41 protein-coding genes and 1 pseudogene (1 of these 42 running past the window's edge) are annotated in these 57,671 nt (G+C 73.1%); 27 read left to right on the plus strand and 15 right to left on the minus strand.

The features are described from left to right. Positions 1-2,400, minus strand: partial view of a S8 family peptidase gene (locus ACZ3IL_RS23860; RefSeq protein WP_467393173.1) — the 5' portion only. Its footprint begins 1,362 nt before the window's first position; the window shows 2,400 of its 3,762 coding nt (coding positions 1-2,400); it begins with the start codon at positions 2,398-2,400; its stop codon lies beyond the left edge, outside the window. Between the two features lie 229 nt (positions 2,401-2,629). Here ACZ3IL_RS23860 and ACZ3IL_RS23865 point away from each other — a divergent pair, with 229 nt between their 5' ends. Beyond that, positions 2,630-3,613, plus strand: coding sequence for a TrmB family transcriptional regulator (locus ACZ3IL_RS23865; protein ID WP_467393175.1), 984 nt, complete (start codon positions 2,630-2,632; stop codon positions 3,611-3,613). Positions 3,614-3,693: 80 nt separating this feature from the next. Next, positions 3,694-4,176, plus strand: coding sequence for a DUF456 domain-containing protein (locus tag ACZ3IL_RS23870; protein WP_467393177.1), 483 nt, complete (start codon positions 3,694-3,696; stop codon positions 4,174-4,176). Between the two features lie 112 nt (positions 4,177-4,288). On the opposite strand, the gene ACZ3IL_RS23875 is transcribed toward ACZ3IL_RS23870, so the two are convergent. The 3 genes from ACZ3IL_RS23875 to ACZ3IL_RS23885 form a co-directional block, all read right to left on the minus strand. Continuing rightward, complete coding sequence (locus ACZ3IL_RS23875; RefSeq protein ID WP_467393179.1) at positions 4,289-5,689, minus strand: bifunctional transcriptional activator/DNA repair enzyme AdaA; 1,401 nt, start codon at positions 5,687-5,689, stop codon at positions 4,289-4,291. A gap of 212 nt (positions 5,690-5,901) precedes the next feature. Further along, on the minus strand, positions 5,902-7,026 hold the full coding sequence (gene rsgA / locus ACZ3IL_RS23880) for a ribosome small subunit-dependent GTPase A (RefSeq protein ID WP_467393181.1): 1,125 nt from the start codon (positions 7,024-7,026) through the stop codon (positions 5,902-5,904). Between the two features lie 649 nt (positions 7,027-7,675). Then, the gene (locus tag ACZ3IL_RS23885; RefSeq protein WP_467393183.1) at positions 7,676-7,873 is read right to left on the minus strand and encodes a hypothetical protein; all 198 of its coding nucleotides are present in this window, start codon (positions 7,871-7,873) and stop codon (positions 7,676-7,678) included. Here ACZ3IL_RS23885 and ACZ3IL_RS23890 point away from each other — a divergent pair. From ACZ3IL_RS23890 to ACZ3IL_RS23900, 3 genes and pseudogenes are all read left to right on the plus strand, one after another. Next, a complete protein-coding gene (locus ACZ3IL_RS23890; protein ID WP_467393185.1) occupies positions 7,866-8,438 on the plus strand; it encodes a replication initiator in 573 nt (190 codons plus the stop codon). The genes ACZ3IL_RS23885 and ACZ3IL_RS23890 overlap by 8 nt on opposite strands. A 6-nt stretch (positions 8,439-8,444) precedes the next feature. Continuing rightward, the gene (locus tag ACZ3IL_RS23895; RefSeq protein WP_467393187.1) at positions 8,445-8,627 is read left to right on the plus strand and encodes a helix-turn-helix domain-containing protein; all 183 of its coding nucleotides are present in this window, start codon (positions 8,445-8,447) and stop codon (positions 8,625-8,627) included. Next, positions 8,624-9,919, plus strand: a pseudogene (locus ACZ3IL_RS23900) (tyrosine-type recombinase/integrase). The gene ACZ3IL_RS23895 and the pseudogene ACZ3IL_RS23900 overlap by 4 nt, the downstream one beginning before the upstream one ends. Positions 9,920-10,150: 231 nt before the next feature. On the opposite strand, the gene ACZ3IL_RS23905 reads toward ACZ3IL_RS23900, so the two are convergent. Both ACZ3IL_RS23905 and ACZ3IL_RS23910 read right to left on the minus strand, forming a co-directional pair. Further along, a complete protein-coding gene (locus ACZ3IL_RS23905; protein WP_467393189.1) occupies positions 10,151-10,678 on the minus strand; it encodes an Imm1 family immunity protein in 528 nt (175 codons plus the stop codon). Further along, positions 10,596-18,377: a ricin-type beta-trefoil lectin domain protein gene (locus ACZ3IL_RS23910; protein WP_467393191.1), complete on the minus strand. Its 7,782-nt coding sequence runs from the start codon at positions 18,375-18,377 to the stop codon at positions 10,596-10,598. The genes ACZ3IL_RS23905 and ACZ3IL_RS23910 overlap by 83 nt, the downstream gene beginning before the upstream one ends. 613 nt (positions 18,378-18,990) lie before the next feature. Between ACZ3IL_RS23910 and ACZ3IL_RS23915 the strand changes: the two genes are divergently transcribed. Further along, positions 18,991-22,182 (plus strand): DNRLRE domain-containing protein, encoded by a 3,192-nt coding sequence (locus ACZ3IL_RS23915; RefSeq protein ID WP_467393193.1) that lies wholly within the window; start codon positions 18,991-18,993, stop codon positions 22,180-22,182. 375 nt (positions 22,183-22,557) lie between these two features. Here the strand turns inward: ACZ3IL_RS23915 and ACZ3IL_RS23920 are convergent, their stop codons facing one another. Beyond that, positions 22,558-23,682, minus strand: coding sequence for a YihY/virulence factor BrkB family protein (locus ACZ3IL_RS23920; RefSeq protein WP_467393195.1), 1,125 nt, complete (start codon positions 23,680-23,682; stop codon positions 22,558-22,560). Positions 23,683-23,699: 17 nt separating this feature from the next. Here ACZ3IL_RS23920 and ACZ3IL_RS23925 point away from each other — a divergent pair, with 17 nt between their 5' ends. The 16 genes from ACZ3IL_RS23925 to ACZ3IL_RS24000 all read left to right on the plus strand — a co-directional run bounded on the left by ACZ3IL_RS23925 (position 23,700) and on the right by ACZ3IL_RS24000 (position 40,595). Further along, complete coding sequence (locus ACZ3IL_RS23925; protein ID WP_467393197.1) at positions 23,700-25,355, plus strand: acyl-CoA dehydrogenase family protein; 1,656 nt, start codon at positions 23,700-23,702, stop codon at positions 25,353-25,355. A 389-nt stretch (positions 25,356-25,744) separates the two neighbouring features. Then, positions 25,745-27,037 (plus strand): helix-turn-helix domain-containing protein, encoded by a 1,293-nt coding sequence (locus ACZ3IL_RS23930; RefSeq protein WP_467393199.1) that lies wholly within the window; start codon positions 25,745-25,747, stop codon positions 27,035-27,037. A 110-nt stretch (positions 27,038-27,147) separates the two neighbouring features. Further along, positions 27,148-27,714, plus strand: a complete 567-nt coding sequence (locus tag ACZ3IL_RS23935; protein ID WP_467393201.1) for a GNAT family N-acetyltransferase — start codon at positions 27,148-27,150, stop codon at positions 27,712-27,714. 130 nt (positions 27,715-27,844) lie between these two features. Further along, on the plus strand, positions 27,845-27,928 hold the full coding sequence (locus ACZ3IL_RS23940) for a putative leader peptide (RefSeq protein WP_310591794.1): 84 nt from the start codon (positions 27,845-27,847) through the stop codon (positions 27,926-27,928). Positions 27,929-28,064: 136 nt separating this feature from the next. Next, positions 28,065-29,762 carry a nitrite/sulfite reductase gene (locus ACZ3IL_RS23945; protein ID WP_467393203.1) on the plus strand — a complete coding sequence of 566 codons (1,698 nt, stop codon included), beginning with the start codon at positions 28,065-28,067 and terminating at the stop codon, positions 29,760-29,762. Beyond that, positions 29,759-29,938 carry a hypothetical protein gene (locus ACZ3IL_RS23950; RefSeq protein ID WP_467393205.1) on the plus strand — a complete coding sequence of 60 codons (180 nt, stop codon included), beginning with the start codon at positions 29,759-29,761 and terminating at the stop codon, positions 29,936-29,938. The genes ACZ3IL_RS23945 and ACZ3IL_RS23950 overlap by 4 nt, the downstream gene beginning before the upstream one ends. After that, entirely contained in the window at positions 29,935-30,642 is a 708-nt protein-coding gene (locus tag ACZ3IL_RS23955) for a phosphoadenylyl-sulfate reductase (protein ID WP_467393206.1), read from the plus strand. Before ACZ3IL_RS23950 ends, ACZ3IL_RS23955 begins: the two co-directional genes overlap by 4 nt. Further along, positions 30,642-31,223 (plus strand): adenylyl-sulfate kinase, encoded by a 582-nt coding sequence (cysC, locus tag ACZ3IL_RS23960; RefSeq protein WP_467393208.1) that lies wholly within the window; start codon positions 30,642-30,644, stop codon positions 31,221-31,223. Before ACZ3IL_RS23955 ends, cysC begins: the two co-directional genes overlap by 1 nt. After that, positions 31,220-32,158: a sulfate adenylyltransferase subunit CysD gene (gene cysD, locus ACZ3IL_RS23965; protein WP_467393210.1), complete on the plus strand. Its 939-nt coding sequence runs from the start codon at positions 31,220-31,222 to the stop codon at positions 32,156-32,158. The genes cysC and cysD overlap by 4 nt, the downstream gene beginning before the upstream one ends. Then, positions 32,158-33,552, plus strand: a complete 1,395-nt coding sequence (locus ACZ3IL_RS23970) for a sulfate adenylyltransferase subunit 1 (protein ID WP_467393212.1) — start codon at positions 32,158-32,160, stop codon at positions 33,550-33,552. The genes cysD and ACZ3IL_RS23970 overlap by 1 nt, the downstream gene beginning before the upstream one ends. 205 nt (positions 33,553-33,757) lie before the next feature. Beyond that, positions 33,758-34,879, plus strand: coding sequence for an aliphatic sulfonate ABC transporter substrate-binding protein (locus ACZ3IL_RS23975; protein WP_467393214.1), 1,122 nt, complete (start codon positions 33,758-33,760; stop codon positions 34,877-34,879). 37 nt (positions 34,880-34,916) lie between these two features. Continuing rightward, positions 34,917-35,735: an ABC transporter ATP-binding protein gene (locus ACZ3IL_RS23980; protein ID WP_467393216.1), complete on the plus strand. Its 819-nt coding sequence runs from the start codon at positions 34,917-34,919 to the stop codon at positions 35,733-35,735. Further along, positions 35,722-36,609, plus strand: coding sequence for an ABC transporter permease (locus ACZ3IL_RS23985; RefSeq protein WP_467393218.1), 888 nt, complete (start codon positions 35,722-35,724; stop codon positions 36,607-36,609). The genes ACZ3IL_RS23980 and ACZ3IL_RS23985 overlap by 14 nt, the downstream gene beginning before the upstream one ends. A gap of 13 nt (positions 36,610-36,622) precedes the next feature. Then, positions 36,623-37,426, plus strand: coding sequence for a sirohydrochlorin chelatase (locus ACZ3IL_RS23990; protein ID WP_467393220.1), 804 nt, complete (start codon positions 36,623-36,625; stop codon positions 37,424-37,426). A 402-nt stretch (positions 37,427-37,828) separates the two neighbouring features. After that, the gene (locus ACZ3IL_RS23995; RefSeq protein WP_467393222.1) at positions 37,829-39,043 is read left to right on the plus strand and encodes a lycopene cyclase family protein; all 1,215 of its coding nucleotides are present in this window, start codon (positions 37,829-37,831) and stop codon (positions 39,041-39,043) included. Next, complete coding sequence (locus ACZ3IL_RS24000; RefSeq protein ID WP_467393224.1) at positions 39,030-40,595, plus strand: FAD-dependent oxidoreductase; 1,566 nt, start codon at positions 39,030-39,032, stop codon at positions 40,593-40,595. Before ACZ3IL_RS23995 ends, ACZ3IL_RS24000 begins: the two co-directional genes overlap by 14 nt. A 52-nt stretch (positions 40,596-40,647) precedes the next feature. Here the strand turns inward: ACZ3IL_RS24000 and ACZ3IL_RS24005 are convergent, their stop codons facing one another. From ACZ3IL_RS24005 to ACZ3IL_RS24020, 4 genes are read right to left on the minus strand one after another with little or no spacing between them, the layout of a single operon-like run. Then, entirely contained in the window at positions 40,648-41,655 is a 1,008-nt protein-coding gene (locus tag ACZ3IL_RS24005) for a DUF5914 domain-containing protein (protein WP_467393226.1), read from the minus strand. Continuing rightward, positions 41,652-42,686, minus strand: coding sequence for a phytoene/squalene synthase family protein (locus tag ACZ3IL_RS24010; protein WP_467393228.1), 1,035 nt, complete (start codon positions 42,684-42,686; stop codon positions 41,652-41,654). Before ACZ3IL_RS24010 ends, ACZ3IL_RS24005 begins: the two co-directional genes overlap by 4 nt. Then, positions 42,683-44,248: a phytoene desaturase family protein gene (gene crtI, locus ACZ3IL_RS24015; RefSeq protein WP_467393230.1), complete on the minus strand. Its 1,566-nt coding sequence runs from the start codon at positions 44,246-44,248 to the stop codon at positions 42,683-42,685. Before crtI ends, ACZ3IL_RS24010 begins: the two co-directional genes overlap by 4 nt. Then, positions 44,245-45,561, minus strand: coding sequence for a polyprenyl synthetase family protein (locus tag ACZ3IL_RS24020; protein ID WP_467393232.1), 1,317 nt, complete (start codon positions 45,559-45,561; stop codon positions 44,245-44,247). The genes crtI and ACZ3IL_RS24020 overlap by 4 nt, the downstream gene beginning before the upstream one ends. Positions 45,562-45,740: 179 nt before the next feature. On the opposite strand from ACZ3IL_RS24020, the gene ACZ3IL_RS24025 reads away from it, so the two are divergent. Further along, positions 45,741-46,448, plus strand: coding sequence for a methyltransferase domain-containing protein (locus tag ACZ3IL_RS24025; RefSeq protein ID WP_467393234.1), 708 nt, complete (start codon positions 45,741-45,743; stop codon positions 46,446-46,448). Between the two features lie 232 nt (positions 46,449-46,680). Here the strand turns inward: ACZ3IL_RS24025 and ACZ3IL_RS24030 are convergent, their stop codons facing one another. Together ACZ3IL_RS24030 and ACZ3IL_RS24035 are read right to left on the minus strand one after the other, a co-directional pair. Beyond that, positions 46,681-47,430 (minus strand): mycothiol-dependent nitroreductase Rv2466c family protein, encoded by a 750-nt coding sequence (locus tag ACZ3IL_RS24030; protein ID WP_467393236.1) that lies wholly within the window; start codon positions 47,428-47,430, stop codon positions 46,681-46,683. 74 nt (positions 47,431-47,504) lie between these two features. Then, positions 47,505-48,059, minus strand: coding sequence for a DUF1697 domain-containing protein (locus ACZ3IL_RS24035; RefSeq protein WP_467393238.1), 555 nt, complete (start codon positions 48,057-48,059; stop codon positions 47,505-47,507). Positions 48,060-48,336: 277 nt separating this feature from the next. Here ACZ3IL_RS24035 and ACZ3IL_RS24040 point away from each other — a divergent pair, with 277 nt between their 5' ends. Both ACZ3IL_RS24040 and ACZ3IL_RS24045 read left to right on the plus strand, forming a co-directional pair. After that, the gene (locus ACZ3IL_RS24040) at positions 48,337-49,194 is read left to right on the plus strand and encodes a phosphotransferase enzyme family protein (RefSeq protein WP_467393240.1); all 858 of its coding nucleotides are present in this window, start codon (positions 48,337-48,339) and stop codon (positions 49,192-49,194) included. 78 nt (positions 49,195-49,272) lie between these two features. Beyond that, entirely contained in the window at positions 49,273-50,103 is an 831-nt protein-coding gene (locus ACZ3IL_RS24045; protein WP_467393242.1) for an alpha/beta fold hydrolase, read from the plus strand. 63 nt (positions 50,104-50,166) lie between these two features. Here ACZ3IL_RS24045 and ACZ3IL_RS24050 read toward each other — a convergent pair whose 3' ends face one another. After that, positions 50,167-50,919, minus strand: coding sequence for an exonuclease domain-containing protein (locus tag ACZ3IL_RS24050; protein WP_467393244.1), 753 nt, complete (start codon positions 50,917-50,919; stop codon positions 50,167-50,169). 148 nt (positions 50,920-51,067) lie between these two features. After that, positions 51,068-52,354, minus strand: a complete 1,287-nt coding sequence (locus ACZ3IL_RS24055; protein WP_467393246.1) for an SAV2148 family HEPN domain-containing protein — start codon at positions 52,352-52,354, stop codon at positions 51,068-51,070. Between the two features lie 466 nt (positions 52,355-52,820). Here ACZ3IL_RS24055 and glgX point away from each other — a divergent pair, with 466 nt between their 5' ends. Both glgX and treY read left to right on the plus strand, forming a co-directional pair. Continuing rightward, on the plus strand, positions 52,821-54,944 hold the full coding sequence (glgX, locus tag ACZ3IL_RS24060; RefSeq protein WP_467393248.1) for a glycogen debranching protein GlgX: 2,124 nt from the start codon (positions 52,821-52,823) through the stop codon (positions 54,942-54,944). Positions 54,945-55,282: 338 nt separating this feature from the next. Beyond that, entirely contained in the window at positions 55,283-57,634 is a 2,352-nt protein-coding gene (gene treY, locus ACZ3IL_RS24065) for a malto-oligosyltrehalose synthase (protein ID WP_467393250.1), read from the plus strand. The last annotated feature ends 37 nt before the right edge of the window (positions 57,635-57,671 follow it).

Consider the following 57,671-nt stretch of genomic DNA (forward strand, 5'->3'; position numbering starts at 1 on the left):
GGACGCGGTGAGCGGGTGCAGGGTCAGGCCGTCGCCGGTGCGCAGGGAGGTGATCTGCGGGGCGGTGGCCCGCCAGTAGCTGCCGAACTCGAAGTCGCCCTCCCCGGCCCGGCCTTCCACGGAGGCGTAGTAGCCGCGGATGCCGCGCGGTCCGGCGGCGGTGCCCGCGTGTATCCAGAAGTCGTCCCAGGAGCGGGCGAACGAGAGGGTGGCGCCGCGCAGTTCGGTGGCCCGGTCCGCCCTCACCGACAGCTTGTGGGCCTTGCGGGCGTCGAGGACGACCGTGGTGTCCTTCTTCAGCTCCACCTGCGGGCGGCCGAGGTAGGTGAGCGAGTCGTTCAGCGTGGCGCCCTCGCCCGCGTCGGGGGTGGTGACGAAGGAGGAGAGGAAGTAACTGCCGGGGCGCAGGCGGTAGACCTGGTCGGCGGCGCCCTCGTTGAAGCGGCGCTCTCCGGAGGCGTCGTCGGTGCCGATGACGTCGAGGGAGGAGGAGCCGGCGGCGGGCCTGCCCAGCCGGTCGACCAGCTTGACGCGCAGGGTGACGGTCTCGGGCTCGACGTACAGGGAGAACGGGGTGGAGACGTGGACGCCGCCCCTGCCAGTGGCGGTCACGCGGCCGGTGACGTCGCCGTACTGGGCGCGGTCCAGGCGGGCGGCGGGGTCGAGCTCCAGCGGGACGTTCACGGTGGTGCCGGCCGGGACGGTGACGGTCCGCGCGCCGAGGCGGGCGACGGTCGACCTCACGCGGGAGCCGTCGTTGCCGGTGACCTTCTCGACGGCCAGGTCCAGGGTGACCGGGGCGGTGGAGGTGTTGGTGTACGGGACGGAGACGGTGGTGCGGTCGCTCCTGTCCTGCGGCCAGGAGAAGGTGCCGCCCTGGACGGCGGGGGCTCCGAGGACCTTCTGGTCGACGGCGGCCTTCACGTCGAGGCGCCCGGCGCCGACCTCGCGGACGTCGCCGGGGACGCCGCTCGCGGCGGAGGCGACGAGCGCGGCCTTGATCTGCCCGGGGGTCCAGTCGGGGTGGCGCTGCTTGACGACGGCGGCGGCGCCCGCGACGTGCGGGGTGGCCATCGACGTACCGGACATGGACTGGTAGGCGTACAGGCCCCGGCCGCCGGCCGCGGCGGCGGAGATGTCGACGCCGGGCGCCGCGATCTCGGGCTTGAGGGTGTGGCTGACGAGCGTCGGGCCGCGGCTGGAGAAGTACGCGGTGGAGTCGTCGCGGTCGGTGGCGCCGACGGTGAGCACGCTGGGCGCGCAACCGGGCGAGGAGACGGTGTTGAGGGAGGGGCCCGCGTTGCCGGCGGCGATGACGAAGAGGGCGTCCCCGTCCTTCGCGAGCTGCTCGGCGGCGACGCTCATCGGGTCGGTGCAGTCGGTGGGGACGGGGCTGCCGAGGCTCATGGAGACGACGTCGGCGCCCTGGGCGACGGCCCACTCCATGCCGGCGATGATCCAGGAGACCGCCCCGGACCCGGAGTCGTCGAGGACCTTGCCGTTGAGGAGTTCCGCGCCGGGCGCGACGCCCTTCTTCTTGCCTCCGCTCGCCGCGCCGGAGCCGCCGGCGGTGGAGAGGGTGTGGGTGCCGTGGCCCTGGTGGTCGCCGGTGGTGGGTGAGTCGGTGAAGTTCTCGGAGACGGTGACGCGGCCCTTGAGGTCGGGGTGGTCCGTGTCGGCGCCGGTGTCGAGGACGGCGATCCTGGTGCCCCGGCCGTCGTAGCCGGCGGCCCACGCCTCGGGGGCGTGGACCTGCTTCGTCGAGCGCTCCAGGGTGGCCTCGACCTTGCGGTCGAGCCAGAGCTTGCGGATGCCGGAGGCGGTGCGGGCCCTCGGGGCGTCGATCTCGGCCCAGAAGGTGGCGGCCCGCTTCTTCTCCGTGGTGAGCGCGACGCCGTCGACGGCCTTCAGGACCTGGCCGCGCCGGGCGCTCCGGGGAGTGAGGGGGACGGCGCGGGCGACGTCGGAGCCGTAGACCGCGATGAGGGGCAGGGTCGTGGTGGCGGCGTCGTCGTAGCCCTGCCGTATCAGGCCGGTGACGTTGAAGAGTTCCTCGTCGACGCGTCCGGCGGCGAGCGCGGCGGCGGCGGTCTCGGGGTAGACGTACAGGTCCTTGCCGGAGCGGCGGGTCTGGACGAAGGGGACGGTCCCGTCCTCGCGGGGAAGGGCCGTGGCCGCCGGGTTGCCCTCGGCGTCGTGGGTGACCACGACGCGGTCGCCGGTGACCAGGGTGACCGTGGCGGTCCGTGCGCCGGTGCGGGCCTGGGCCTCGCTGCCGACCAGGGGTCTCTTTCCGGCCGTGCCGTCCCTCGGCTCATTCGCCATGGACGGCGCGACCGCGGTGGCGGCCAGGACGACGGCGGTCGCCGCTCCCAGGACCGTACGCGAAATCGGGCGCATCGCTCTCTCCATCTGATTCCGGGAAGAGGGCGCAAGAGGCCCGCCCCCAGGGTCCGTTGGTGCTGCGGTGGCGCCACATTGGCAGAGGTGGGGGCGGTGCGGGGATGATGGGGCGGGCGGGAACACGCCGTGGCCTTTTCCCGCCAGGTCACCAAGGAACGAACGCCTCCGGTGAACGTCCCCGGAAGGCGGGGCGTCCGGCGGAGGTGTGACGAGGGGCGGGGCATCCATGCTGGGAGCGATAGGGCTCGACGAACGCCAGGAGTCCGCGTACCGCGCCCTGGTCGCGCTGGGCGCGGCCGAGGTCACGGACCTGGCGCACCGGCTGGCCCTGCCCGAGCGGGAGACCGAGCGGGCCCTGCGGCGCCTGGAGGCGCAGGGGCTCGCCGCCCAGTCCTCGGCCCGTACGAAACGCTGGGTCGCGGCCCCGCCGGGGGTGGCGCTCGGCGCGCTGCTGACCCAGCAGCGCCACGAGCTGGAGCGGGCCGAGCTGGCGGCCGCGCTGCTCGCCGAGGAGTACCGGGCGGAGGCGGCGGAGGGCGCCGTGCACGATCTGGTGGAGGTGGTGACCGGCGCGAGCGCGGTGACCCACCGCTTCCTCCAGCTCCAGCTGGGCGCGTCGGAGGAGGTCTGCGCCCTGGTGACGGGCAAGCCGATCGCGGTCTCCGGCCTGGAGAACGAGGCGGAGGAGCAGGCTGCCGGGCGCGGGGTGCGCTACCGGGTGGTGATCGAGCGGGAGGTGCTGGGCCTGCCGTCCGGGCTCCTGGAGCTGGCGGCGGCGCTGGGCCGCGAGGAACGCATCCGGGTCACGGACCGGGTCCCCACGAAGCTGGTGATCGCCGACCAGTCCCTGGCGATGGTCCCGCTGACCGGGCGGGGCGCGGAACCCGCGGCGCTCGTGGTGCACGCGAGCGGGCTCCTCGAATCGCTGGCGGGCCTCTTCGAGTCGGTGTGGCGGGACGCGCTGCCGCTGCGGCTCGGGGCGGGCGCGCGGATCACCGAGGACGAGGCGCCGGGCCCCGACGTGCTGGACCTGGAGATCCTCTCCCTGCTGCTGGCCGGGATGACGGACGCGAGCGTGGCGAAACAGCTGGACCTGGGGCTGCGGACGGTGCAGCGGCGGGTGAAGGGGCTGATGGAGCTGGCCGGGGCCACGACCCGGTTGCAGCTGGGCTGGCACGTGTACGAGAAGGGCTGGGTCGCCCGGAGCTGACCCCGGCGCCCTCCGCGCGGCGGTACCCCGTCCGCCCGCCGCGGCCTGCGGGGACCCGCGTCGTCGTGCACGCTGGCACCGTGGGTGTGTGGCAGCTCCTGATGATCGGGACGGTGATGCTGCTCGGCCTGTCCGGGGTCCTGGTGCCCGGTGTGCCGGGAACGTGGCTGGTGTGGGCGGCGATGCTCTGGTGGTCGCTGCACGAGCGGACGGGCCTCGCCTGGACCCTGCTGGTCTCCGCCACGGGTCTGCTGCTCCTCACCCAGGTGATCGTCTGGCAGCTGCCGCCGCGCCGTTTCCGGGGCGTCGGGATCACCCGCCGGATGGTGGTGTACGCCGGGGCGGGCGCGCTCCTGGGCTTCGTCGTCGTTCCGGTGCTCGGCGCGGTCCCCGGCTTCGTCGGCGGGATCTACCTCGCGGAACGGCTCCGCCTCGGCGGCCACGGACAGGCCGGGGCGGCGACCCGGGCCGTGATGCGGGCGGTGGGCACGAGCGTGCTGGTGGAGCTGTTCGCCTGTCTGCTGATCGCGGGGGCGTGGGCGGGCGCGGTCCTCTGGGGCTGAACCCGGGCGGACGGGAGGTAGGAGCGGTGGGGGCCCGTGCCGGGAGGTTCACGCGCCGGGAGGTCCCTGTGCCGGGAGGTTCACGTCTGGGGAGGTTCCCGTACCGGGAGGTTCACGTCCCGGGAGGTCGTCCGGGGCCGTGGCTCTCGGGCGGGGTCCCGAGGTAGCGGGCGGCGTACGAGCGCCACGGCCGCCACTCCTCCGCGTCCGGGCCCGTCCCCGGGGCCGCGTGCGGGCCGTCCGCCGGAGCCACGTCGGGGTCGCCGAGGGCCCGCATCCGGATCAGGGCGGCGGCCCCGGGGGTCACTCCGGGGACGGCGAGCAGCGCGCGTTCGGCCTCGTCGCGGTCGGCGCCGGGGTCGAGCCGTACGGCTCCGCCGGCGAGCGCGCGGGCCAGGGGGCCCGCGACGGGGTGGCCGGTCAGGTCCCGGGGCGCGGGGAAGAGGTGGGTGAGGCCGCCGCAGGCGGTGGCCAGGGGGGTGCCGTGTTCCTCGACGGCCCGGGCGGACCCCTCGGCGCCGAGGAGGACGCGCAGCGCGAACTCCTCCGGGTCGGCCGCGCCCGGGGAACGCACCCCGGGGCGGGCGGCCACCTCGGCGGCGAGGGCGGGGACGGCCCCGAGGCGTTCGGCGACGGCGTACGGGTCGGCGTCCAGGTCGAAGAGGCGGCGCAGCCGGTGCACGGCGGTGGTCAGGTCGCGCAGTTCGGTGAGGTGGATGCGGGCGTCGAGCCAGTGCCCGGCGGAACGCTCGTCCACGGAGACGACCCCGGTGCCGTACGGGAGGCGGAGGGTGCGCCGGTAGGTGCGGGCACCGGGGGCGCCGACGACCTCCTCGACGCGGGGCACGGCCTCGGCGGCGAGCAGGTCGAAGACCTCCCCGGCCGCGTACGGCCCCCGGTGGGCGAGCCGGAGCGGCACCCCGGCGGCGAGGGCGGTACGGGCTCCCGCGCCGCTGCCGGCCTCGGCGCGCAGGGCGGTGGGGGTGCGGGCGTAGACGGCGCGGATCGTGTCGTTGAACTGGCGGACGCTGGCGAAGCCGGCCGCGAAGGCGATCTCGGTGACGGGGAGGCCGGTGGTCTGGAGCAGCAGCCGGGCGGTGTGGGCGCGCTGGGCGCGGGCGAGCGCGACGGGCCCGGCGCCGAGTTCGGCGGTGAGCTGCCGCTGGACCTGACGGGCGCTGTAACCGAGGCGTCCGGCGAGGCCGGGCACGCCCTCGCGGTCCACGACGCCGTCCCCGATCAGCCGTACGGCGCGCCCGACGACGTCGGCCCGTACGTTCCACTCGGCGGAGCCGGGCACGGCGTCCGGGCGGCAGCGGCGGCAGGCACGGAAGCCGTGGCCCTGGGCGGCGGCGGCCGTCGGGAAGAAGGCGACGTTCCGCCGCTTGGGGGTGACGGCGGGGCAGCTGGGACGGCAGTAGATGCCGGTGGTCCGGACGGCGAAGAAGAACTCTCCGTCGAACCGCGCGTCCCTGCTGCTGACCGCCTCGTAGCGGGTGTCGTCGTCCCTCACGGGTTCCAGTGTGCGGCCGCCGGGCACCCGGGGCTCGCGGTTTTCGGACACCGCGTTCCCCGGGGCCGTACGACCGCACGACCGCGGCACCGCACGCGTACGGGCTACCGCAGGCGCACGGGCCACCGCGCGCGTACGGGCTACCGCAGGCGTACGGGCCACCGCGCGCGTACGGGCTACCGCAGGCGTACAGGCCACCGCGCGCGTACGGGCTACCGCAGGCGGCCGTTGCGCTTGAACTCCACGGCGGCGCGCCCCGCGGTCATCGTGCGCTTCCAGTCCCTGCGGATCTCGCCGCGCAGGCGGGCGTCGGTCTTGGCGACGAGCCGCTGGTTCTCCCGCAGCAGCTTGCGGTAGCTGTCCAGGCGCCGCTCGGGCAGGGTGCCGTCCTCGATGGCGGCGGTCACCGCGCAGCCCGGCTCCGCCTCGTGGGCGCAGTCGTGGAAGCGGCAGTCCCGGGCCAGTTCCTCGATCTCCGAGAAGACCTGGCCGACGCCGGCCTCGGCGTCCCAGAGCCCGACGCCGCGCAGGCCGGGGGTGTCGATGAGGACGCCCCCGCCCGGCAGGACGAAGAGGTTGCGGGTGGTGGTGGTGTGACGGCCCTTGCCGTCGACGTCGCGGGCGGCCTGGACCGACATGACGTCCTCGCCGACGAGGGCGTTGGCGAGGGTGGACTTGCCGGCGCCGGACACGCCGAGCAGCACGGTCGTGCCGCCCGCGATCGCGGCGGAGAGCACGTCGAGCCCCTCGCCCGTGGCCGAGCTGACGGGCAGCACCTGGACGCCGGGGGCGACGGTCTCGACGTCCTCGACGAGGTAGGAGAGCCCGACGGGGTCGGGGACGAGGTCGGCCTTGCTGAGGACGACGACCGGCTGGGCGCCGGACTCCCAGGCCAGGGCGAGGAAGCGTTCGATCCGGCCGAGGTCGAGCTCGACGGCGAGCGAGACGGCGATGACGGCGTGGTCGACGTTGGCGGCGAGGATCTGCCCCTCGGACCGCTTGGAGGACGTGGAGCGCGCGAAGGCGGTACGGCGCGGCAGGCACGCCCGCACGTACCGGGGATCACTGGCGCCCTCGGGGTCGACGGCGGCCCAGTCGCCGGTGCAGACGACCCGCAGCGGGTCGTGCGGGGTCACGAACGCCGTGTCGGCGCGGACGGTCCCGTCGGCGGTGGCGACGTCGCACTGACCGCGGTCGACCCGGACGACCCGCCCGGGAACGAGCCCCTGCGCGGCGTACGGCGCGAAGGCGGCGGCCCAGCCGGAGTCCCAGCCGTGGGCGTCGAGCGGGGAGGAGTCGGAGGTGCGGGAAGCACGGGAGGAAAGCGGGAAAGACAAGGGGGAACCCTTCGAAGGGCGGCCCCGGCGGCGCGCTCCGAGCGCGCGGATCGAGTGGGTGTCAGCCGGAGACCACAGGGGTGGGCACGATGAACTCCTGAATGCGGGCAGAGCCCGTCACCGTGACAGTCATCAATGTCCTCACCTCCTGCTTCTTCTCGACGAACCGATCACCGCCCCCTCGGGAGCGGATGGACAGCACCCTAGCCCCGCCCCGGGCGCGGCACCACCGATTAAATCCGAGACCTCGCCACGGGCGTCGGCTGGGGCGTCGTGCCGCGGGTCGCCCGGTGTCCCGGGCTGGCGCCAACTTCACCGCAGGCCTCCGGGACTTCTCCACCATGCGGCCAACACCCCTGCCGCCACGGGCTCCACGCCGCGAGGGGAAGCTCGCGGCGCCGTGAACCAGGGCGCCTCCGGGCGGCAGGCCGTGCGGTGTTCGTTCCGCACGGCCGGTCGCGCAAGGAGACCGATGCCGCCGCCACCGGCGGGGGAACCGGGTCTACGGTGCGGGTGGCAGCAGCCTCGAAGGGCGACCACTTCGCCTCCGGGAGTGAGCTGGAGACGACGATCTCCATCCGGACCTCGCAGGTCCAGAGTGCCCTTCAGTCGTGCGCACATCTCGAACCGCTCGGACTGCTCGAAGAAGTCACACGCGGAGGACGATGCCGGGATCGCCGCACCCCTCAGGAACCGGGGCGGCTCTGCGGTACCCGTCTCCCGCCTCGCCGAGCACTTCGCGCAAAAGGTCCCGGATTACCAGCAGCGCGGGCTGATCCGCTTCCACGCCGTCATCCGCCTCGATGACCCCGCAGGCTCCTGCCCCCTCCGCCGCCCGCGTGGCCACGCCCGAACTCCTCGCCGACGCCATCCGCGCCCATATCGACGGGCCCGAGGTCAACGGCCGCGCCCTCTCCTTCACCTTCGGTGAGCAGATCGATACGAAAATCATCCGGTCCATGGCCTTCCAGGCAGGGACCACGATCACGGAGGGCAAGGTCGCCGGCTACGGCGCCAAGTACGCCACCAAGGGCACCGAAGTCGCGACCGGCACCCTCGACCACCACCTGAAGAGGATCACCGAACTCTGGTTCGAGTCCGTACCCGAGCACGCCGCCCGCATGATCCGCACCGCCTGGGCCCTCGGCGCCCGCGACGACCTCAAGCACCTGAACCTGCGCAAGTGGGCCCACATGCTCGGCTTCCGCGACCACTTCTCCGCCAAGACCCGCGCCTACTCCACCACCCTCCGCGCCGCCCGAGCCGCCTGGCATCGCCGCCATCCAAACCCCGCCGCCCTCACCGACCCCCTCGTCCTCGCCCACTGGGCCTACGACGGCACCGGCCTCACCCCGACCTCGAACGCCTCGCCGCCCTCATCGGAGGTGGCCCGACACGCGAACAGGAGGTGACAGCCGGTGCGTGACGACGAACTCCTCACTGTCCCCGAGGCAATGGCCCGACTCAAGATCGGCCGCTCCGCCCTCTACGACCTCCTACGCACCCGCCGCCTGGCCTCGTTGACCATCGGCCGCACCCGACGCATCCCCGCCCACGCCCTGGACGACTACGTCCAGCGCCACCTGGAAGAGGACGCCTGACGACCGCCCCCAAGCGCAGGAAGGCCCGCACCAACGACGAAGGCACCATCTACCAACGTAAGGACGGCCGCTGGGAAGCCGCCGGATACGTCCTCGCCCCCGGCAATACCCGTCACCGCATCCGCGTCTACGGCACCACCCGGAAGGAAGCCCTTGCCAAGCTCACCGAGAAGATCGCCACCAGCAACTGAGGCATTCCCGTCCCCTCCGCGCAAGGCAGCGTGGCCGCGTACCTCACGTACTGGCTGGAGAACGTCGCCGTCCACCACCTCCGCGAGAACACCCACACCCGCTACACCACCTGCATCCACCGGTACCTCATCCCCGGCCTCGGCAAGAAGAAGCTCACCAAGCTCACCGCCAAGGACGTCCGCACCTGGCTCAACCAGCTCCGCACCACCTGCCAGTGCTGCACGCGCGGCACCGACGCCCGGCGCGACCAGCCCCGCTGCTGCGCCGTCGGCCAGTGCTGCTTCAAGCTGCTTTCGCCGCTGATGCTGACCTACATCCACTCCGTGCTCAAGTCCGCCCTGGAGCACGCCGTCCGCGAAGAGGAGATCCCGCGCAACGTCGCCCGCAACGTCCGCACCGGCACCCCACGGCCCCGGCGCTTCGAACCTCTCACCGCCGACGAAGCCCGCCAGTTCCTCGCGGCCACGCGCGGACACCGGTTGCACGCGCTGTTCGAACTCGCCCTCCACACCGGACTCCGCAAGGGCGAAATCCTCGGCCTGCGCTGGGAAGACCTCGACCTCGACAACGGCATCGCCAACATCCGCCGCACCCTCCAGCGCACCGGTACCGGTGGCCTCACTACCCTGCCGACCAAGACCCGGGCCTCCGAACGCCGCATCGCCATCCCCACCCGCTGCGTCCGCTCGCTGAAGCTCCACCACGAACAGCAGTAGCGCGAGCGCGAGGCAGCAGGCATCGCGTGGCAGCGCAGCGGGCACGTGTTCACCACGGTGCAGGGCAGACCGATCGACCCGACCAACCTCACCCGCGCCTTCACTACGCTCCTCCGCCGCGCCGGCCTCCGCCGCATCCGCTTCCACGACCTCAGGCACTCCACCGCCACCCTGCTCCTGGAACAAGGCGTCGAACTCGTCGTGATCAAGGAACTCCTCGGCCACGCCCACATCGGCGTCACCGCCACCGTCTACGCCCACGTCCGACTCCGCCTCCAGCGCGACGCCATCGACACCCTCAGCACCGTCCTCGGCACCCCGGAGATCACCAAGACGGTCAACAGCAACGACGACGAACCGCCCTGCCCCGCCCTCGTGCGCTGACGTTGCCGTCAACTACTGCCGTCACCAACGCAGGAGCCCCGCCAGGACATACCTGACGGGGCTTCAAGTTTGCTGTTGTCACTCAGGTCAGCAGGTGCCCCCCCTGGCGAGTTCACGCCAGGGGGCCGCCTCCGTGTGATTCTCAGCGAGAATCACACGCCCGGGAGGGACTGCGCATTTGCCGGCCAGAAAAAGCTTAGCCACCCCACAGGATTCCTCTTGCGGGCCAACCTACCAGCTCGTCAACGGTTGCCACTTAACACAAGCAGGCCGCTGCCCACCGGAAGAGATAAACTCCCTGGCCGCTTGACGCACGAGGGAAATAGGAATTTCAGAACACGCCGGAAACTCCGTCATATGCCCTTGAATGTAGTACACAGGATCGTTCCTACCTTCAGGCGCCCCTAGGGTCACCGAATTACCACTGGCATCCATGAAAGAAAGAATTCCCACTTGGAGATCCTTGTCCACCCCCACCATGAGTTCATGGTCCGGGTAACCAGACGGCAGCACTTCACGCTCAAGAGAGTGGATCTGTGCCAGGGTCTCGCGAATCGGTCCACCCTGATCCACCAGGAGCGTGTCGATCACAGCATCGATATCCTCAGGCGCATAAAGGATCTCCGGCTTGTCGCCACTCTCAACCCTGTATCGCGCCTCAGCTCTCGCCCTCACGCTAACTCCGCCTTCCATATGTTCGACCACTTCCCGCTCCAGGCCAATGTACCGTGAGGGTGCGATTACTTCCAAGGAGGACATTCAGCACCTCATGGCATCCAGCCCTCACCGTGCACGGGCCGGTCGGGAAGTTGATGAACAGATCCGCGTGCCCAATTCCGTCCCGCTCCATCATGGCGGCGAATTTCTGCTCAACATCCACAGCACGCCCGGATCGACTTCGTCCCGGCAGTACTCCCGCCCCCTGCAGTGTGGAATTGACCCAGTCGACCAGGTCGCCATCGTTTCCGCGGCCGCTCACCAATTCGTATCTCTGGCCATTGTCTGCCACGGCATGACCAGTCGTTGGACCACTGCCCGGGTACTCCGGGAGACGGGCCAGCTCCTCGTCGATGTCAAGCGACGAGGAGCCGCAGTTGTGAACGAGGACTGGCGTGGTGCCGGCCAGCACATAGTACGTGTGGAGGTCGGAGACCGTCAGGTTGTGGACGGTGGCGTCCTGCGCCGTCCACCGCTCGATCGACGTGATCTGGACGTGGGTGCCGGCGCCGGTCCGAAGCCACTGGCGCGGCTTCAGGTCCGTGGCATTGATCCACTTGCCCAGTTCGGGGACCCAGAAGGGGTGACCGTCGGTCGCGGTGACCTCAGCCGTCTTCGTACCCGACGTGCCATCGGTGTCGATCGTGATCTTGACCAGGTGCTTGAGGCCCTGGCCCTTGATCTCCGCCGTGACCTTCTCGATCCGGGTCTCCCCGGTCTTCGGGTCCGTCGCGACGATCTTGTCACCAGGCCTGACCTGCTCGATCGGCTTGGTGGAGCCGTCCGCCATCAGGACCTTGGTGCCGGGCGTGAAGCTGTTGTCCGGCGTCTTGCAGGAACCGCCGGAAGAACCGCCGTTGCTGCGAGAGGAAGCGCCCGAAGAGCCGCCGGACTTGGAGGTGCTGACCTTTCCACCGGCCTTGGCACCGCCTCCGCCGCCCTTGCCCTTGCCGGCCCCCGCCGCCGAGGACGCCTTCGGGGCCGCCTTCGCCTGGGCCTGCTTCTGGACCGGGTTGCCGGTCTTCTTTGTGGTGTTGACCGCCTTGTTGCTGGTGGTGTTGACCTTTTCGGCGGCCTTCTTCTTGGCCGCCTGGGCGGCCTTCTTGGCCCTTTCTATCGCCGCCTTCTTGGCGTTGAGCGCCGCCGCCTCGGCCGCCTTGGCGGCTCTGAGGACGGCTTCTGCCGCCGCTTTGGCCTTCTTGAACGCCTGAATGGCGTTGATCGTGCGGTCGACGGCCCTCAGGACGGACGGGATCTTGCCCAGCTTGGTCCACGGGATCGCCCCGATGATCAGGCTGCCGCAGGACCACATGTCACCACCGAAGCAGGACATGGCGTCGCTGAGACCGATGAAGTCGCTCAGGACGCTCCACGCGGCGGCGAGGATCACCGAGGTCAGGGACTTGCCCATGGTGGCCTGCGCCTGCGCGACCTGCGCCGGCGACAGGCCCGCGCCCACCAGTGCCGCCGCCCGCTCGGAAGCGGTCAGGCTGATGGACAGGCCCGACGGGTCGGAGTGCGTGACCGGGTTGTTGTGCGCGTACGCGTACCCGTTGGACTGCATCGGATCGTTCAGGTCGAGCACCGGGTCGGCGGACAAGAAGCGTCCCACCGCCGGGTCGTACAGACGGGCGCCGAGCGGCGTGTAGCCGGAGGCGTCGTTCGCCGCGCCCAGGAACCCCTTGTTCGCCTGGATGCCGGCCGCCAGGGAGGTGTTCCGCTGGTTGCCGAAGGGGTCCTGCTTGCGGATGCGGACCTGCTGGCCACCGCTGAGCGCGATCTCCGCGTACGGAGTCCCCTGGTGGTCCGCCGTGACGGCCAGCAGGCTCGGGTTGCCGGTGCTGGTGCCGTAGATCACGCGCACGATCGCGCCGCCGGGGGCGCTGTAGGTGCGCTGGCTGTTGAGCAGGACACCGTTCTTCTGGGTGGTGACCTCGGCCTCGCCCAGGTGCAGCGTGGCCTGCTTGCCCTTGATCGTCAGCAGTCGGCCGCCGTCGGGACCGTAGATGTGGCGGGTGTCGTCCTGCGGGGCCCAGAGCTGGGCGCCGGCGGTGCCGTTGCAGGCGGTCAGGACGACGGGCGTGCTGTTGGCCGAGTTGCCGTCCTTGACGGCCAGGCAGAGACCCGATTCGACGTGCGTCAGCTGACCCGCGGTGTTCCGCCTGACCTGCTGCGCGGTCGAGCCGTCGCACTTCTGGACCTGGACCGCCGAGCCCGCCGTGTTGGCCACCGGCCGGACGCACCAGTTGTCGTGGATCGCCAGCGTGCCCAGGTTGGGGTCGGGCTGCTTCTTGTCCGGGGATTCCGGGGTGGGGGTGAACTTCCAGTTCTGCGCCGCCGAGGCGTTGCAGACGAACAGCTGCACCGGCTGGCCGGCCGCGGCGATGCCGGACTTGAGGTCGAGGCACTTGTCGGCGAGACCCACGTAGGGCGTCTTGCCGCCGCTGCCCTGACCCGTGATCCGGTCGATCTGGCCGTCGTACGTCCAGCTCAGTTCCTGCGTGTCACCGTTCTGGACCGAGGTGACCGTCTTGGTCTCGCCGGTCAGCTCGTAGAGCCGCTCGGCCTCGGCCTTCACGGCCGCGCCGGCGGGGGTCGTGAAGTCCTTCGACACCTTGGCCAGCGTGCGCGGCTGGCTGCCGTCCGCCTTGCCGTAGGTGTAGGTGGTGACGGCGTTCTTGCCCGTCGTGCCCGTGGGGTTCTTCTCGGTCAGCTTGGTGCGGTTGCCGAGGAGGTCGTACTCGTACTCCTGCCAGTAGCCGGAGCCGTCCTTGCCGGCGCTGACGTCGGCCGCCACCGGGTCGGCGACGCAGGCTTCCTGGTTCGCGCCGGTCCAGGCCTTCTTGAGCTGGCCCAGCGGGTCGTACGAGAAGCACTGCCGTTCCTCGATGCCCTGGGAGTGCTCCTGGATCGAGGTGACGTTGCCCGCGGGGTCGTAGGTGTAGGAGCGCTTGGAGACCAGCACGCCGCCGACCAGCGAGGTGTCGCCGGTCTGCTCACGGTAGACCTGCTGGTCCTTGAGCTCTCCGCCGGCCTCGTCGAACGTGTTCTGGGTCCACACCCGGTACGGCTGCGCGCCCAGGGTCGAGCGCATGACCTGGCCGTACGGCGAGTAGACCGTTTCCGAGCCGTACCAGTCCTTGCCGGAGATCGAGAGCGGCAGGCCGTCCTGGTTGTAGCGGACGACGAGCTTCTCGGCGGCGAGGGCGCCGGCGGCGGGGAGGTCGGCCGACTCGAGCCGGCCGTTCTCGCCGTACTGGTAGCCGTACGTGTACGAGCTCTGCAGGCCCCAGGCGTCGGCGATCGACTGCGGCAGGCTCAGCGTCGTCGAGGTCGGCTGGTAGTCCTTGTCGTAGCCGTTGACCCGCTGCGTGTACGGCAGACCGTCGGTGTAGCGCGTCACCGAGGCCGGCAGGCCCTTGGCGCCGGGGACGGTGTCGTACGTGAAGTCGGACAGCAGCGTGCCGTCGGAGTCCTTCAGCCTCTGCTGCGTGGGGCGGGACAGCTTGTCGTAGGCGTTCCAGACGGTGACTTCCCGCGCGTTGGTGACGGTCAGCGGACGGTCGCGGTGGTCGTACTTCGTGACCGTCGTGCCCGAGTCGGGGTCCGTGGACGAGCTCAGCCGGCCGCGCCGGTCGAACTCCCACGACCACGGGTGGCTCGTGTCGGCGGAGGAGGTGGCCCCCACCATCTGGCCCCGCGCGTCGTACGTGTAACGCATCGACGTGAAGTTCTTGCGCGCGGCGTCGGTGTACGTGTCCACGCGGGAGGTGCGGCCGAGTGCGTCGGTGTAGATCCGGTACGAGGCGGAGCCCGCCGGGTTGATCACCGCGGACCAGTCCGCGCCGTACTCGTAGCGGGTGGCGCGTGCCGGGAACGCCGTCGAGGTCGCTCCGGCGGAGCCCGGGGCCTCGTACTTGAGGTAGGGCATCTCCTCCACGACGCGGCCGAGGCCGTCGTAGGTGTACTTGGTGATGTTGGGGACGAGCGTGTCGGCCTCCGGGACGAACAGCTCGCCCGCGCTGACCTTGTTGCTCAGGTAGGCGTTGTTGGTCTGGGCGATGTCACCGGAGCTGTTGTACAGCGTGTCCGTGACCAGCCAGCCGCGGCCTCCCGTCGCCTCCTCCTGCGCCTGGCGCTCACGGCCGAGGCCGTCGTAGATCGTGACGGAGGTCTCGATCCGGTCCTTCTCGCCCCGCGTGCGGGTGGTGACGTACGGGGGCGTGCGCCGCGGGTTGTCCGGGCTGATCGGGGGGATCGTGTAGACGGCTTCGAAGTCCGGCACCGCCGAGGTCGGGCGACCGGTGCCCCACGCCTTGACGAGGCGGCCCAGCGGGTCGTACTCGGCCTGGCTGACACGGCCGTTGACGTCCGTGGTCCTGATGCCCACGGACCGGCCCGGTTCGAGCTCCTGGACCTGCTCGTGTCCCAGGGGATTGCGCTCGGTGACCGTGAAGACCTGTCCCTCGGACGGTGTGTAGGTGATCGTCGAGGAGTTCTGGTCGGGGTCGGTGCGCTTGACGACCCGGCCGAGGGCGTCGAACTCGGTGGTGCCCTCGGACTGGAATCCGGTGCCCTCGGCGTTGATGGACCAGGTCTCGGTGGCCCGGCCGCGCGTGCCGGCGACGAGGGTGCCGTACTCGGCGTGGTCGTACGCCGTGCGCGTACCGCCGCTCAGGGTCTTCAGATCGCCGAAGCGGGCGTTCTCGCACGTGGTGGGCGAGGTGAGGGCCTGCTTGGTGAGACCGATGATGTTCTTGCCGGTCGCGTGCAGGTACTCGAGCCGGGTGCAGCTCTCGTCACCGGTCTTGCCGGTGTCGCCCAGGGACTCGACCAGCTCGGGCAGGCCGTTCCCGCTGTCGTAGGTCGTCCTGGTCTCGATGACGCGCTCGGGCCGTTTGTCGTCGCCCGTGCCGGAGGACTTGGTGTAGGAGACCGTCTTCGGTTCGGTGACGCGCCAGGCCCGGAGCGGGGTCAGGCCGTCGCCGCGGTCGCGCCTGGCGATCTCGGTGGCTTCGAGATGGGTGACGCTGCGGGTCAGCCAGTTCTCGTCCGGGTCCGTGGCACCGGCGTACGTGGCCTCTTCGGCGATGCGGCCGGCGAAGGCCTCTTCGTCCACTTCGGCGAGCTTTCCGCCGGTGACGCTCGTGACCGGGAATCCGGTGCCCATTCCCCGGTAGAAACGGGTCACGGTCTTGGTCCCGGGGGTGTCGGGACCAGGGGTGTCGGTGTCCGGTTCGGAGCCCTCGCCGCTGTCGGCTGCGGCCTTGGACCCGCCGGTGATCACCGTGGTCTGGGCGAAGCCGGCGAACTGGGAGTACGTGCGGGTGGACTTCTTGGTGAACTCGGCCTCGGCGAGCTTCCAGCCGGGCTCGTCGTACTGGTAGGTGGTCTTCGTCGAGTACGAACCGGGGGCGTTGGAGAGTTCCTCGACCGACTCCACGACGTACTTGTGGAACCAGTCGATCTCCTCACCCTCCGGGTCCGGGTGCCAGAACGCGGGGTAGCACAGCCGGGAGTTCTTCTTCAGCGCCTCGGTGTCCGTCTTGCCGGGCAGCCCCGCCCGGTTGGTGCAGCTGCTGTCGGGCGTCTTGTAGGTAACGACGGTCTCGCCGCCGTACTCGTTGATGACGCGTGCGATCCGCAGCCGGGAGAAGCCCGGCCGGTCCCCGTCCTCGACGCGGTTGGGCATGTCCTGGCTGTTGTGCTCGAAGCGCACCGCGTTGAGCTTCACGCTCGCGTCGGCGGCGCCCTTGCGCCCGTAGCCCGTGCGCTCGATCGACTCCAGCCACAGGGCGGTGTTCGGCCCCGTGGTGACGACGGGGAACTTCTGCGTCAGCTTGTACTCGTCGACCTCCTGCCGTGTCGCGACGCCCGGCAGGCGCTGCGAGGAGGTGGTGATCCGCTCCAGGCGCTTGCGGGACCAGAAGGAGGGGCCCATCTGCCAGCAGGACTTGCCGCCCTCGCACCGCAGGTCGGCCGGGGTGTCGTACCAGATGCGGTACTTCCCCGGGTCCTTGTGCTTGAAGTTCTCCTCGGAGCAGGTCAGCGCGCCCTCGTTGTAGCAGCGCTCGGCCACGGAGAAGGTGACGCGGGCCGGGGCCGGGGCGGAGAAGAGGTTGTCGTTGCGCTGGCCGTAGTCGATGTGGGACAGGTAGCCGTCACGGTGGTACGCGACCGGGGCCTTGCTGTTGAAGTTGCGCGCGTAGTGGTTCGTGTCGCGCTTCCACCACAACGACATGGCGTTGCCCTGGACGTCCTCGATGTAGTCGAGGTTCCAGCGCCATGCCTGGTCGCAGAAGGAGTTCTTCCAGTCGCCGGCCTTGTAGCAGGGCTCACCGGGGTGGTTGCCGTACACCGGCACCGCGAGGACGGAGTCCGTGTAGGGCTTGCCCTCGGTCCAGCCCGGCAGCTTGTTCAGGCCGAAGTGGTACTTGGTTCCGTCCTTGGTGGTGACGATCCAGTACTCGCCGTCCTTGTCCTTGATGTTCCCCGCGCCGGTGCGGGGGTCCAGGGACGTGTCCTTCTTCAGCTCGACCGTGGAGCCGTCGCCGTTGGCGGTGAACCACCGCTCCTTCACGGCGTCCCACACCAGCTCGGTGGTGGTGCCGCCCAGCGACAGGGTGGCGTTCTCCGAGCCGTAGCAGAGGTCCGCCGTACGGTGGGTGGCGTTGTTCGAGCCCGCCTTCTTGGAGTCCTGACGGCAGTTGGCGTAGGAACGGGTGATGGAGCCCGCGTTGTAGTCCCAGCCGTCACCGATCCACGACGCCTGGTTGTTCGTCGACGAGGTGCGGCCGTCCACGGACTGGGACGAGTACGCCAGGTTCACCTTCGGCATCAGGCCGCCGGCGACCTCGGGGATCTGCACCTGGTAGCCGTACGTGAACGCGCCGGACGAGGAGCCCGAGGACCACGAACCGGACGACAGCAGCGGGGCCGCGGTGAAGTCTCCGGAGGACGACGCCCCGGTGTCGCCCACGCCGACGGTCGAACTGCCGGACGTGGCGGCGGAGAGCGCGGCGGTACGGGCGGAGGCGCCGGTGGGCGCGGGAGCGGCCTCACCCGCCAGCAGCTTGCCGACCGGGAGGGTGCCGACGACGACCGTCCGGTCCGGTGCGCCCTTCTCGACGGTGGCCCCGACGGGGACGTCCTCGGCCGGCACCACCTTCACCGAGCTGGGGAGTCGCTCGACCGTGTCCGAGCCGTCCGTGCCGGTCATGGCGGTCGTACCGTCGTCGTCCCCGCACTCCCCCGTACCGTCGGCGGAGTAGGCGCAGTCGGGCAGCAGCATGATGCCGAAGCGCTCGGCGGCCTGGGGCCCGTAGAGGTCCTCGAACTCGCTGGGTTCGACGGCGAGCGTGACCTGAGCCGCGGGATCGGCGTCGGCCGGCGGGGTGACCTGCATGATCAGACCGGGGAATCCCGAGTTCTGGGAGACCTCGGGCGAGGCCAGGTCCACTTTCCACTCACCGGCCAGGGCCCCCGGGTCGACGCCTTCGGGCACGCCGAGGGAGACGGGCAGACCGTTGCTGACCTGAACCGTCTTCCCGGGCGGAGCCGTGCTCGGGTCGGCCGTGCCGGAGTTCTCCTTCCAGGGAGTGACAGCGGTCGGCGCATAGGGAATGACCAGCTTCTCCTCCGACGTGTCCAGCTCCTTCGGAGCCGTGGTGTCGGGTTCGAGCGGCACGTCCTCGGGAAGAGCGGGCAGCTTGATCCCGCTCGTGTCCTGGTCGCGGCTCATTCCGGGACCCGGCGCCGCCCACGCCTGCGCGCTCAGGCTCGTCACCGACAGGGTCGAGGACAGCAAAAGGACGGTCGCCGTGCGGCCGAACCGCCGACGCCGTCGTTGTGACTCCGTCATGGCTGGGCGTCCCCGCCCCAGCCATGACAGCGGACCTGAAGCACGCATACGCGTCGACTCCCACTGAGGCGAACCCAAAGAACAGATGAGGTGCGGAAACACCGAACGCGTGCCTGCTCCAGGCACACGTGTGTGCACCTTCCGTCACAGGCCCTACACGTTTCAACATCAAAAACCGGGGACACGGGGCAGTTCGGTGATCTTCGTCACGGAGGGATCGCCCTCCGACCGCCAGAAATGACGTGGGGTCAGACGAAACGCCCGTTCCGTTGCTTCACGCCGGTTAAGGGGTCCACCAAAGCCCCACGGCAAAACGAAGCGCCCATGAACACGGCATCCCAGAGGTCGACATAACGACCTCATAAAAAATTCATTTGTAGACATCGGGTGGTGATCGTGTGATCGTTTGCGCGCCTCTGCCCCGCGGTCCGCCGTCCGGGGCCGTCTGTGCTGTTCCCCCCTTTCCGCTTGGTCCCCACGGGAGTAGACCGCCGTGACCGCGCCCCGCCCGCTCAGCCCCTTCGTGCGCACGCGCACCCGGCTGGCCTGCACCCTCGGCCTAGTTCTGGCCGCCCTCACCGCTGCCCTGTTGCCCTGGTGGCAACCCGGCGGCCCCCCCACCGCCGGGGCGACGCCACCGGTCGAGGCGAAGCCCGCCGCGGTCGGCCCGCTCGACGAAGCGGCCGCCATGGCCCAGGCGCTGCGCACCGGGAAGGAGGTGCTCGTCGAGGCCGCGACCACGGCCACGGAGATGACCTGGGCTCTGCCCGACGGCCGGCTGCGCAGCCGGATCCACGCCCTGCCACAGCGGGCGAAGGACGCCGGGGGCCGCTGGGCACCCGTCGACAACAGGCTGGAGCGGACGAAGGAAGCGCCTCGCGGGCTCACCGTCCGGCCCGTGAACGGCGCCCTCCCCGTGCGGTTCTCCGGCGGGAGCGGTGACGCGTCCCGCGCGGACCGTTCCTTCGCCCGGGACGGACGGCCGGGCGACACCGTGCTGGCCGAAACGGACATCGGTGGCCACACCATCGCGTACACCTGGCCCGGAGCCCTGCCCGAGCCGGTCCTGGACGGTTCCCGCGCCCTCTACTCCGAGGTCCTGCCGGGCGTCGACCTGCTCCTGGTCGCCCGCCAGGAGGGCGGGTTCTCCCAGCTCCTCGTCGTCAAGACCCGTGAGGCCGCGCGGCAGCGGGCGCTGGAGACCGTCACGTACGGCCTGCGCTCGGCGACGGCCGTCTTCCAGTACGCGGAGGCCGGCCGGCTCGTGCGCATCCTGGACAAGGGCGGCAAGGAGGTCGGCTCGGTCCCCACACCGTTCGCATGGGACTCCAGCGGGCGCGTTCCCGGGTCCTCCGACCCCCTGCGCACGTCGACGGCCACCCCTTCCGACGTGCTGAGGCTCTCCGGCCTGACCGGCATCGAGCCCGGTGCCAAGCAGGCTCCCGTCCCCGTCCTGCTGGAAGGGGAGAACACCGGAGAGGCCCGCCTGCACCTGCGGGCGGCGGCCACGGGGCTGTTCACCGACGAGGACGTCCGCTTCCCCGTGTTCGTCGACCCGCCGATGAACACGGCCTGGCAAGCGTGGACGACCGCCTACCGGCCGTACCCGAACACCAGCTTCCACAACGGCACCAACTTCGGTTCCGGCACCTCCGACGCCCGCGTGGGTTACGAGAAGCAGACCGGTGGTCTGGGCCGCTCCTTCTGGCGCATGAGGCTGGAGAAGATCGCGGGCTCCACGATCCACTCGGCCTCCTTCAAGCTCCTGAACAACCACGCGTGGTCGTGTGACGCACGCGAGTTCCAGCTCTACCTGACCGGTGGCATCTCCACCAGCACGACCTGGAACGCCCAGCCGAGCTGGGCCGACCTCCTCCAGAAGAAGTCCTTCGCCCACGGCAACATCGACCACGGCTGCAAGGACGAGTACGAGGCCTTCGACACCGCCGGGGTGAAGGCCGCCCTCCAGAAGGCCGCCACCAGCCGCTGGGGGAACATCACCTTCGGCCTGCGCGCCACCAACGAGGGCGACACCCAGACCTGGCGCAAGTTCCGGGCCACCTCGGCGGCGCTCGAGGTGGAGTACAACCACCTCCCGGCCGAACCGACCGGCGGCACGAGCTCACCGGGCAACGCGTGTGCGGCCACTCCGGCCGCCCCCCGGGCCATCGGAACGACGAGCGTCACCCTGACGGCGAACGCGAAGGACCTCGACAACGACCTGAAGCAACTCCGCTTCCGCGTCACCCAGGTCGGCGGTGCCCAGCGCGACTACATGGGGACCACGAACTCCGCCGGCACCGCCTCCGTGCTCGTCACGGGCCTGGTGAACGGGGCCACCTACACCTGGATCGTGCGGGCCGAGGACTCCTCGTCCCCCCAGGGACTCTCGTCCTGGTATCCCGCGGGTGACGCCGTCTGCCGTCTCAGCATCGACACGACCGCGCCCCAGGCCCCCGACGTCACGAGCACCGACTTCCCGGCGGCCACCAGCGACGGCCAGACCTGGGCGAAGGTCAAGTTCGGCGAAAAGGGCACCATCACCTTCTCCTCCCCGGGCGCCGTGAAGTTCCGGTACAGCTTCGAAGGCGTGGGGTCCAATGAGGTGAACGCGACCAACGGGGCCGCGACGGTGAAGGACCTGGCCCCGCCGCACTCCGGTCCGAACGGCCTCCAGGTCTTCGCGCTCGACGCGGTGGGCAACGTGAGCCGGCGCACGGACCACGCCTTCTACGTCCGGCCCCGCGACAAGGGCGACGGACCGGGCGACGTCGGCGGGGACGACATGGTCGACCTGCTCATCATCAACGCGGAGGGCAACCTGGAGTCCCTGTCCGGTGGCAAGGGGGGCGAGCTGTACCAGGGCATGCCCGGCTCCTACGTCCTCAGGCCCGACGCCGAGAACCCCGAACTGCTCAAGGCCGTGTCGCCGCCGCCCGGCCACTGGTACGACGCCGCCACCGGCAAGACCGCGCTGATCAGCCACTACGCCGACGTCTACCCCGGTGACGGCAGCACCGACCTGTTCTCCGTCGCGCCGAACGGCACCTTCTGGCTCTACCCGGGCGACGGGTACGGCTCCTTCGACGCGGAGAAGAGGATCGACATCCGGCTGCCCGCGGGTGCTCCGGCACCCTCGACCTGGACGCAGATGAAGGCGGTCGGGGACATCACCGGCGACAAGCTGACCGACGTCGTCGTACGCGCGGGCGCGGACTTCTGGATCCTGTCCGGTTACACCGGCGCCACGTTCCACACGGCCACCCGGATGAGCGGCGAGAACTGGAGCAGGCGCGAGATCGTGCAGCTCGCCGACATCGACCTGGACGGCACTCCCGACCTGCTGTGGCGGGACGTGGACACCGGCGTCATGAACATCCGGCACGGCAAGCCCGGCAGCGTCGCGGGCGGCATCAACTTCGCCTCGCTGATGACCTCGGCCGCCTCCCGTCAGGGCGACGTCCTGTACGGCACCGGCTGGACCCAGAGCAATGTCTCCGCCGTCATCGGCGTCCCCGACATGTCCAGGGAACTGGTTCCCGAGTCGGCGAACGTCCCCGACCTCTGGATCCGGGACGGGGCGACCGGGAACGTCCGCGTCTACTACCCGTCCAGGACCAACACCAACGGTGCGGTCAAGACGGTCCTCGCCGTGGACTGGAAGGGCGTCCGGGCTTTCGGGTGAACCACGCACCCGTGCGCGCACACGGGCGAGCCCCGGCCGGAGCCCCTTCCGGCCGGGGCTCGCCCGTACCGGTCCCAGGTCCGGGGTGGACACGGCCCCGCCCCACAGGGCGTCCGGGGGGCCGGGCGGTCGCGCGGTGCGCGGGCCGGGACGCCGGGGAACCGGGTGCGTCCCCGGGGCCGAGCGGAGTCCCGCGTACCACGTGGCGATCACCGCCGGTACGTGCGCGCTCGTGCCGGGTCCGGCGACGAGGAGGCGGCCGCCGGCCCGGACCAGGCCCGTGCGACCGCCGGGCAGGGCCGGCCGGCTCCGGGGCTCTTCGCGGCGGTCCGCCGAGCCGGGCAGGGCGCCCGTCACCCGTCACCCGTCCGGAGGTCAGTCCTTCTCCCGGTTCGAGTTGAGGCGGGACTTCACGTCGTCCGGGGGCAGGAACCTCGACCAGCGTTCGGGGAACTCGGAGGGCATGTCCGGGTCGTCCTCGTCCACGTCCTCGGCCTCGGCCCGGACCCGGGCGACGAGTTCCGCCGCCTGGGCGGCGCGGGCCCGTTCGTTGGCCTCGCGGGCGGCGGCGGTGGCGACGGAGGGCCAGACGCGGTCGATGGCGGCGTTCACGGCGGCGCCGACGAGGACGGCGAAGGCGGAGACGCCGATCCAGAGGAGGACGGCGATGGGCGCGGCGAGGGAGCCGTAGATGGTCGGCCCCTCGACCTGGCTGGTGAGGTAGATGCGCAGCAGGAAGCTGCCGAGGACCCACATCGCGAGCGCGACGAGGGCGCCGGGGATGTCCTCGATCCACGGTGACCGTACGGGCACGGACACGTGGTACAGCGTGGTGAGGAAGGCGATGCTGAGGAGGATGACGGCCGGCCAGTACAGGACGGAGACGACCTCCGTGCTCCAGGGGAGGAGTTCGACGACCCGGTCCGGGCCGACGACGGCGAGGGGCAGGACGACGGCGCCGATGACCAGGGCCACGATGTAGAGCAGGAAGGCGAGGAGCCGGGTCTTCACGATGCCGCGGTGCCCGTCGAGGCCGTACATGACGGTGATGGTGTCGATGAAGACGTTCACCGCGCGGGAGCCGGACCAGAGGGCGATGGCGAAGCCGAGGGAGATCAGGTCGGGCCGTTTGCCGCGGGTGACGTCGTCCAGGACCGGTTTGGCGATCTCCTCGACGCCCCGGTCGGAGAGGACGGTTCCGGCGGCGCGGAGGATGTTCTCCTGGATGCTGGTGACGGTGTCGGTGTTGGTCCAGTCGTCGGCGTAGCCCAGGAGGGCGATCAGGCCGAGGAGCAGGGGCGGCAGGGACAGCAGGGTGAAGAACGCGGCTTCGGCGGCGAGGCCGAGGATGCGGTACTCGACGCACGAGTTGACGGTGTCCTTGAGGAGCAGCCAGACCATCTTCCGCTTCGAGACGTTGCGGTAGAGGACACGGGCGCGGTGGAGCTTGCTCCAGGGCCGCCGCTCGGGTCGTTCGGGTGTTTCTCTTGCTGCCTGCACCTGCTTACCGTATCCGCATGGCACGGAGCACCCACACAGTGACCAACCAGCCCCCGCCCCTCGTGGGGTACGACGTCTTCACGGGGGACCGGGCCCTGGTCGAGGCGGTCGAGCGGCACCTCGGCCCGGACCTGCTCGGGGAGGCGCGCGAGGAGCTGGCGCTGCTCGGCCGGGCGACGGGCTCGGAGCAGGTGCGGGAGTGGGGCGAACAGGCGAACGAGAACCCGCCGCGGCTGCGGACCCACGACCGGTACGGCAACCGGGTGGACGAGGTCCGCTTCCATCCGGCCTGGCACCGCCTCCTGGGGCGTTCCGTGTCGGCCGGGCTCACGGACGCGTGGGGCCGTCCGGGCGGTCACGTGCGGCGGGCCGCCGGGTTCCTGGTGGCGACGCAGGCGGAGGCGGGGCACGGCTGTCCGCTGTCGACGACGCACGCGGCGGTGCCCGCGCTGCGCGTCGAGCCGGAGCTCGCGGAGGTCTGGGAGCCCGCGGCCCGGTCGCACGTGTACGAACGGGCGCTGCTGCCGGTCGCGGAGAAGCCGGGCGCGCTGCTCGGCATGGCGACGACGGAGAAGCAGGGCGGCAGCGACGTGCGGGCGCCCACGACGGAGGCGCGTCCGCTGGCCGTGGACGGCGAGTACGTCCTGACCGGGCACAAGTGGTTCTGTTCGGCGCCGATGTCGGACGCCTTCCTGGTCCTGGCAAGGGCCCCGGCGGGCCCGACGTGCTTCCTGGTGCCCCGGGTGCTCGCGGACGGCTCGCGCAACGCCTTCGCGATCCAGCGCCTCAAGGACAAGCTGGGCAACCGGTCGAACGCCTCCGCCGAGGTGGAGTTCGACGGGACGACGTGGGCGCGCCGGATCGGCGAGGAGGGGCGCGGGGTCCGTACGGTCATGGGGGCGGTGGCGGCGGCCCGGCTCGACTGCGTGCTCGGTTCGGCGGCGCTGATGCGGCAGGCGGTGGCGCAGGCCGTGCACCACTGCGCGTACCGGAGCGCCTTCGGCGGGCCGCTGATCGGGAAGCCGCTGATGCGGAACGTGCTCGCGGACCTGGCGCTGGAGTCGGAGGCGGCGACGGTCCTGGGGATGCGGCTCGCGGCGGCGTACGACGCGGTGGACGCGGCCGGGGAGGGCGCCGCGCGGGAGCGGGCGCTGCTGCGGATCGCGGTGCCGGTGGCGAAGTACTGGGTGACGAAGCGGTGCACGCCGGTGGTGACCGAGGCGCTCGAATGCCTGGGCGGCAACGGGTACGTGGAGGAGTCGGGGATGCCCCGGCTGCTGCGCGAGTCGCCGCTCCACTCGGTCGGGGAGGGTTCGGGGAACGTGCAGGCCCTCGACGTGGTGCGGGTGCTGCGGACCGAGCCGGCCGCGCTCGACGCCTTCCTCCGGGAGGTCGGGGCGGCGCGGGGCGCGGACCACCGGCTCGACCGGGCGGTCCGGGGGCTGCTCACCGAGCTGGCGGACCTGGAGGGGATCGAGGCGCGGGCGCGGCGGCTCGCGGAGCGGATGGCGCTCGTGCTCCAGGGCGCGCTGCTCGCGCGGTGGGCCCCGCCGGAGGTGGCGGACGCGTTCTGCGCGGGGCGTCTGGGCGGGGACGGCGGCTCGGCCTTCGGGACGCTGCCGCACACGCTGGATCTGGGGGCGGTGGTGGAGCGGGCGCGGGTGGAGATCTGAGGGGCGCGGGCGGAGGCCCGAGGGGCGCGGCACGCGCCCGGGAAGCCGTGCCGGGCGCCGGGGGGGCGGGGCGGGCGGGCCGCCTCGACCCCGGGGGGGAAGCCGCGCCCGGGCAGGCCCGGCGGGCCCGCGGCCGTCACTCCGCGGGTCGGCCGTGCCGCGCGCGCCAGGGGTGGGCCCGTCGGGGCCGGCGCGCGCGGAAGAGCGGGGGTGGTGCTGCGCCGACACGGCACCACCCGCCGCTCGCACCACCCTCGTTCAGGGGGCGGCCGGCGGCGAGAGTTGCACGGGGTTGCAGGATTGCCCGAACCGGGTCTCGACGGACGGTCCCGGACGGCACGATGGGCACGACGTCCGGGGCGTCCGCCCCGGACGGGTGGGAGAGACCGATGGAGAACACGCGGCTCGACATGCGGCGGCTGGCCGCCATGGACTCCGCCCGGGCCACCAGGCTGCTGCACCGGGTGCGGGAGGAGACGCTGGCGGGCCGGACGCCTCCGGTGGCGCCCCGGCCGGTCATCGGCGCGTCCTGGCGGCGGATGGCCCGGCTCGGTATCGATCCGGACCGGGGGACGAGCAGCGTGCTGCTCCACCGGGACGAGCTGGAGGAGCGGCGCAGGACCACGCTCCTCGCCGAGGTGATGGGGACGCTCACCCGGGGTCTCGCCGGCATCGCCGACGCGTCCCTGCAGATCATGGTGGTGACCGACGAGCAGGGCAGGGTGCTGTGGCGGCACGGGAACGCCGGGGTGCTGCGGCGGGCGAACGGCATCTGTCTGGAGGAGGGCGCGGCCTGGGCCGAGCACGCGACCGGCACCAACGCGGTCGGTACGGCGCTCGCCCTGGGCCGGGCGGTGCAGGTGCACTCCGCCGAGCACTACCTGCACACCCTGCACAGCTGGACCTGCGCCGCGGTGCCCGTGCGCGACCCGCGCGACCGGCGGCTCCTGGGAATCCTGGACGTGAGCGGTCCGGCGTCGACCTTCCATCCGGCGATGCCGGCCCTGGTCGGTTCGGTGGCGCAGCTCGCCGAGGCCGAGCTGCGGGAGCGGCACCGCCGTTCGGTCGAGCGGCTGCGGGCGGTGGCCGCGCCCGTCCTGTGCCGGGTGGGCGGCCGGGCCGTGGCGGTGGACGCGTACGGCTGGACGGCGGCGGTGACCGGGCTCGCGCCGGTGGACCGCGTTCCGCTGCCCAAGTCCTTCGGGGCCGGGCGGGTCTGGCTCCCCTCGCTCGGCGTGTGCGCGGTGGAACCGCTGCCGGGGGGCTGGCTGCTGCGGGTGGAGGAGGGGGCCCGGCCCGGGGAGCCGGACGCGGAGGGGGCGCACCGGGTGGTGCTGGACCTGAGCCGGCCGCGTCACTGGACGGTGTCCGTGTCGGGGCCGGCGGGCGGCTGGCAGCAGGAGCTGAGTCCCCGGCACGCCGAGCTGCTCTACGTCCTGGCGCTGCACCGGGACGGGAGGACGGCGGCGGAGCTGGCGGAGGGCGTGTTCGGGGACCGTACGAGGACGGTGACCGTGCGGGCCGAGATGTCCCGGGTGCGCCGGACGCTGGCCGGGGTGCTGGCCCACCGGCCGTACCGCTTCCGCGAGGAGGTGGTCGTGGAGGTCCTGCGTCCGGAGTGCCCCGCGGACCTGCTGCCGCATTCGACGGCGCCGGCGGTGCGGGCCGGGTCCGCCGGGTAGCCCTGCCCCCCGGTGCCCCGTGTCCACCATGCGGACAGTCGTCTTCCGGTGGGTTTCCGTCCCCCGGGGCCGCTCTGGGAATCCGGCTCTCCGCATGATGCGATGAGCCCATGAGCATCACTCTCACCACCTGGTCACTCGAACAGACCTCCCCGTCCGACCTGCGTCCCGCCGCCCCGCCGGAGGGCGACGTGGCGGTCCGGCGCGCCGAGGTGCCGTCGGCGGAGTTCAGCCGCTTCCTCTACACCGCCGTCGGCGGCGACATCCACTGGTCCGACCGCCTGTCGCTGACGTACAAGGAGTGGCAGGAGATCGCGGAGAGGCCGGGGAGCGAGATCTGGGTGGCGTACGAGAGGGGGACGCCGGCCGGTTACGTCGAGCTGGAGGCCCAGGCCGACGGCGTGGTGGAGATCGTGTACTTCGGCCTGATCCCGGCCTTCCGGGGCCGGCGGATCGGCGGCCACCTCCTCTCGTACGGGACGGCCCGCGCCTGGGACCTGGCCGACCGGTGGCCGGGGCGGGAGGCCACGAGGCGCGTCTGGCTGCACACCTGCTCGCTCGACGGGCCGCACGCCATGGCCAATTACGAGCGGCGCGGCTTCCGGTTGTTCGACACCCGGGTGGAGGAGGCCGAGGAGGGCGCGACGCCCGGCCCGTGGCCCGGCGCCCACGCCTGATCCGGATCGCGGGGGGCCGGGAGGGCCCCTCCATGTGACCCACGCCACATCATCTCGTAGGACGAGACGACAATGTCCATATCATGGACGATGGTGGACTGGGTCCAAAGTCCCGTGACACGCTTTCGCCATGTCCGGAACTGGAATTGCCTTGGTGAGTCGGCGACACGTCGACCTCGGCCGCATGTCCAGCGCCATCTGTCCGGCGCGCTGAGAGAACCAGCACCGCCGCGACCGCCTTTTCACCCGACTCTGCCCCACCCTGCTGCGCACTGCCGCGCCACCCTCTGACCCGAGCGCGAGTGTGCAGGTCAGAGCCGCCCTCCCGCAGTCCCGAAGGACAAGACGCCATGGCCGCCACCCCGGAAAACCCCATTCCCGCCGCCGCCCGCCGCAAGGCCGGGCGCCACCGTGGCGAGGGACAGTGGGCCGTGGGGCACTTCACTCCCCTCAACGGCAATGAGCAGTTCAAGAAGGACGACGACGGTCTCAACGTGCGGACACGCATTGAGACGGTCTACTCGAAGCGCGGTTTCGACTCCATCGACCCCAACGACCTGCGCGGACGCATGCGCTGGTGGGGCCTCTACACCCAGCGCAAGCAGGGTCTGGACGGCACCAAGACGGGCGTCCTGGAGCCGGAGGAGCTGGACGACGAGTACTTCATGCTCCGCGTCCGCATCGACGGCGGCCGTCTGACCACCGAGCAGCTCCGGGTGATCGGCGAGGTCTCCGAGGAGTTCGCCCGGGGCACGGCCGACATCACGGACCGGCAGAACGTCCAGTACCACTGGATCCGCATCGAGGACGTCCCCGAGATCTGGAACCGCCTGGAGGCGGTCGGCCTGTCCACCACCGAGGCCTGCGGCGACACCCCGCGCACCATCCTCGGCTCCCCCGTCGCCGGCATCGCCGCCGACGAGATCGTCGACGGCACGCCCGCCGTCGAGGAGATCCACCGCCGGATCGTCGGCAACAAGGACTTCTCCAACCTGCCCCGCAAGTTCAAGACGGCGGTCTCCGGTTCGCCGCTGCTCGACGTGGCGCACGAGATCAACGACGTCGCCTTCGTCGGCGTGCGCCACCCCGAGCACGGCCCCGGCTTCGACGTGTGGGTCGGCGGCGGCCTGTCCACCAACCCGAAGCTCGGCGTCCGCCTCGGCGCCTGGGTCCCCCTCGACGAGGTCGCCGACGTCCACGAGGGCGTCATCTCGATCTTCCGCGACTACGGCTACCGGCGGCTGCGCAACCGCGCCCGCCTGAAGTTCCTCGTCGCCGACTGGGGCCCGGAGAAGTTCCGGCAGGTCCTGGAGGACGAGTACCTGAAGCGGAAGCTGACGGACGGTCCGGCCCCCGAGGAGCCCGCCGGCCGCTGGCGCGACCACGTCGGCGTCCACCGGCAGAAGGACGGCCGGTTCTACGTCGGCTTCGCCCCCCGCGTCGGCCGCGTGGACGGCGCCACCCTGACGAAGATCGCCGCCGCCGCCGAGGCGCACGGCTCCGGCCGGGTCCGCACCACCGCCGAGCAGAAGATGCTCGTCCTCGACGTCGAGGAGGCACAGGTCGAGTCGCTGGTCGCCGCCCTGGAGGCGCTGGACCTGCGGGTCACCCCCTCGCCCTTCCGGCGCGGCACGATGGCCTGCACCGGCATCGAGTTCTGCAAGCTGGCCATCGTCGAGACCAAGGGCCGCGGCTCCTCCCTGATGGACGAACTGGAGCGCCGCCTCCCGGAGTTCGACGAGCCGCTGACCATCAACATCAACGGGTGCCCGAACGCCTGCGCCCGCATCCAGGTCGCGGACATCGGCCTCAAGGGCCAGCTCGTCCTGGACGACGAGGGCAACCGCGTCGAGGGCTACCAGGTGCACCTGGGCGGCGCGCTCGGCCTGGAGGCCGGGTTCGGCCGCAAGGTCCGCGGCCTCAAGGTCACCGCGGCCGGGCTCCCGGACTACGTGGAGCGGGTTCTCCGGCGGTTCCAGGCGGAGCGCGAGACCGGCGAGCGCTTCGCGTCCTGGGCGGCCCGCGCCTCCGAGGAGGCCCTGTCGTGAGCGAGCGCGCGGCCCCGTTCCACTGCCCCTACTGCGGCGACGAGGACCTGCGTCCCCACGAGCGGGGACACGGCACCTGGGAATGCGCCGCGTGCGGCCGGGCCTTCCAGCTGAAGTTCCTGGGGTTGCTCGCCCCGGGAACCCCGGGCAACGCTCCTGGACGGGAAGAGGCATGACGAACGATCGGGAAAACGCCGCTGCCGGCCTGAGGGCACTCGCCGAGCGGGCCGGCCGCGAGCTGGAGGACGCCTCCGCGACCGAGATCCTCCGGTGGGCCGTCGACACCTTCGGCGAGCGCTTCTGCGTCACCTCCTCCATGGAGGACGCGGTCGTCGCCCACCTCGCCTCCCGGGTCCGGCCCGGCGTGGACGTCGTCTTCCTCGACACCGGCTACCACTTCGAGGAGACCATCGGCACCCGTGACGCCGTGGACGCCGTCATGGACGTCCGCGTCATCACCCTGACCCCGCGGCAGACCGTGGCCGAGCAGGACGCCGAGTACGGCCCGAAGCTGCACGACCGCGACCCCGACCGGTGCTGCGCGCTGCGCAAGGTCGCCCCCCTCGAAGAGGGCCTGACCGCGTACAGCGCGTGGGCCACCGGCCTGCGCCGCGACGAGTCCCCGACCCGGGCGGACACCCCGGTCGTCGGCTGGGACGAGAAGCGCCGCAAGGTCAAGGTCTCCCCCATCGCCCGCTGGACCCAGGACGACGTCGACGCGTACGTCGCGGAGCACGGCGTCCTCACCAACCCGCTCCTCATGGACGGGTACGCCTCCGTCGGCTGCGCCCCCTGCACCCGCCGCGTCCTGGAGGGCGAGGACGCCCGCGCCGGACGCTGGGCGGGCCGCGCCAAGACCGAGTGCGGGCTGCACGGCTGATGACCACCACCCCCCGTCCCCCTTCACAGACCTCCCGGGAGAACCACGTGACCGGTGCCACCATCTGGCTCACCGGCCTGCCGAGCGCCGGCAAGACCACGATCGCGTACGAGCTGGCCGGACGGCTGCGCGGCGAGGGCCACCGCGTCGAGGTCCTCGACGGCGACGAGATCCGCGAGTTCCTCTCGGCGGGCCTCGGCTTCACCCGCGAGGACCGGCACACCAACGTCCAGCGGATCGGCTTCGTCGCCGAACTGCTCGCCTCGCACGGCGTGAAGGTCCTGGTGCCGGTCATCGCCCCGTACGCCGACAGCCGCGAGGCCGTCCGCAAGCGGCACGCGGCCGCGGGCACCCCCTACGTCGAGGTCCACGTGGCCACCCCCCTGGAGGTCTGCTCCGCCCGCGACGTGAAGGGCCTGTACGCCCGGCAGGCGGCGGGCGAGATCAGCGGGCTCACCGGGGTGGACGACCCGTACGAGGCCCCCGAGGCGCCCGACCTGCGGATCGAGTCCCAGGACCAGACCGTGCGGGAGTCCGCGGCACGGCTCCACGCGCTGCTCACCGAGAAGGGTCTGCTGTGACCACCACTGTCGCCCACGTCCACGGCACCACGGACACGCCGTTCGCGCTGTCGCACCTGGACTCGCTGGAGTCCGAGGCGGTGCACATCTTCCGCGAGGTGGCGGGGGAGTTCGAGCGGCCGGTGATCCTGTTCTCCGGCGGCAAGGACTCCATCGTCATGCTGCACCTGGCCCTGAAGGCGTTCGCGCCCGCGCCGGTGCCGTTCACGCTCCTGCACGTCGACACCGGGCACAACTTCCCCGAGGTTATCGAGTACCGCGACCGCACGGTCGCCCGGCACGGGCTGCGGCTGCACGTCGCCTCGGTGCAGGAGTACATCGACGCCGGGAAGCTCCGCGAGCGCCCCGACGGCACCCGCAACCCGCTGCAGACCGTGCCGCTGACCGAGGCCATCCAGGAGCACCGCTTCGACGCGGTCTTCGGCGGCGGCCGGCGCGACGAGGAGAAGGCCCGCGCCAAGGAGCGGGTGTTCTCGCTGCGCGACGAGTTCTCCCAGTGGGACCCGCGCCGCCAGCGCCCCGAGCTGTGGCAGCTCTACAACGGCCGGCACGCCCCCGGCGAGCACGTCCGCGTCTTCCCGCTGTCCAACTGGACCGAGCTGGACGTGTGGCAGTACATCCAGCGCGAGGGGATCGAGCTGCCGGAGATCTACTTCGCGCACGAGCGCGAGGTGTTCGCCCGCGACGGCATGTGGCTGACGGCGGGCGAGTGGGGCGGCCCGAAGGAGACGGAGACGGTCGAGACCCGGCTGGTCCGCTACCGGACGGTCGGCGACATGTCCTGCACCGGGGCGGTCGACTCCGACGCCGCCACCCTCGACGCGGTGATCGCCGAGATCGCCGCGTCCCGGCTCACCGAACGGGGCGCCACCCGGGCCGACGACAAACTCTCCGAGGCCGCGATGGAAGACCGCAAGCGCGAAGGGTACTTCTAATGAGCACGTCCACCGAGCAGCCCGCCGGCCCGACGGCGGCCGCCACCCTGCTGCGCTTCGCCACCGCCGGCTCCGTCGACGACGGCAAGTCCACCCTGGTGGGCCGGCTCCTGCACGACTCCAAGTCGGTCCTCGCCGACCAGCTGGAGGCCGTGGAGCACGCCTCGCGCTCCCGGGGCCAGGAGGCGCCCGACCTGGCGCTGCTCACCGACGGCCTGCGGGCCGAGCGGGAGCAGGGCATCACCATCGACGTGGCCTACCGCTACTTCGCCACGTCCCGGCGCCGCTTCATCCTCGCGGACACCCCCGGGCACGTGCAGTACACCCGGAACATGGTCACCGGCGCCTCCACCGCCGAACTGGCCGTGGTCCTGGTCGACGCGCGCAACGGCGTGGTGGAGCAGACCCGCCGGCACGCCGCCGTCGCGGCCCTGCTCCGCGTCCCGCACGTGGTCCTGGCCGTGAACAAGATGGACCTCGTCGACTACGCCGAGCCCGTCTTCGCCGCGATCGCCGAGGAGTTCACCGCGTACGCCTCCGGGCTGGGCGTCCCGGGCTGGGGGCCCGGGGGGAACTCCCAGGAGAAGTGGTGCACCGCGATCCCGATCTCGGCGCTCGCCGGCGACAACGTCGTGGAACCGTCGGCCAACATGGACTGGTACGGCGGCCCGACGGTCCTGGAACACCTGGAGACGGTGCCGGTCAGCCACGACCTGACGTCCTGCCACGCCCGGTTCCCGGTGCAGTACGTGATCCGGCCGCAGACCGCCGAGCACCCCGACTACCGGGGCTACGCCGGGCAGATCGCCGCCGGCGCCTTCCGGGTCGGCGAGGAGGTCGTCGTCCTGCCGTCGGGAAGGACCTCCACGATCACGGCGATCGACGCGCTCGGCACCGGCCTCGGGTCGGACACGGCCGTCGACGTCGCGTGGGCGCCGCAGTCGGTGACGATCCGGCTCGCGGACGACATCGACATCTCGCGCGGCGACCTGCTCGCCCCGGCCGGTGACGCCCCCGCCACCAGCCAGGACGTGGAGGCGACCGTCTGCCACGTGGCGGACCGGCCGCTCGTGGTCGGCCAGCGGGTCCTGCTCAAGCACACCACCCGCACGGTCAAGGCGATCGTCAGGGACATCCCCTCGCGGCTGACCCTGGACGACCTCTCCCAGCACCCGGCCCCCGGGCAGCTGGTCGCCAACGACATCGGCCGGGTCGTGGTCCGCACGGCCGAACCGCTCGCGCTCGACGCGTACGCGGACTCCCGCCGCACCGGCTCGTTCCTGCTGATCGACCCGGCGGACGGCACCACCCTCGCGGCCGGCATGGCGGGCGAGGCCTTCGCCGCGGCCGGGGCCCCGGCCGCGGCGGACGAGGAAGAAGGGTGGGACTTCTGACATGGGCGAGAACGCCTACGCCACCTTCGCGAAGGAGGGCGGCCGGGTGGGCTCCGGCGCCCTCGGCTCGGGCATGGGAGGCGTCGCGCGATGTGCGTGCTGACCTCGGCGCACCGCGCCACCGGTACGACCCGGCTCCACCCGCTCCACCCCGAACGACACAAACGCAGACTTCGCAGAAGCTGAATCGAGGGGAACACCTCCCGTGCCTGCCACCACCCGTACCACCCTGCGCCGCGGCCTGACCGCCGCCGCCGTCCTGCCGCTCCTGATCGGCGCGCTCGCCTCCTGCGGCTACGGCTCCGGCGCGAAGAAGGACGACTCGCCGGAGAAGGCCGCGGTCACGCCCGGCGCGAAGAAGCTCTCCGCCCCCGAGGTCCGGCTCGGGTACTTCCCCAACCTGACGCACGCCACCGCGCTGATCGGCGTCCAGGACGGCCTGATCCAGCGGGAGCTGGGCGGCACGGTCCTGAAGCCGCAGACCTTCAACGCCGGTCCCTCCGAGATCGAGGCGCTCAACGGCGGCTCCCTGGACATCGGCTTCATCGGCCCCTCGCCCTCCATCAACGCCTACGTCAAGTCCAAGGGGCGGAACCTGCGGATCATCTCCGGCTCCGCCTCCGGCGGCGTGAAGCTGGTCGTGAACCCGGACCGGATCAAGACCCTCGACGACGTCAGGGGCAAGAGGATCGCCACCCCGCAGAAGGGGAACACGCAGGACGTCGCGCTGCTCAACTGGATCTCCGGGAAGGGCTGGAAGGTCGACCCGGAATCCGGCAAGGGCGACGTCTCGGTCGTCCGCACCGACAACAAGGTGACCCCGGACGCCTTCAAGTCCGGCTCGATCGACGGGGCCTGGGTGCCCGAGCCGACCGCGTCGAAGCTGGTCTCCCAGGGCGGCTCCGTCCTCCTCGACGAGACCTCCCTGTGGCCCGACAAGAAGTTCGTGATCACGAACGTCATCGTGTCGCAGAAGTTCCTCACGGAGCACCCGGACGTCGTCGAGGCCGTGCTCAAGGGGACGGTGAAGACCAACGAGTGGATCAACGCCAACCCGGACAGGGCCAAGGCGTCGGCCAACGCGGCGCTGAAGGCCCTCGGCGGCAAGGCCCTGCCCGGCAAGGTCATCGACCCGGCGTGGCCGAGCATCACGCTCACCGACGACCCGCTGGCCGCGACGCTGAGGACCCAGTCCGAGTGGGCGGTCGCGGCCGGGCTCATCAAGCAGCCCGACCTGTCCGGCATCTACGACCTGACGCTCCTCAACAAGGTGCTGAAGGCCGCCGGCAGGCCCGTGGTCTCCGACGCCGGCCTCGGCGTCAAGTAACCGACGGCGAACCCACGAACCCCAGGAGGTGACGACCATGGCCACGACGCTCGCCAAGGCCCCCGAGGACATCGCGGCGGAGCACGCGCACGCCGCCCGGATCGAGCACGTCTCGAAGTCCTTCCCCGGACCGGCCGGTGCCCAGCTCGTCCTGGACGACGTCAGTCTCGACGTCGCGCCCGGCGAGTTCGTCACCCTCCTGGGGGCATCGGGGTGCGGCAAGTCCACCCTGCTGAACCTGGTGGCCGGGCTCGACCGGCCGTCCCAGGGGTCCATCGTGACCCCGGGCGGCCGGCCCGCCCTGATGTTCCAGGAGCACGCCCTCTTCCCGTGGCTGACCGCGGGAAAGAACATCGAACTGGCCCTGCGGCTGCGCGGGGTGCCCCGGGCCGGGCGCCGGGCGGAGGCGGAACGGCTGCTCGAACTGGTCCGGCTCGGCGGCGCGTACGGCAAGCGGGTGCACGAGCTGTCCGGCGGCATGCGCCAGCGCGTGGCGCTGGCGCGCGCGCTGGCCCAGGACAGCCGGCTGCTGCTGATGGACGAGCCGTTCGCGGCCCTCGACGCCATCACCCGCGACGTGCTGCACGGCGAGCTCACCCGGGTCTGGGAGAACGCGAACGCCGGCGGTTCCGCCACGGGCGGCCTCTCCGTCCTGTTCGTCACCCACAACGTGCGCGAGGCCGTGCGCCTCGCGCAGCGCGTGGTCCTGCTCTCCTCCCGGCCCGGCCGGGTGGCCAAGGAGTGGACCGTGGACATCCCGCAGCCGCGCCGCATCGAGGACGCGGACGTGGCCGAGCTGTCCGTCGAGATCACTGAACACCTGCGTGGGGAGATCCGCCGCCATGGCCAGCACTGACACCGCCGCGAAGGCCGGGCGGGACGACCTCGCCGGTCTGGAGGCCGGACTCGACGCCCTGGACGCGGTCGAGGTCCGCCGCACCCCGGTGCGCGAGGTCCTCGTCGGGAAGGTCCTCCCGCCCACCCTGGCCGTCGTCCTCGTCCTCGCGGTCTGGCAGGTCCTCGTCTCGGCGGGGATCACCGAGGAGACGAAGCTGCCCGCGCCGTCCGCGGTGTGGGACGGCCTGGCCGACATGTGGTTCCAGGGCACCCTCCTGGAAGTCGTCTGGACCAGCGTGTCGCGGGGCCTGGCCGGTTTCCTGCTCGCCCTCGCCATCGGCACCCCGCTGGGCCTGCTGGTGGCCCGGGTGAAGTTCGTGCGCGCCGCGATCGGCCCGATCCTCTCCGGTCTGCAGTCGCTGCCCTCGGTGGCGTGGGTGCCGCCGGCCGTGCTCTGGTTCGGCCTGAACGACGCGATGATGTACACGGTGATCCTGCTGGGCGCCGTCCCCTCCGTCGCCAACGGCCTGGTCTCGGGCGTGGACCAGGTCTCGCCGCTGTTCCTGCGGGCCGGCCGCACCATGGGGGCCACCGGCCTGAGGGGCACCCGGCACGTGGTGCTCCCGGCGGCGCTGCCCGGTTACCTGGCGGGCCTGAAGCAGGGCTGGGCGTTCTCCTGGCGCTCGCTGATGGCCGCCGAGATCATCGCCTCCTCCCCCGATCTGGGCCTGGGTCTGGGCCAGTTGCTGGAGAACGGCCGCAACAACATCGACCTGCCCGGCGTGTTCCTGGCGATCCTGCTGATCCTGGTCGTCGGCATCGCGATCGACCTGCTGATCTTCAGTCCGCTGGAGCGGTGGGTGCTCCGCAGCCGCGGCCTGCTGGTGAAGTGAGCCCGGGACCGCCGTGAACCGCCTCGTCCTCCCGCCGCCCGCCGCCGCCCCCGCGGGGAAGCGCCCGGCGCCCGTCCTCCTGGTGATCGCCCACGGCAGCCGCGACCCGCGGCACGCGGCCGCCGTCCGGGCGCTGGTGCGCCGGGCCGGTGCGCTGCGGCCGGAGACGCGCGTGGAGACGGCGTTCCTGGACTTCAACCTGCCGTCGGTGACGGGGGTCCTCGACCGGCTCGCCGCCGAGGGAGCGCGGGACGTGGTGGCGCTGCCGCTCCTCCTGACCAGGGCCTTCCACGCGAAGGCGGACGTCCCCGCCGTCCTGCGGCAGGCCCCCCCGTCGCTGCGGGTGCGCCGGGCGGAGGTCCTGGGACCGTCGCCGCTGCTGATCGCGGCGGTGGAACGGCGGCTGTACGAGGCCGGGCTCGCGCCCGGCGACAAGAGCGCGACCGGGGTCGTCCTGGCCTCGGCGGGCTCCACCGACCCGGAGGCGATCGCGGTGATCGCAGAAACGGCGCGGGAGCTGCGGCGCACCGGCTGGTGCTCCGTGCGGCCCGCGTTCGCCTCCGCCGTGACCGCGGGGGGCCCGTCCCGCACGGAGGACGCCGTACGGGCCCTGCGCGCCGAGCCGGGCGTCCGGCGGGTGGCGGTCGCCCCGTACGTGATCGCGCCGGGGCGCCTCCCGGACCGGATCGCCGCCGGGGCGTCGGAGGCGGACGTCCTGGCCGGCGTCCTCGGCCCCTCCCCCGAACTGGCCCGGCTGCTCCTGGAGCGGTACGACGGGGCGGTACGGGCGGCCGGACGGGTGGCGGCGGCCGGCTGAGCCGGTGTCCGCCGGCCGCCCGGACGGGTGACCGTGCCCGCCGCTCCGGCTCCGCGCGGGCCCCGGAGCGCCGTGCGCCTCGCGACCCGCTCGTCCGTCGGGAACCCGGACGCCCTCCCGCGCCTCCCACCGCCCCTTTCCGCACTTCCCGGCGTCCTTCCCCGCGCCCCACCGCCCCTTCCCCGCCGTCCCCTCCCGCGCCTTCCGACGTCCTCTCCCCCTCCTCCCGTCCTTCCCGCGGCCCCTTCCGCGATCCGCCGCATCCGGCGCCCGGGGGTGGGCCGAATGCAGTACGGCGGTACGGATCGTGCCGCGATCCCGGGTAGGTCCACCGCGACCCCTGCCGGGGAGCCGTACCGGAGCCCCTTCGGGGAGACGTGAGAAAGGTGGTGACGAGCGACCATGGCCGCCGGCACCGACGTGATCGTCATCGGGGCCGGCGCGGCCGGCCTCTCCCTCGCCTGGCGCCTCCTCGCCCCTCCGGAGGGCGTGCCCGTCCCCCGCGTCACCCTCGTCGAGGCGCCGCCGGGTCCCCTGCGGCCCCCGGAGCGCACCTGGTGCTTCTGGGAGGCCGGGCCCGGTCCGTACGAACCGCTCCTGACGAGGAGCTGGGACAGGCTGCGCGTGCGGGGCCCGGACGGCTCCGGTCCCGTGCGCTCCCTCGGCGGACTGCGGTACAAGATGCTCCGTTCCGACGCCTTCGAGCGGGGGCTGCGGGCGCGGCTGGCCGGGCTGCACAGGGTCGAGGCCACCGTCGAGGAGGTCGCCGACGGGCCGGACGGCGCCGTCGTCACCTGCCGGGGGGCCGACGGCACCGTCGCCCGGCTCCGCGCCGCGTGGGCCTTCGACTCCCGCCCGCCCGCCGTGCGTCCCCCCGCCCGCGTCGCCCTGCTCCAGCACTTCCGGGGCTGGTTCGTCCGGGCCGACCGGCCGGTGTTCGCGCCGGACGTGGTCGAGCTGATGGACTTCCGCACGCCCCAGCCCGCGCACGGCCTCTCCTTCGGGTACGTCCTCCCCACCGGTCCGCACGAAGCGCTCGTCGAGTACACCGAGTTCGGCCGGGCCCCGCTGGCGTCCGCCGCCTACGACCGGGCCCTGGCCCGTTACACCGGGGACGTCCTGCGGCTCGGTTCCTTCCGGGTCCTCGCCACCGAGCAGGGGGCCATCCCGATGACCGACGGCCGTCATCCCCGCCGGGCCGGCCGGCACGTCTTCCGCGTCGGCGCGGCCGGCGGGGCCGTCCGCCCCTCCACCGGATACGCCTTCGCGGCGATCCAGCGCCAGTCCCGGGCGGTCGCGGACGCCGTGCACCGGGGCAGGTGTCCGGAGCCCCCGCCGGCGCACTCCGCCCGGGCGCTCGCGATGGACGCCGTCCTGCTGCGGGGCCTCGACACGGGGCGCCTCGACGGGCCCTCCTTCTTCGCGCGGCTCTTCGCGCACGTCCCCTGCGAACGGCTGCTCCGTTTCCTGGACGGCGTCACCGCCCCGTCCGAGGAGTTCAGCGTCGGACTCCACACGCCCGTCCCCGCCATGCTGCGCACGGCGGCCGAACTCCCCTTTCTCCCCCGGCGCGTCAGGCCGGAACGGCACGAGGAGCCCATCGATGACCAGCCGTGAACGCCGCCCCGCCCCGGTCCCGCGCCGGGGGCGCGACCGCAGGGCCGTCGTCGTCCCCGCCCACCGGGGGCGGGCGACGGCGGGCCGGGACGCCCCGCGCTGCGCCGTCGTCGGCGGCGGCATCGCGGGCCTCGCCGCCGCGACCGTCCTGGCGGAGCGCGGGGTCCGCGTGACCCTGTACGAGCGCGAGGGGACGCTCGGCGGCCGGCTCGCCGGATGGCCCGTCGAGCTCACGGACGGTTCCTCCGTGACGATGAGCCGGGGTTTCCACGCCTTCTTCCGCCAGTACTACAACCTGCGCGGACTGCTCCGGCGCACCGATCCGGGGCTCGAACGGCTCCGGCCGCTGCCCGACTACCCCCTGCGCCACAGCTCCGGCCTGTACGACGGTTTCGCGCGCGTCCCCCGCACCCCGCCCTGGAGCGCCGTGGGTTTCGCCGCGCTCAGCCCCAGTTTCGGCCTGCGGGACCTCGTCCGGATGAACCCCCGCGCGGCGCTGCCGCTCCTGGACGTCGGGCTGCCCGGCCTCCACCGCCGGTACGACGGGATCAGCGCCCGCGAACTGCTCGACCGCGTCCGTTTCCCGGAGCGTGCCCGGCACCTCGCCTTCGAGGTGTTCTCGCGGAGCTTCTTCGCCGACCCCGGGGACCTCTCGGCGGCCGAACTCGCCCTGATGTTCCACATCTACTTCCTGGGTTCCTCCGAGGGGCTCCTGTTCGACGTGCCCGACGAGCCCTATCCGCAGGCCCTGTGGGACCCCCTCGCCCGCTATCTCGAAGGGCACGGCGCCGACATCCGCACGGGTGCCCCCGTCACCCGCGTCGAGGCCGCGCCGGGCGGCGGCCACCTCGTCCACGGCCCGGCCGGCGCGGAACACGCCGACGCGCTCGTCCTCGCCCTCGACACCGGGGGGCTGCGGGCCGTCGCGGCGGCCTCGCCCACGCTGTGCGACGACGCCTGGCGCTCCCGGGTCGCCGGGCTCCGCACGGCCCCGCCCTTCCTGGTCACCAGGCTCTGGCTCGACCGTCCCGTGGCGCCGGACCGCCCCGGGTTCCTCGGGACCAGCGGGTACGGGCCCCTGGACAACATCAGCGTCCTCGGCGCGTGGGAGGGCGAGGCCGCCCGCTGGTCCGCGAAGACCGGCGGGTCCGTGGTGGAGCTCCACGCCTACGCGGCGGACCCGGCCGCCGGGCCGGACCCGGTCGCGCGGGAGGTGGTCGAGCAGCTCCACCGCGTCTACCCCGAGACGGCCGCCGCGCGGATCGTGGACCGGCGCGACGAGTGGCGGCGGGACTGTCCGCTCTTCGCGGTCGGCGGCCACGCCGGGCGGCCGACGGTGTCCACCCCCGACCCCACCGTGACCGTCGCCGGCGACCTGGTCCGCACCGACCTCCCGGTGGCCCTGATGGAACGGGCCGCCACCACGGGCTTCCTCGCGGCCAACGCGCACCTGCGGCGCTGGGGCCTGCGGGGGCAGACGCTGTGGACGGTGCCGCGGCGGGGCCGGTCGGCCCTCCTGAGGGGGCTGGCCCGCGCGTACGGGGAGTACTGAGCGGGCCGGGGCCCGGGGCGCCGTGGACGGGCGGTCCCGGGCCGGGCGCGGCTCAGCCCGGGAAGAGGCCCCGGGCCCGCAGGGCCCACCGCCGTTCCGCGTAGGCCAGGTCGTCGCGCCACAGGCGGCCCGCCGCCGCCCGCATCGCCGGGCGCAGCAGCGGCGCCGCCAGGCGGGCGACGGCGAACCCCGGGCGGTCCGAGTCCGCGACGACGGCCTCCACCACGGCGGTGCGCGGACGCGCCGCCCCCGGGGGCGTCAGGGGCGTCGCGTGCGTCTCGACCACCGAGCCCGTCCCCTCGCCCGCCACGATCCGCATGACGACCGTCCGGGGGCCGGGCGCGGTGAACACGGCCCGGACCGGCACCACGACGCGCCCGGCCACCTTGAACGACACGTCCACCACCAGTTCGTCGTCCTCGTCCGTGGGGGTCCGCACCACCTCCAGGTCCACGAACGAGTAGGGGTGGAGCCACGCGCCGTGCCAGGGGTCGAGCCGGTTGGCGACGACGTCCTCCGGTTCGCACGTCCCCACGCCCGTGTAGACGGCGTCCACCGCCCCGGCGGCCGGGGGGCGTCCGGGCACGGGGGGCCGTTCCGTCGGGGTTCCGCCGCCCACCCGGTCCAGCCTGACCCACAGCAGCACCCCGTCGTCGTACGCGGGCCACGGCGACCAGCCCGCGAAGGGGCCGCCGTCCAGGGCGAGTCCGTGCCAGTGGCAGATCAGCGTCCCGCACCGCACGGCGCTGTCCTTCAGGGGCGCCCCCAGGTGCGGGCAGGCGCCCGGGCCCGCGCGGGGCCGTCCCTCCCGGTCGCGCCAGAGGACGATCTCGGTGCCCGCCACGGTCCGCCCGAGCGGCCCGCCGTCCGCCAGGTCGCGACTGCCGCCGACGACGTACCAGTTGCCCGTGGGCCGCCGTCCGGCCCGGGCCAGCGCCCCGGCGATCAGCGCCGGGGAGGCATCGCGCCACGTGGGCCGCTGCCGTTCCCACGGGACGGCGTCCCGGCGCAGCCGCAGCGGCACCGGTGTCCGGCGTCCCGGCCTCCTCCCCGCGCTCACCTCGGGTCGCCTCCCGCCGCGCGGTCCAGGTCCGCCCCGTTCCGCACCGGGACGTCCCGTCCCCCGCCCGGGACGTCCGCCGGGTACGGGACGGCGCGGCGCGGCAGGGCGCGGGCGGCGAGGGCGCCCACCAGGCCGCGCGCCGCGACGGACGCCCTGCGGCGGCGGCCGACGACGGCCCTGCGGTGCACCACCGCGTACCCGTCCCTCTCGATGGCGCCCAGGATGTCGCCGTACAGCACGAAGGCGGCCCGCACGCACGGCACCGACACGGGGGCGAGGCGGGCGATGCCCGGTTCCGCCTCGCGGTAGACGTCCCGGGTCAGCGCGGCGGCGGCCCTAAGGGCGGCGGTGATGCGCGTGTCCCGGGAGCCGGTGAGCCTGCTCCACGCCAGCAGGTCGGCGTCGACCCCGTGCGCGGCGAGCAGGTCGGCGGGGAGGTACACGCGGCCCCGGTCCAGGTCCTCCCCGACGTCCCGGAGGAAGTTGGTGAGCTGGAACGCCCGCCCGAGCGCCGCCGCGTACGGCTCCGCCTCCGCGCGGGGGACGACGGTGCCCAGGACGGGGACCATCTGGAGGCCGATGACGGCGGCGGAGCCGTGCATGTAGGCCTGGAGGTCGGCGTACGTGGCGTACCGGCGGACCGTCAGGTCACTGCGCATCGACGCCAGGAAGTCGGAGAAGTGGCGGGCGGGGATGGCGTACCGGGCGCGGGTGTCGGCCGCGGCGAGGACCACCGGTTCCCGGACCCCGCCGCCCCGGAGGGCGGTCCGCCACTGCTCCTCCAGGTTCCGCAGCGCGGTGGAGCGCTGTTCCGTCGTCGCGCCGGGCCCCAGGTCGTCGACGATGTCGTCGGCGCGCCGCGCGAAGCCGTACAGCGCGTGCACGGCGGCCCGCCGGTCGACGGGGAGCAGCCGGGTGGCCAGGAAGTACGTCCTGCCGTGCCGTGCGTTCAGCCGCCGGCAGACGGTGTACGCGGCCCGCAGGCGCGGGTCGGTGATGCCCGCCGCGTCCAGTTCCCGGGCGGTCACCGCGCCGCTCCGTCCACGCGGGCGCGCGCCGGTGCGCGGTGCGTTCCCGTCCCGGGTCCCGCGGGGCCCCCGCCGCCCCGGGTCCGGCCGCCGGTGACGCGCGCGGCGGCGAGCTTCCCGGAGAGCAGGACCGTGGGGACGCCCACGCCGGGCGTGGTGCCGCAGCCGGCCAGGACGGCGTTGGCGGTGCCGCGCACGAGGTTGCGCGGCCGGAAGGGGCCCGTCTGGGCGAAGGTGTGGGCGGCGGAGAAGGGGGTGCCGGCCGCGTGGCCCAGGGCCGTCCAGTCGGCCGGGGTCACCAGGGACTCCTCCTCGATCGACGCGCCGAGGCCGTCGAGTCCCCGGCGTTCGAGCGCGCGGACGAGCGCGTCGCGGTAGCGCGGGCCGAGTTCGCCCCAGTGGACCGCGTCCGGGCCGGTCCGGGTGTTCGGGCACGGCGCGAGGACGTAGTGCAGGTGGCGGCCGGGCGGGGCGAGGGACGGATCGGTGGCCGTGGGCCGGGTGACCAGCAGGGAGGGGTCGCTCATCAGGCACCCCCGGTCGATCAGTTCGTCGAAGGTGTCCTCCCACGCCCCGCCGAAGGAGAGGGTGTGGTGGGCCAGCAGGTCCCACGTCCGGTCCGTCCCCACGTGGAGCACGACGGCGCTCGGGGAGTGCCGCAGCCGGACGGGCCGCCGGGGGCCGCGTCCGAGGAGGCCGTAGGCGACGGGCAGGTCGGGGGTGAGGACCACCGCGTCGCAGGGAATCCGGTCGTGCCCGGTGATCACGGCGGTGATCCGCTCGCCCCGGCGTTCGAGCGCGGTGACCGGTTCGTCGTACCGGACCGTGCCGCCGGCCCGGGTCACCGCGTCCGCCATGGCCGCCGGTACGGCGTGCATGCCGCCGCGCGGGAAGTACACGCCGGCGACCGTGTCCATGTAGGAGATCACCGCGTAGGCGGCCAGCGCCCGCGAGGGCGACACCCCGGCGTACAGGGCCTGGAAGGAGAAGACGCGCCGCAGCCGCTCGTCCGACAGGAACCGCGCCACGGCGCCGTCGAGCCGTCCGAAGCCGCCGAGGGCGGCGAGCCGCGCGAGATCGGGGTGGAGGAGCCGCAGGGGGGAGTCGAAGTTGGTGTCGATGAAGCGGCGCATCTGGACCGCGTACAGCTCCTCCAGCCACCGGCGCAGCCTCCGGTACCCCGCGGCCTCGCGGGCGCCGGCGAAGGCGGTGACCTCCGCCTCCATGGCCTCGGCTCCGGTGTGCACGTCGAGGCGGGTGCCGTCGGCGAACAGCGCCCGGTAGGCCGGGTGGAGCGGGACGAGTTCGACCCGTTCGCGCAGGGAGTCCCCCACCGCCCGGAAGGCCTCGTCCAGGATGTCGGGCATGGTGAGGACGGTCGGGCCGGTGTCCGTCCGGTAGCCGCCGAGGTCGCGCCGGCCGGCCCGCCCGCCCGGGAGCGGGTCGCGCTCGACGACGGTCACCCGGCGTCCGGCGCCGAGGAGGTGGAGGGCGGCGGCGAGCCCGGCGAGCCCCGCGCCCACCACGACGACGTGGTCCGTGGGCCCCGTGACGGTCCTCAACGGGCCTCTCCGATCAGTACGGGCACGGGGCCGGTGGTGGCAGTGGTGACGGTGGCGGGGTCTGTGGTGGTGGGGGCGGTGGCGGCGGTCGCGGGGGCAGCGACGGTCGCGGGGCCGCCGGCAGGGGCGGTGGCGTTCGCGGGGGCGGTGGCGGTCGCGGGGCCGCCGACGGGGGTGGTCGCGGGGGCGGGTTCCAGGCCGCAGGCCCTCCTGAAGAGCGCCCCGATCCGGTCGGCGGCCTCCGGCGAGAGCCCGGTGCGCACCACCGCCTCCGCGCCCAGGCCGCACAGCTCCTCGATCCGCCGGGCGACCCGGTCCCGGGCCCCGCACGCGACGAGCAGGTCGAGGACCCGGCTCACGTCCTCCTCGGTCGTACGGGTGCCGGTGGCACGCGGGCCGGCCGGGCCGGGTCCGCCGGTGATCCTCTCCAGGAGCCCGAGTCCCGCACGGTCCCCCAGTTCGGCGCACCGTTCCCTGGCGACGGCCAGGAGGTACGTCGCCCTGCCCTCCCGGACGTCCTCCCCGACCGGCTTCCCCGTGGCCGCGGGGTCGCCGAAGGCCCCCCGTACGTCGTCGTACAGCTGGAAGGCGAGCCCGGCGGACCTGCCCGCCTCCCGGAGGCCGCGGGCCGTGTCCCCGGACGCGCCCGCCAACGTCGCCCCCAGGGCCAGGGGGTGCCCCACGGAGTAGAGCGCCGTCTTCAGGACGGCCGTCCGCTCCGCCCGTCCGGCCGAGCCGTCGCCCGTGGCGCGGGCCCGCAGGTCGAGGTACTGGCCCGCCACCATCTCCGTGCGCATCGCCCGCCAGACGGCGGCCGCCCGGGCCGCCGGGCGGATTCCGTCGACGGACTCCGCGAAGACGTCGTCGGCCCAGGCCAGGGCCAGGTCGCCGGCCAGGACGGCGGCGGCGGAGCCGAACGTGCCGCAGGGCAGCTCGCGTTCCCGCGTGCCGAACCGCGCGTCCAGCGCGACGTGCACGGCGGGCCGCCCCCTCCGCAGGGGCGAGCCGTCCATCACGTCGTCGTGGATCAGGGCGCAGGCCTGGACGAGTTCGAGCGCCGCCGCGACGCCCAGGGCCGGCGGTGTCTCGGCGGCCCCGCCGCCGCAGCCCCGCATCGCCCACCACAGGAACTCGGCGCGCAACCGGCGGCCTCCCGTCAGCGCGAAGTCCGCCACCCGGCCGGCGATGTCGGACGCGAACTCCGGGTCGACGTCCGGCGCCTCCTCCGTGCGCCGTCCGAGCACGGCCACGAGGTGCGTCCCGACGGCGGAGGGCACGTCGTTGTCGACATGGAGTGGATCGAGTACGCGCATGGGGTCATCCCTCGCTGGCGGGCGGCATCGCTTCGGGCTTCACGGGTCATTCAGTACCGCCGACGGGATCGGATGCACCGTTCCTTGAGCCGTCCAGCCCAATCCCCACCCGGTGGCGCCCCCGGCGGCGCGGGTCATGGGCGACACTGCGGGCGACACCCCCGGCGGAGGAGCAGACCATGTCCTTGTTGCGAGACGCCGACCTCGCCCACGCCTTCGACCACGCCTCGCGGACGTACGACCGGATGACGTCGGCGAGCCCCGGCTACCACCGGCACCTGCTCCGCTCGGCCCGCCGCCTCGCCCTGCCGGACGGCGGGCGGGGCAGGTCGGTCCTGGACCTCGGCTGCGGCACGGGGGCGTCGACCCGGGCGCTGCTGCGGGCCGCGCCCGGGGCCTCGGTCACGGGCGTCGACGCGTCCGCCGGGATGCTCGACCGGGCGCTCCGCAAGTCGTGGCCCCCGGGGGTCTCCTTCGTGCACGCCTCCGTGGAGGACATGGCCGGGGCGGGGGTGAGCGGCCCGTACGACGCGGTCTTCGCCGCCTATCTCTTCCGCAACGTCGCGGACCCGGACGACGTGCTCGGCCGGGTCCGCGGGCTCCTCCGCCCGGGCGGGCGCCTGGTCGTCCACGAGTACGCCCTCGGCGGCCGGGCCCTCCACCGGGCGGTGTGGTCGGCGGTGATGGGCGCGGTCGTCCTGCCGTGGGGCCGCCGCCACGGGGACGGGGCGCTCTACCGCCATCTGTGGCGCAGCGTCCTCGACTTCGACACCGCGCCCGCCTTCGCCGGCCGGCTGCGCCGCGCGGGCTTCGACGGTGTGCGGGTCCTTCCGCAGCCGGGATGGCAGACGGGCATCACCCACACGTTCGTGGGGTTCCGGCCCTAGGGAAGGCGCCGAAGGGTTCCGCCTGTCCTCCGGGGGCGCCCCCTCGCCTCCCGGCAGGCGCGCCACGTGGCGTGCCCCTCCGGCGCGGGCTCGGGCACGTGGCCCAGGGCGCGGGACCAGAACTCCACCGTTCTCCGCGGGTCGGAACAGTCGATCGTCGGCCGCACGGTCGTCTCCGTGCCGGGAGCCTCCCGGACGGGTCCGACAACCGGTCCGCCCTCGCGGCGGGAGGCTAACCGAAGTCGAGGCTTCCGGTGCGGGTGCGCTTGAGTTCGAAGAGGTCGGGGTGGGAGGCCAGGACCCGGAAGGAGTCGAAGAGTTCGGCCGCGCGCTCGCCCCGGGGGATGGCGCGCAGGACCGGGCCGAACCAGGCCGTGCCGTCGACGTGGAGCGTCGGGGTGCCGACGTACGCCCCGGCGTCGGGGTCCTTCCCGGCGTCGTGGCTGCGGCGGACCGCGTCGTCGTACGACGGGTCGTGGGCGGCGTCGGCGAGTCCGGCCGGAAGGCCGAGTTCGGCGAGCGATTCGGTGATCACGGCGTCGAAGTCCTTCCGCTTCCCCTCGTGGATGCGGGTTCCGTACGCGGTGTAGAGCGGGCGCAGGACCTCCTCGCCGTGCCGTTCGGCGGCGGCGGCCGCCACGCGCACCGGGCCGATCGAGGCGTCGACGAGTTCCCGGTACCAGTCGGGGAGTTCGTTGCCCTCGTTGTGGAAGTACAGGCTCATGACGCGGAAGCGGACGTCGATGTCGCGGTGGCGCTCGACCTCCAGGATCCAGCGGGAGGTGATCCAGGCGAAGGGGCAGGCGGGGTCGAAGTAGAAGTCGACGGTGGTACGGGGCCGGGTCCCGGCGCTCCGGGCGCCCGGCGCGTCCTGGGCGCTCCGGGTGTCCTCGGTGCTGGTGGTGCTGGTGCTGTCGGTGCTGTCGGTGCTGTCGGTGCCGGCGGTGTTCTCGGTGCTCCGGGTGTTCTCGGTGGTCGTCATGCGGTCGAATCTAGTGGGCGGGTGGCCCGCTTCGGTGGTCCATTCGGGAGCTTTCGGAATGGGCCACTTCGCCGTCACTCCTCCCGGGTCATCTCCACCAGCTTGAGGACCGTGTTCCAGTTGCGCGCGGTGACCACGAGCCCCTTGGTGAGGGCGGGCCGGGAGACCGCGCCGCCCAGCGCGGAGGTGCCGAGGCCCCCGGGGGCGTAGAGGTAGAGGACCCGGTCCCCGAGGGCGAAGTCCTCCGGACGGTAGGCCTCCCGGTCGATCGCGGCGAAGCGTCCGGGGTCCGGGGGTCCCGAGAGATAGAAGGCGTGCAGCTGCCTTCCCTCCAGTTCGGCGGCGGGGAACGGGCAGGCCTCCGCGACGGCCGCGAGGTAGGCGCCGTCGCGGACGAGGCAGTCGACGCGGAACCCGAAGCGCTCCTCGATCGCGTCTTCGAGCGCGGCCGTCACCTCCTCCTCGGAGGCGGCCGAACCGGCGGTGAAGACGGCGTTCCCGCTCTGGAGATGGGTACGGACGTTCCGGTGGCCGAGGCCTTCGAGGAGGGTCCGGAGTTCCGCCATGGGGACCTTCCGGCGCCCGCTCACGTTGATGCCCCGGAGCAGGGCCGCGTACGTCTGCGTCATGCCCCCAATCTAGAGGGGACCACCGCGCCTCGTGGGGGCCACCGCGCCTCGTGGGGGGCGGCGCGGTGGCCGGTTCGAACACTGTCCGACGGAGGGAGCGGAGAGAAGGCCCGTCACCCTTCTGTGACTTGTTCAACAAGGTTTCGTAATGGCGGGGCGGGCGCGAACCGTTCATTTCCGCTGATAGCGGGCCGGTGTCCGATCGCCGTCCGGTCCGGGGGTCGGACCGGACGGATGGGAGACTTTGGCGCGAACACACGGGTGGAGGGAGAGAGTGATGGACGAGGCGCGGGCACGGGAGATCCTGGACGGGGCGGGGCTGCCGGCCGGGGAGGCCCGGCTCCTGGCCCTCGGGGAGAACGCGGTCTTCGCCGTGGGCGACCTGGTGGCGAAGGTCGGCCGGGACGCCGGACTGCTGGGCCGGGCGGAACGGGAGCTGGCCCTCGCCGCCTGGCTCGCCGGGGCCGGGATTCCGGCGGTGCGGGCGGCGGAGGAGAAGCCCCGTCTCGTGGCGGGGCACCCGGTCACCCTCTGGCACCGGCTGCCCGGGGCGGTCCGGCCGTCCGAGCCGCGTGACCTCGCCCCGCTGCTGCGGCGGGTGCACGCCCTGCCGGAGCCGGAGGACATCGCGCTCCCCCGCCGCGAACTGCTGGGCGGGGTGGAGCGGTGGCTGCGGCTCGCGGGGGACGCGATCGACCCGGCGGACGCGGCCTTCCTGCGCGAGCGGCGCGACTCCTTCGCCCCGGCGGCGGCCGCCCTGACCCCGCACCTGCCGCCGGGCCCGATCCACGGGGACGCGCTTCCCCGGAACGTCCACGTCGGCCCGGACGGCCCGGTCCTGGTCGACCTGGAGACCTTCTCCTCGGACCTGCGCGAGCACGACCTCGTGGTGCTCGCGCTCTCCCGGGACCGGTACGGCCTCGATCCGGCCGCGTACGACGCCTTCACCGGGGCGTACGGCTGGGACGTCCGGGAGTGGGAGGGGTGTGCGGTGCTGCGCGGGGCGCGGGAGACCGCGAGCTGCGCGTGGGTGGCGCAGCACGCGCCGTCGAACCCGGCGGCGCTGGCCGAATTCGAGCGGCGGGTGGCCTCGTTGCGGGACGGCGACCCCACGGTGCGCTGGTACCCGTTCTGATCTCCGCTCCCGCTTCCGGCGCTCTCCGCTCTGCCATCATGATCCCGTCGAACCGGTCTTCTGGAACGGGGTGTTGTGATGCGGGTGGAGCTGTCGGACGTCACGCTGGACGTCGAGGTGAGCGGTGAGGGCCCGGCGGTGCTGCTGGTGCACGGTTTCCCTGACAGCCACCACCTGTGGCGTCACCAGGTCGCGGCCCTGACCGCGGCGGGCTTCCGGTGCGTCGCCCCCACCCTGCGGGGTTTCGGCGCGTCGGACCGGCCCGCGGGCGGTCCGGAGGAGTACCACCCGGCGAAGCACGTCGGCGACCTGCTGGAGCTCCTCGCCCGGCTGGACGTCGAGCGGTTCCATCTGGTCGGTCACGACTGGGGCTCGGGAGTGGCCCAGGCCCTCACCCACACGGCGGCGGAGCGGGTGCGGAGCCTGAGCCTGCTGTCGGTGGGGCACCTGTCGGCGAACCTGGACGCCGGGTGGGAGCAGCGGCAGCGCTCCTGGTACATGCTCCTGTTCCAGTTCGCCGGGGTGGCCGAGGACTGGCTGGCCCGGGACGGCTTCGCCCATCTGCGCGCGATGCTGGCCGAGCATCCGGACGCGGAGGCCGTGATCGAGCCGCTGCGCGCGCCGGGCGCGCTGACGGCCGCGCTGAACATCTACCGCGCGGCGCTGCCGCCGGAGGCCCTGTTCGGCCCGCGCCGGGCGGTGCCGCCGCTGCCGGAGGGCGTCCCGGTGATGGGCGTCTGGTCGACGGGTGACCGCTTCCTCACCGAGCACTCGATGTCCGGCACGGGCGAGCACGTCGCCGGTTCCTGGCGCTACGAGCGGATCGAGGAGGCCGGCCACTGGCTCCAGCTCGACCGCCCGGAGAGGGTGAACGAGCTGCTGCTCTCCTTCCTGGGGGAGAACTCCTGACCCCGGGGGTCTCCCCTCCCCGGGGGGCCGCCCCTCCCGCCGGGCGGTCTCCGTCCCGGTTCCTCAGGAGGAGCCGGTGACGCGCTCGGCCCGGTCCGCCGTCGCGGCCGCCCCGCGCAGGGGCCAGTCGGTGTCGACGACGGCCTCCGCGTCGCCCTTGCGGCGCAGGAAGGCCTGGAAGTCCTCGGCCCAGGCGCGGTACCAGTCGATCTGGCGCGCGTGCAGCTCGGCCGGGTCGAGGTCGGCCACCTGCCGGTGCCGCTCGGCTATCGCGACGGCGACCCGGACGGCGGCCAGGGCGTCGGCGGCGGCCTGGTGGGCGTCTTCGAGCACGACGCCGTACTCCCCGCAGACGGCTTCCAGGGTCCGCTTGCCGCGCCGGTAGCGGTCGACGGCCCGGTCGATGGTGTACGGGTCGACGACCGGGCCGATCGCGACCCCGCCGAGCCGTTCGTCCATCGGGGGCAGCCCGTGGCGGCGCAGCTCGGCGGCGAGGAGCGTCAGGTCGAACGAGGCGTTGTACGCGACGACCGGGACGCCGTCCTCCCAGTACGCGGCGAGGGCCGTCGCTATCTCGTCGGCCACCTCGCGCGCCGGCCGTCCCTCGGCCGCCGCGCGTTCGGTGGTGATGCCGTGGATCGCGGCGGCCTGGTCCGGGATGCCGACGCCCGGGTCGGCGAGCCAGTCCCGCCGGTGTGCGACGCGCCCCCCGCCGTCGACCTCCACGATCGAGGCCGTCACGATGCGGGCCTCCAGCGGGTCGGTGCCCGTCGTCTCCAGATCGAAGCCGACCAGCGTCTCGCCGTGCCAAGCCATCGGGTCCTCCTTGCGTGATCTCCCCCGTGGTACCGACCACCCTCGCACGCGCCACTGACAACCGCTCCGGGTCCCCCCGGGCGGGGCCCCGCCCGGGGTCCGGCGGAGGAGCCGGGCAGGGGGCCGGGAGGCGGGCCCGGGCGGGGGGTCAGGAGACGGGCCGGGAGTCGAGCCAGACCGACTCGAACTCCTCCCGGTACGTCTCGAACAGGCCGTGGTCGCCCTCACCGGACCTCGCGTCGTGCCGGACGACGTTCCGGCCGCCGCCGCGCAGCACGAGCACCGGCGCCTCCATGCCCCGGGCCCGGCGCAGGTAGGACTGCACGACGCCCACCCCGTCCGGGCCGTCGCCGTCCACCAGGTAGGCGGTGAAGCGGGGGGTCTCGTCGAAGACGTGGATCTGGAAGGCCCCGGGGTCGCGGAGCTTGGAGCGGACCCGGCGCATGTGGAGGATGTTCATCTCCACCGAGCGGCTCAGCTCGCCCTTCTTCAGGCCGAGTTCGCGCTCGCGCCGTTTGACGGCGCTGCTCGCGGGGTTGAGGAAGAGGAGCCTGGTCCGGCAGCCGGACTCGGCGAGGCGCACCATGCGGCGGCCGGAGAAGTTCTGCACGAGCAGGTTGAGGCCTATGCCGGTGGCGTCGAGGCGGCGGGCCCCGCCGAAGAGGTCCTCGGCGGGCAGCTGCCGCTGGAGCCGGACCCGGTCGGGATGGACCTGCACCACGTCCGCGTACCGGTCGCCCACCAGGTCCTCGACCGCGTCGACGGGCAGCCGGTCGGCGGACGGCACCCCGGCCCCGCTGCCGAGGATCTCCAGGATGCGGGCGGAGGCCCGTTCGGACTGGGCGAGCACGGTCAGCGAGAGGGCCCGGTTGCGGGAGACCACGTTGCGCGTGACCTCCAGTTCGTCGAGGGCGAGCTCGACCTCGCGCCGGTCGTCGAAGTAGGGCTCGAAGCACGGCCAGTGCTGCACCATCAGCTCGCGCAGCTGCGGGAGCGTGAGGAAGCTCAGCACGTTGTCGTCGGCCGGGTCGAGGAGGTAGCCCTTGCGCCGGGAGACCTCGCGCACGGCGACCGCGCGCTGCACCCACTCCTGTCCGGCCGGACCGGCGGCGGCGACGACCCACTCCTCACCGTGGACCGGCTCGTACACGGGCCGCAGGACGGCGGCGACCACGGCCCGCAGCCGCTGTTCGACCAGATTCAGCCAGATGTAGGCGCGGCCGGCGCGCTGGGCCCGGGTGCGGACCTCGCTCCAGGCCTCGGCGTCCCACTCGAGCTCGGCCCCCATCTCGACCGGACGGGCCACGGCGACCGCGCCGGGCGGCGCGTCGGCGCCCGGCGGCGCGGCCGTTCCGGGCGACGCCTCCACGGGGCCGGCCGGCCCCCCTTCCCGGCCCGCGTCCCCTGGGGGCAGCTCCAGACCTCCCGAGCTCACCCGCGCACCGCCTTCTGCTCCTGGACGCTCGTTTCGACCACTCCGGCAACGATCAAGGAAGGGTACTCCGCGAGCGGGACGCGGTGCAGCAGGATCGGCGTGCTCCTTCCTCAACTGTCCGGCCCCGGAGGCGCGTTCCATGGGATGAGATCGACCGGAGTGAGCGGATTCATAGCGGTTGCGCCCGGGGGCGGGGCCGGGTCGCCGCCGGACCGGCGCCCTTCCCGGGCCCCCGCGCCGGGCGGCGGGACGGAACCCGGGACCGGCCCCGCGGCGGGGCCGGTCCGGCCGGTCCTCCCGCCGGGCGGCGGGGCACCTTTTCGCACACATTTCCTCCGGTCCCCCCGCGCGGTGGGCCGTCACCCGGTAGGACGGAGCGAAGTCCTAGGAGGTCGCCTCTCTTTCGGGCAGTATCTGGCCGAAGACCATCCAGAAAAACCCGGACAGAAGAGGAAGAGTCGTATCCATGCAAGTCTGGCCGGGACAGGCGTACCCCTTGGGCGCCACCTATGACGGCGCGGGAACCAACTTCGCGGTCTTCTCGGAGGCCGCCCACAGGATCGAGCTGTGTCTGATCCACGACGACGGCTCGGAAACGGCGGTGGAACTGCGCGAGACCGACGCGTTCGTACGGCACGCCTACCTGCCGGGCGTGATGCCCGGGCAGCGGTACGGGTTCCGGGTGCACGGCCCGTACGAACCCGAGCGGGGGCTGCGCTGCAACGCGGCGAAGCTGCTGCTCGACCCCTACGCGCGGGCGGTGTCGGGGCGGGTCGAGTGGGGCGAGGCGGTGTACGGCTACCCCTTCGGGAAGCCGGACGCGCGCAACGACCTCGACTCGGCCCCGCACACGATGACCTCCGTCGTGGTCAACCCGTACTTCGACTGGGGCGACGACCGGCGTCCGCGCACCGAGTACCACCACACGGTGATCTACGAGGCCCACGTGAAGGGCCTGACGATGCTCCACCCGGACCTGCCGGAGGAGCTGCGCGGGACGTACGCGGGGCTGGCGCACCCGGCGGTGATCGGCCACCTGAAGGAGCTGGGGGTGACGGCGCTCGAACTGATGCCCGTCCACCAGTTCGTGAACGACCACCGGCTGGCGGACGCGGGGCTCTCGAACTACTGGGGCTACAACACGATCGGCTTCTTCGCCCCGCACAACGCCTACGCGTCCTGGGGCGACCGGGGCCAGCAGGTCCTGGAGTTCAAGTCGGCGGTCCGGGCGCTGCACCAGGCCGGCATCGAGGTCATCCTCGACGTGGTCTACAACCACACCGCCGAGGGCAACCACCTGGGCCCGACGCTCTCTTTCAAGGGCCTGGACAACCCTTCGTACTACCGGCTCGTGGACGACGCGCCCCAGCACTACTTCGACACCACCGGCACCGGGAACTCGCTGCTGATGCGGTCCCCGCACGTGCTCCAGATGATCATGGACAGCCTGCGGTACTGGGTGACCGAGATGCACGTGGACGGCTTCCGCTTCGACCTGGCGGCCACCCTGGCCCGCCAGTTCCACGAGGTGGACCGGCTGTCGTCCTTCTTCGACCTGGTGCAGCAGGACCCGGTGGTGAGCCAGGTGAAGCTGATCGCCGAGCCGTGGGACGTGGGCGAGGGCGGTTACCAGGTGGGGAACTTCCCGCCGCTGTGGACCGAGTGGAACGGCAAGTACCGGGACTGCGTGCGGGACCTGTGGCGGGGCGAACCGCGCACGCTCGCGGAGTTCGCCTCCCGGCTCACCGGCTCCTCCGACCTCTACCAGGACGACGGCCGCCGCCCGCTCGCCTCGGTCAACTTCGTGACCTGCCACGACGGCTTCACGCTGCGCGACCTGGTGTCGTACAACGAGAAGCACAACGAGGCGAACGGCGAGGAGAACCGGGACGGCGAGAGCCACAACCGCTCGTGGAACTGCGGGGCGGAGGGCGAGACCGAGGACATCGGGATCAACGAGCTGCGCGCCCGCCAGATGCGCAACTTCCTCGCCACCCTGATGCTGTCCCAGGGCGTGCCGATGCTCAGCCACGGCGACGAGTTCGGGCGGACACAGGGCGGCAACAACAACGCCTACTGCCAGGACAACGAGGTGTCCTGGGTCCGGTGGCCCAAGGAGAACAGCGAGGCGGAGGCGACGCTGCTCCGCTTCACCCGGGCGATGGTGCGGCTGCGCCGCGAGCACCCCGTCTTCCGCCGCCGCCGCTTCTTCCACGGGCGGCCGGTCGAGGGCACCCACGACGAGCTGACCGACATCGCCTGGTTCACGCCGGAGGGCGAGGAGATGACCTCCCGGGACTGGCAGGCGGCGCACGCCAAGGCGCTGACCGTCTTCCTCAACGGGAACGCCATCTCGGAGCCGGGCACGCAGGGCGAGCGGATCGCGGACGACTCCTTCCTCCTGATGTTCAACGCCTCTTCGAAGGAGCTGGAGTTCTCGGTTCCGGACAGCCACGGCCACCGCTGGCGCACGGTCGTGGACACCTCCGACCCGCAGGGCATGCCGCCCCACGAGGGTCCCGAGCTGGCGGGGGGCGAGCGGGTGAAGCTCGCTCCCCTCAGCCTGACCGTGCTGAGGCGGCCGGCCTGAGGCACGGGCGGGCCGAGGCGAGGCCGGACTGAGGTGAGGACCTGAGACGGCCGGGCCGAGGCAAGGGCCTGAGGCGAGACCGGGCCGAGGCGAGGACCTGGGACGCGGCCGGGCTGAGACGACCGGCCCGAGGGTAAGGGCCCGAGGCGGGGGTCCCGGGGCGCGGCCGCCCCGGGACCCCCGCTCCGTCCCGCGGCCCCCGCCGGCCCGTCCCGACGGGGCCGTCCCCGCCGGCCTGCCCCCTCGGCATCACCCTTCCGGGTGGATTGGGGGCGGCGGGCGCGATCGGACGCGGAGGTGATGAAACAGAAGCCCTCCGGCGGGGTACGTACGTTCGCATGACCTCCCTTCCGGCCCCCTCCCCTCGGACCGCTCCCCCCACCGCCACCTACCGGCTCCAGCTCCAGCCGGACTTCCCGTTCGCGGCCGCCGAGCGCGCCGTGCCGCACCTGGCCGGTCTCGGGGTCTCCCACCTGCACCTCTCCCCCGTCCTGGAGGCGGTGCCCGGCTCGACGCACGGCTACGACGTCACCGACCACCGGTCCGTGCGGGCCGAACTGGGCGGCGAGGAGGGGCTGCGGTCCCTGGCCGCGACCGCGCGGGCGCACGGGCTCGGCCTGGTCGTGGACCTGGTGCCCAACCACATGGCGGCCTCCCCCGTCCACAACCACGCGCTGCGCGCCGTGCTCCGCGACGGCCCCGGTTCCCCGTACGCCCGCTGGTTCGACGTGGACTGGGAGGCGGGGGACGGACGGCTGCTGCTCCCGGTCCTGCCCGCCCGGCTCCCGGAGGTCCGGGACCGGTTCCGGGTCTCCGGCGGGACGCTGCGCCTGGACGGGCAGGAGTTCCCGCTGCGCCCGGGCACGGAGGGGCTGCCGCTGGACGAGCTGCTCGACGCCCAGTGGTACCGGCTGGGCTGGTGGCGCCTGGCCCGCACCGAGCTGAACTACCGCCGCTTCTTCACCGTGTCGGACCTCATCGGGGTGCGCGTCGAGGACCCCGAGGTGTTCGCGGCGACCCACGCGAAGATCGTGGAGCTGGTCCGGGACGGGGTGGTCGAGGGGCTGCGCATCGACCACCCCGACGGGCTCGCGGACCCGCAGGGCTATCTGGAGGACCTGGCGGAGGCGACCGGCGGCCGGTGCTGGACGGTGGTGGAGAAGGTCCTCACCGGCGACGAGACGCTGCCGGCCGCCTGGCCCGTCGCGGGCACCACCGGGTACGACGCGCTGCGGCGGCTCGACGGGGTGTTCACCGACCCGGTGGGCGCCGGCGCGCTCACGGAGCTGTACCGGGAGTTCGTCGGCAAGGCCGGGGACCGGGGCGGCCGCTGGGAGGAGACCGAACGGCGCGCGGCGTACGAAGTGGTCGGTCACGACCTGGCCGCCGAGACGGCCGCGCTGACCCGGATCGCGGAGCGGATCTGCGCCGCCGACCCGGCCCTGCGGGACCACGCGCCCTGGGCTCTGCGCACCGCGATCCGGGAGCTGCTCGTCCGCGTCCCGGTCTACCGGACCTACCGGACCGGCGGCGAGGAGGTCCTGACCCCGGAGGCGGCACGCGGCGCGAAGGCCGCGTTCGCGGTGCCGGAGGAGGCGGCGGCGGTCGACCTCGTGCGGGAGCTGGCGCTCGGCGCGCGGGGGGACGGGCCGGACCACCGGGCCTTCCGCGCCCGGTTCGCGCAGACCTCCTCGGCGCTGCGGGCCAAGGCCGTGGAGGACAGGGCCTTCTACCGGTACACGCCGCTGCTCTCGGCGAACGAGGTGGGCGGCGACGCGGGGCGCCCGGCGGTGACGGTGGAGGAGTTCCACGCGTACTGCCTGCGGATCGCCCGGGACTGGCCGACGACGGGCACGGTCCTGTCCACGCACGACACCAAGCGGAGCGCCGACGTGCGGGCGGCGATCGCGGTCCTCTCGCAGTGCCCGGAGGTGTGGGCGGACCTGCTCGCGGAGGTCGCGGGGGTGCCCGCGCCCGATCAGCACCTGGCGTGGACGGCCTGGCAGACGGCCTTCGGTCTCGGCACGCCGGACGCGGACCGGCTCGTGCCCGCGATCCTCAAGTCGGTGCGGGAGGCGGGGCTGCGGACCGGCTGGACGGAGCCGGACGAGGAGTACGAGCGGGCGGTGGCCGAGTTCGCGGCGGCGGGGCCCGGCCGGATTCCGCTCCGGGGGGCCTCGGAGGCGGCCTTCGCCCTGGAGCCGCACATCCGGGCGCACGCGCTCGGCGCCCTGCTCGCGCAGCTGACGATGCCGGGGGTGCCGGAGCTGTACCAGAACACGGAGCGGGAGTACCGGGCCCTCGTGGACCCGGACAACCGCGCCCCGTTCGCGGCCGGCCCGGACGACGACCGGACGGCCCTGGTCCGGGCGGCGCTGCGGCTGCGGCGCGAGCGTCCGGAGGTGTTCGGGCCGGGCGGGACGTACACCCCGCTGACGGCGGGGGGCCCGACGGCCTCCCACTGCCTGGCCTTCGCCCGTTCGGGCGCGGTGGTGACGGCGGTGACCCGTCTCCCGCTGCGCCTCGCGGAGGCGGGCGGCTGGCAGGACACGGAGCTGGTCTTGCCGGAGGGGCACTGGGCCGACGTCCTGGACGGGGTGCGGGAGTTCACGGGCGGCCCGGCGACGGAACTGAAGCTGGCGGAGCTGTTCGAGGAGCGGCCGGTGGCCCTGCTGGTGCGGACGGACTGAGCAGGTCTTCCGTGGAGTTCGCCGGAACGCTCCCCGG

This window comes from Streptomyces sp. NPDC014907 (assembly GCF_055562975.1).

Bases quoted from the DNA above. Each gene is read 5' to 3' on its own strand.
- ACZ3IL_RS23865 (WP_467393175.1), top strand. From the start codon at position 2,630: ATGCTGGGAGCGATAGGGCTCGACGAACGCCAGGAGTCCGCGTACCGC.
- ACZ3IL_RS23905 (WP_467393189.1), bottom strand. From the start codon at position 10,678: ATGTCCTCCTTGGAAGTAATCGCACCCTCACGGTACATTGGCCTGGAG.
- ACZ3IL_RS23910 (WP_467393191.1), bottom strand. From the start codon at position 18,377: ATGAGCCGCGACCAGGACACGAGCGGGATCAAGCTGCCCGCTCTTCCC.
- ACZ3IL_RS23925 (WP_467393197.1), top strand. From the start codon at position 23,700: ATGGCACGGAGCACCCACACAGTGACCAACCAGCCCCCGCCCCTCGTG.
- ACZ3IL_RS23930 (WP_467393199.1), top strand. From the start codon at position 25,745: ATGGAGAACACGCGGCTCGACATGCGGCGGCTGGCCGCCATGGACTCC.
- ACZ3IL_RS23935 (WP_467393201.1), top strand. From the start codon at position 27,148: ATGAGCATCACTCTCACCACCTGGTCACTCGAACAGACCTCCCCGTCC.
- ACZ3IL_RS23940 (WP_310591794.1), top strand. From the start codon at position 27,845: ATGTCCGGAACTGGAATTGCCTTGGTGAGTCGGCGACACGTCGACCTC.
- ACZ3IL_RS23945 (WP_467393203.1), top strand. From the start codon at position 28,065: ATGGCCGCCACCCCGGAAAACCCCATTCCCGCCGCCGCCCGCCGCAAG.
- ACZ3IL_RS23955 (WP_467393206.1), top strand. From the start codon at position 29,935: ATGACGAACGATCGGGAAAACGCCGCTGCCGGCCTGAGGGCACTCGCC.
- cysC (WP_467393208.1), top strand. From the start codon at position 30,642: ATGACCACCACCCCCCGTCCCCCTTCACAGACCTCCCGGGAGAACCAC.
- ACZ3IL_RS23970 (WP_467393212.1), top strand. From the start codon at position 32,158: ATGAGCACGTCCACCGAGCAGCCCGCCGGCCCGACGGCGGCCGCCACC.
- ACZ3IL_RS23980 (WP_467393216.1), top strand. From the start codon at position 34,917: ATGGCCACGACGCTCGCCAAGGCCCCCGAGGACATCGCGGCGGAGCAC.
- ACZ3IL_RS23985 (WP_467393218.1), top strand. From the start codon at position 35,722: ATGGCCAGCACTGACACCGCCGCGAAGGCCGGGCGGGACGACCTCGCC.
- ACZ3IL_RS23995 (WP_467393222.1), top strand. From the start codon at position 37,829: ATGGCCGCCGGCACCGACGTGATCGTCATCGGGGCCGGCGCGGCCGGC.
- ACZ3IL_RS24000 (WP_467393224.1), top strand. From the start codon at position 39,030: ATGACCAGCCGTGAACGCCGCCCCGCCCCGGTCCCGCGCCGGGGGCGC.
- ACZ3IL_RS24020 (WP_467393232.1), bottom strand. From the start codon at position 45,561: ATGCGCGTACTCGATCCACTCCATGTCGACAACGACGTGCCCTCCGCC.
- ACZ3IL_RS24025 (WP_467393234.1), top strand. From the start codon at position 45,741: ATGTCCTTGTTGCGAGACGCCGACCTCGCCCACGCCTTCGACCACGCC.
- ACZ3IL_RS24030 (WP_467393236.1), bottom strand. From the start codon at position 47,430: ATGACGACCACCGAGAACACCCGGAGCACCGAGAACACCGCCGGCACC.
- ACZ3IL_RS24035 (WP_467393238.1), bottom strand. From the start codon at position 48,059: ATGACGCAGACGTACGCGGCCCTGCTCCGGGGCATCAACGTGAGCGGG.
- ACZ3IL_RS24040 (WP_467393240.1), top strand. From the start codon at position 48,337: ATGGACGAGGCGCGGGCACGGGAGATCCTGGACGGGGCGGGGCTGCCG.
- ACZ3IL_RS24045 (WP_467393242.1), top strand. From the start codon at position 49,273: ATGCGGGTGGAGCTGTCGGACGTCACGCTGGACGTCGAGGTGAGCGGT.
- ACZ3IL_RS24050 (WP_467393244.1), bottom strand. From the start codon at position 50,919: ATGGCTTGGCACGGCGAGACGCTGGTCGGCTTCGATCTGGAGACGACG.
- glgX (WP_467393248.1), top strand. From the start codon at position 52,821: ATGCAAGTCTGGCCGGGACAGGCGTACCCCTTGGGCGCCACCTATGAC.
- treY (WP_467393250.1), top strand. From the start codon at position 55,283: ATGACCTCCCTTCCGGCCCCCTCCCCTCGGACCGCTCCCCCCACCGCC.